This is a genomic window from Methylopila sp. Yamaguchi (assembly GCF_002897035.1).
In the GTDB taxonomy this organism is placed as follows: Bacteria; Pseudomonadota; Alphaproteobacteria; order Rhizobiales; family Methylopilaceae; genus Methylopila.
Genome location: NZ_BAUX01000009.1, coordinates 56380 through 113464, shown reverse-complemented (window position 1 = coordinate 113464; position 57085 = coordinate 56380). Strand labels below are relative to the sequence as shown.

General features: G+C 69.6%; 48 protein-coding genes (2 of these 48 running past the window's edge). 26 read left to right on the top strand and 22 right to left on the bottom strand.

Annotated elements, in window-relative coordinates; genetic code table 11:
* From METY_RS12180 to typA, 4 genes are all read left to right on the top strand, one after another.
* Positions 1-1457 carry the end of an NAD-glutamate dehydrogenase gene (locus METY_RS12180; RefSeq protein WP_103121662.1) on the top strand. The gene continues 3358 nt to the left of window position 1, outside the view, so 1457 of the gene's 4815 nt are visible here — the last part of the coding sequence; its start codon lies beyond the left edge, outside the window; it ends in the stop codon at positions 1455-1457.
* Positions 1458-1495: 38 nt separating this feature from the next.
* The gene (locus METY_RS12175; protein ID WP_103121661.1) at positions 1496-2863 is read left to right on the top strand and encodes an MFS transporter; all 1368 of its coding nucleotides are present in this window, start codon (positions 1496-1498) and stop codon (positions 2861-2863) included.
* Between the two features lie 107 nt (positions 2864-2970).
* Complete coding sequence (locus METY_RS12170; RefSeq protein ID WP_103121660.1) at positions 2971-4203, top strand: argininosuccinate synthase; 1233 nt, start codon at positions 2971-2973, stop codon at positions 4201-4203.
* Positions 4204-4594: 391 nt separating this feature from the next.
* Positions 4595-6421, top strand: a complete 1827-nt coding sequence (gene typA, locus METY_RS12165) for a translational GTPase TypA (protein WP_103121659.1) — start codon at positions 4595-4597, stop codon at positions 6419-6421.
* Positions 6422-6571: 150 nt separating this feature from the next.
* Here typA and METY_RS12160 read toward each other — a convergent pair whose 3' ends face one another.
* The 3 genes from METY_RS12160 to phaZ form a co-directional block, all read right to left on the bottom strand.
* On the bottom strand, positions 6572-7255 hold the full coding sequence (locus METY_RS12160; RefSeq protein ID WP_244593630.1) for a metallophosphoesterase family protein: 684 nt from the start codon (positions 7253-7255) through the stop codon (positions 6572-6574).
* 187 nt (positions 7256-7442) lie between these two features.
* The gene (locus METY_RS12155) at positions 7443-7862 is read right to left on the bottom strand and encodes a hypothetical protein (RefSeq protein WP_103121657.1); all 420 of its coding nucleotides are present in this window, start codon (positions 7860-7862) and stop codon (positions 7443-7445) included.
* Positions 7863-8013: 151 nt separating this feature from the next.
* Positions 8014-9708 carry a polyhydroxyalkanoate depolymerase gene (gene phaZ / locus METY_RS12150; RefSeq protein WP_103121656.1) on the bottom strand — a complete coding sequence of 565 codons (1695 nt, stop codon included), beginning with the start codon at positions 9706-9708 and terminating at the stop codon, positions 8014-8016.
* 125 nt (positions 9709-9833) lie between these two features.
* Between phaZ and METY_RS12145 the strand changes: the two genes are divergently transcribed.
* The 9 genes from METY_RS12145 to METY_RS12105 all read left to right on the top strand — a co-directional run bounded on the left by METY_RS12145 (position 9834) and on the right by METY_RS12105 (position 18176).
* The gene (locus tag METY_RS12145; protein ID WP_103121655.1) at positions 9834-11159 is read left to right on the top strand and encodes an ActS/PrrB/RegB family redox-sensitive histidine kinase; all 1326 of its coding nucleotides are present in this window, start codon (positions 9834-9836) and stop codon (positions 11157-11159) included.
* A gap of 152 nt (positions 11160-11311) precedes the next feature.
* Positions 11312-11578: a 30S ribosomal protein S20 gene (rpsT, locus tag METY_RS12140; RefSeq protein ID WP_020187339.1), complete on the top strand. Its 267-nt coding sequence runs from the start codon at positions 11312-11314 to the stop codon at positions 11576-11578.
* 674 nt (positions 11579-12252) lie between these two features.
* Positions 12253-12699 carry a rhodanese-like domain-containing protein gene (locus tag METY_RS12135; protein ID WP_103121654.1) on the top strand — a complete coding sequence of 149 codons (447 nt, stop codon included), beginning with the start codon at positions 12253-12255 and terminating at the stop codon, positions 12697-12699.
* 54 nt (positions 12700-12753) lie between these two features.
* Complete coding sequence (gene dnaA / locus METY_RS12130; RefSeq protein ID WP_244593629.1) at positions 12754-14241, top strand: chromosomal replication initiator protein DnaA; 1488 nt, start codon at positions 12754-12756, stop codon at positions 14239-14241.
* Between the two features lie 218 nt (positions 14242-14459).
* Positions 14460-15209 carry an electron transfer flavoprotein subunit beta/FixA family protein gene (locus tag METY_RS12125; RefSeq protein WP_103121740.1) on the top strand — a complete coding sequence of 250 codons (750 nt, stop codon included), beginning with the start codon at positions 14460-14462 and terminating at the stop codon, positions 15207-15209.
* Between the two features lie 2 nt (positions 15210-15211).
* Positions 15212-16153, top strand: coding sequence for an electron transfer flavoprotein subunit alpha/FixB family protein (locus tag METY_RS12120; protein WP_103121653.1), 942 nt, complete (start codon positions 15212-15214; stop codon positions 16151-16153).
* A 149-nt stretch (positions 16154-16302) separates the two neighbouring features.
* Positions 16303-17184: a 3-hydroxybutyryl-CoA dehydrogenase gene (locus METY_RS12115; RefSeq protein WP_103121652.1), complete on the top strand. Its 882-nt coding sequence runs from the start codon at positions 16303-16305 to the stop codon at positions 17182-17184.
* 81 nt (positions 17185-17265) lie between these two features.
* Positions 17266-17460: a hypothetical protein gene (locus METY_RS12110; RefSeq protein WP_103121651.1), complete on the top strand. Its 195-nt coding sequence runs from the start codon at positions 17266-17268 to the stop codon at positions 17458-17460.
* A 113-nt stretch (positions 17461-17573) separates the two neighbouring features.
* Positions 17574-18176, top strand: coding sequence for a LemA family protein (locus METY_RS12105; RefSeq protein ID WP_103121650.1), 603 nt, complete (start codon positions 17574-17576; stop codon positions 18174-18176).
* A 244-nt stretch (positions 18177-18420) separates the two neighbouring features.
* Here the strand turns inward: METY_RS12105 and METY_RS12100 are convergent, their stop codons facing one another.
* The 4 genes from METY_RS12100 to METY_RS12085 are packed head-to-tail and all read right to left on the bottom strand — an operon-like array spanning position 18421 to position 21728.
* Entirely contained in the window at positions 18421-19266 is an 846-nt protein-coding gene (locus tag METY_RS12100; RefSeq protein ID WP_103121649.1) for a class I SAM-dependent methyltransferase, read from the bottom strand.
* Positions 19263-20309 carry a glycosyltransferase family 4 protein gene (locus tag METY_RS12095; protein WP_103121648.1) on the bottom strand — a complete coding sequence of 349 codons (1047 nt, stop codon included), beginning with the start codon at positions 20307-20309 and terminating at the stop codon, positions 19263-19265. The genes METY_RS12100 and METY_RS12095 overlap by 4 nt, the downstream gene beginning before the upstream one ends.
* On the bottom strand, positions 20302-20703 hold the full coding sequence (locus METY_RS12090; protein ID WP_103121647.1) for a 6-pyruvoyl trahydropterin synthase family protein: 402 nt from the start codon (positions 20701-20703) through the stop codon (positions 20302-20304). The genes METY_RS12095 and METY_RS12090 overlap by 8 nt, the downstream gene beginning before the upstream one ends.
* A gap of 20 nt (positions 20704-20723) precedes the next feature.
* Complete coding sequence (locus METY_RS12085) at positions 20724-21728, bottom strand: zinc-dependent alcohol dehydrogenase (protein ID WP_103121646.1); 1005 nt, start codon at positions 21726-21728, stop codon at positions 20724-20726.
* Between the two features lie 121 nt (positions 21729-21849).
* Here METY_RS12085 and mdoH point away from each other — a divergent pair, with 121 nt between their 5' ends.
* Positions 21850-23766 carry a glucans biosynthesis glucosyltransferase MdoH gene (gene mdoH / locus METY_RS12080; protein ID WP_103121645.1) on the top strand — a complete coding sequence of 639 codons (1917 nt, stop codon included), beginning with the start codon at positions 21850-21852 and terminating at the stop codon, positions 23764-23766.
* Between the two features lie 56 nt (positions 23767-23822).
* On the opposite strand, the gene METY_RS12075 is transcribed toward mdoH, so the two are convergent.
* The 11 genes from METY_RS12075 to METY_RS12025 all read right to left on the bottom strand — a co-directional run bounded on the left by METY_RS12075 (position 23823) and on the right by METY_RS12025 (position 34620).
* Positions 23823-24410 carry a septation protein A gene (locus METY_RS12075; protein ID WP_103121644.1) on the bottom strand — a complete coding sequence of 196 codons (588 nt, stop codon included), beginning with the start codon at positions 24408-24410 and terminating at the stop codon, positions 23823-23825.
* A 64-nt stretch (positions 24411-24474) separates the two neighbouring features.
* On the bottom strand, positions 24475-25641 hold the full coding sequence (gene metX / locus METY_RS12070; RefSeq protein ID WP_103121739.1) for a homoserine O-acetyltransferase MetX: 1167 nt from the start codon (positions 25639-25641) through the stop codon (positions 24475-24477).
* Positions 25642-25737: 96 nt separating this feature from the next.
* Positions 25738-26712 carry a type II secretion system F family protein gene (locus tag METY_RS12065; RefSeq protein WP_244593628.1) on the bottom strand — a complete coding sequence of 325 codons (975 nt, stop codon included), beginning with the start codon at positions 26710-26712 and terminating at the stop codon, positions 25738-25740.
* Between the two features lie 15 nt (positions 26713-26727).
* On the bottom strand, positions 26728-27711 hold the full coding sequence (locus METY_RS12060; RefSeq protein ID WP_103121643.1) for a type II secretion system F family protein: 984 nt from the start codon (positions 27709-27711) through the stop codon (positions 26728-26730).
* 22 nt (positions 27712-27733) lie between these two features.
* Positions 27734-29209 (bottom strand): CpaF family protein, encoded by a 1476-nt coding sequence (locus METY_RS12055; RefSeq protein ID WP_103121642.1) that lies wholly within the window; start codon positions 29207-29209, stop codon positions 27734-27736.
* Between the two features lie 30 nt (positions 29210-29239).
* Positions 29240-30517, bottom strand: a complete 1278-nt coding sequence (locus tag METY_RS12050; protein WP_200819665.1) for an AAA family ATPase — start codon at positions 30515-30517, stop codon at positions 29240-29242.
* Positions 30517-31254 (bottom strand): CpaD family pilus assembly protein, encoded by a 738-nt coding sequence (locus METY_RS12045; RefSeq protein ID WP_103121640.1) that lies wholly within the window; start codon positions 31252-31254, stop codon positions 30517-30519. The genes METY_RS12050 and METY_RS12045 overlap by 1 nt, the downstream gene beginning before the upstream one ends.
* Positions 31255-31282: 28 nt before the next feature.
* A complete protein-coding gene (locus tag METY_RS12040; protein ID WP_103121639.1) occupies positions 31283-32731 on the bottom strand; it encodes a type II and III secretion system protein family protein in 1449 nt (482 codons plus the stop codon).
* Between the two features lie 92 nt (positions 32732-32823).
* Positions 32824-33615: a Flp pilus assembly protein CpaB gene (gene cpaB, locus METY_RS12035; RefSeq protein WP_103121638.1), complete on the bottom strand. Its 792-nt coding sequence runs from the start codon at positions 33613-33615 to the stop codon at positions 32824-32826.
* A 146-nt stretch (positions 33616-33761) separates the two neighbouring features.
* A complete protein-coding gene (locus tag METY_RS12030) occupies positions 33762-34265 on the bottom strand; it encodes an A24 family peptidase (RefSeq protein WP_103121637.1) in 504 nt (167 codons plus the stop codon).
* 184 nt (positions 34266-34449) lie between these two features.
* On the bottom strand, positions 34450-34620 hold the full coding sequence (locus METY_RS12025; protein WP_444849085.1) for a Flp family type IVb pilin: 171 nt from the start codon (positions 34618-34620) through the stop codon (positions 34450-34452).
* A gap of 401 nt (positions 34621-35021) precedes the next feature.
* Here METY_RS12025 and METY_RS12020 point away from each other — a divergent pair, with 401 nt between their 5' ends.
* From METY_RS12020 to METY_RS12005, 5 genes are all read left to right on the top strand, one after another.
* Positions 35022-35486 (top strand): pilus assembly protein N-terminal domain-containing protein, encoded by a 465-nt coding sequence (locus METY_RS12020; protein WP_103121635.1) that lies wholly within the window; start codon positions 35022-35024, stop codon positions 35484-35486.
* A gap of 49 nt (positions 35487-35535) precedes the next feature.
* Positions 35536-35661, top strand: coding sequence for a hypothetical protein (locus METY_RS21615; protein ID WP_255400908.1), 126 nt, complete (start codon positions 35536-35538; stop codon positions 35659-35661).
* A 148-nt stretch (positions 35662-35809) separates the two neighbouring features.
* The gene (locus METY_RS12015; protein ID WP_103121634.1) at positions 35810-37483 is read left to right on the top strand and encodes a formate--tetrahydrofolate ligase; all 1674 of its coding nucleotides are present in this window, start codon (positions 35810-35812) and stop codon (positions 37481-37483) included.
* 99 nt (positions 37484-37582) lie between these two features.
* On the top strand, positions 37583-38065 hold the full coding sequence (locus tag METY_RS12010; RefSeq protein ID WP_146035715.1) for a hypothetical protein: 483 nt from the start codon (positions 37583-37585) through the stop codon (positions 38063-38065).
* Positions 38066-38076: 11 nt separating this feature from the next.
* The gene (locus METY_RS12005; protein ID WP_103121632.1) at positions 38077-38337 is read left to right on the top strand and encodes a hypothetical protein; all 261 of its coding nucleotides are present in this window, start codon (positions 38077-38079) and stop codon (positions 38335-38337) included.
* Positions 38338-38348: 11 nt separating this feature from the next.
* On the opposite strand, the gene METY_RS12000 is transcribed toward METY_RS12005, so the two are convergent.
* Complete coding sequence (locus tag METY_RS12000; RefSeq protein ID WP_103121631.1) at positions 38349-39266, bottom strand: DMT family transporter; 918 nt, start codon at positions 39264-39266, stop codon at positions 38349-38351.
* A gap of 226 nt (positions 39267-39492) precedes the next feature.
* Between METY_RS12000 and METY_RS11995 the strand changes: the two genes are divergently transcribed.
* The 4 genes from METY_RS11995 to METY_RS11980 all read left to right on the top strand — a co-directional run bounded on the left by METY_RS11995 (position 39493) and on the right by METY_RS11980 (position 50427).
* Positions 39493-39846: a hypothetical protein gene (locus tag METY_RS11995; protein ID WP_244593627.1), complete on the top strand. Its 354-nt coding sequence runs from the start codon at positions 39493-39495 to the stop codon at positions 39844-39846.
* A gap of 485 nt (positions 39847-40331) precedes the next feature.
* Positions 40332-47879: a type I polyketide synthase gene (locus METY_RS11990; RefSeq protein WP_244593626.1), complete on the top strand. Its 7548-nt coding sequence runs from the start codon at positions 40332-40334 to the stop codon at positions 47877-47879.
* Positions 47876-49270, top strand: a complete 1395-nt coding sequence (locus tag METY_RS11985; RefSeq protein WP_103121630.1) for an aminotransferase class I/II-fold pyridoxal phosphate-dependent enzyme — start codon at positions 47876-47878, stop codon at positions 49268-49270. The genes METY_RS11990 and METY_RS11985 overlap by 4 nt, the downstream gene beginning before the upstream one ends.
* A 5-nt stretch (positions 49271-49275) precedes the next feature.
* Positions 49276-50427 (top strand): hypothetical protein, encoded by a 1152-nt coding sequence (locus METY_RS11980; RefSeq protein WP_103121629.1) that lies wholly within the window; start codon positions 49276-49278, stop codon positions 50425-50427.
* Between the two features lie 75 nt (positions 50428-50502).
* Here METY_RS11980 and METY_RS11975 read toward each other — a convergent pair whose 3' ends face one another.
* Entirely contained in the window at positions 50503-50862 is a 360-nt protein-coding gene (locus tag METY_RS11975; protein ID WP_160147353.1) for a pentapeptide repeat-containing protein, read from the bottom strand.
* A gap of 296 nt (positions 50863-51158) precedes the next feature.
* On the opposite strand from METY_RS11975, the gene purH reads away from it, so the two are divergent.
* The 3 genes from purH to METY_RS11960 all read left to right on the top strand — a co-directional run bounded on the left by purH (position 51159) and on the right by METY_RS11960 (position 54103).
* Positions 51159-52745, top strand: coding sequence for a bifunctional phosphoribosylaminoimidazolecarboxamide formyltransferase/IMP cyclohydrolase (purH, locus tag METY_RS11970; RefSeq protein ID WP_103121627.1), 1587 nt, complete (start codon positions 51159-51161; stop codon positions 52743-52745).
* Positions 52746-52904: 159 nt separating this feature from the next.
* Positions 52905-53678 carry an SGNH/GDSL hydrolase family protein gene (locus METY_RS11965; protein WP_103121626.1) on the top strand — a complete coding sequence of 258 codons (774 nt, stop codon included), beginning with the start codon at positions 52905-52907 and terminating at the stop codon, positions 53676-53678.
* Positions 53679-53782: 104 nt separating this feature from the next.
* Positions 53783-54103 (top strand): heavy metal-binding domain-containing protein, encoded by a 321-nt coding sequence (locus METY_RS11960; RefSeq protein WP_103121625.1) that lies wholly within the window; start codon positions 53783-53785, stop codon positions 54101-54103.
* A 30-nt stretch (positions 54104-54133) separates the two neighbouring features.
* Here the strand turns inward: METY_RS11960 and METY_RS11955 are convergent, their stop codons facing one another.
* Together METY_RS11955 and METY_RS11950 are read right to left on the bottom strand one after the other, a co-directional pair.
* Positions 54134-56428: a transglycosylase domain-containing protein gene (locus tag METY_RS11955; protein ID WP_103121624.1), complete on the bottom strand. Its 2295-nt coding sequence runs from the start codon at positions 56426-56428 to the stop codon at positions 54134-54136.
* A 97-nt stretch (positions 56429-56525) separates the two neighbouring features.
* On the bottom strand, positions 56526-57085 hold the 3' portion of the coding sequence (locus METY_RS11950) for a sulfate transporter family protein (RefSeq protein ID WP_103121623.1). Its footprint extends 148 nt past the window's final position; only the last 560 of its 708 coding nucleotides appear in the window; the start codon falls outside the window, past its right edge; the stop codon is at positions 56526-56528.

Below are 57085 nucleotides of genomic sequence, written 5' to 3'. Positions count from 1 at the left end.
CCGCGCCGGAGCTCAGGGCGAAGGTGGTCGGCGAGGGCGCGAATCTTGGCGTCACCCAGAAGGGCCGGATAGAGGCGGCGGCGAAGGGCGTGCGGATCAACTCCGACGCCATCGACAATTCGGCGGGCGTCAACACCTCGGACGTCGAGGTGAACATCAAGATCGCCTTCGCCGCCCCGGTGCGCGACGGCGCGCTCGCGCTCGAAGAGCGCAACCGCATCCTCAGCGAAATGACCGACGAGGTCGGCCGTCTCGTGCTCGCCAACAACTACGACCAGACGCTCGCGATCTCGCTCAGTCAGCGCGCGGGCGTCGACGAGGCCGGCTTTCAGTCTCGGCTGATGCAGGCGCTCGAGGCCCGCGGCCTGCTTGATCGCGCCGTCGAAGTCCTGCCCGACGACGCCACGCTCGCCGAGCGCGTGCGCGCCGGCGACCCGCTGGAGCGGCCCGAGATCGCGGTGCTGCTGGCCTGGTCGAAGATCGCGCTCTACGACGACCTGCTCGCCTCGGGCACCCCGGACGATCCGTACCTCGCGAAGGAGCTCCTCCGCTATTTCCCGACGTTGATGCGCGAACGCTTCGCGGAGGCGATCGCCGGCCATCGGCTGCGGCGGGAGATCATCGCGACGGTGCTCGCGAACGCCATGATCAACCGCGGGGGACCGGCGCTGGTGGTCCGGCTCATGGACCAGACCGGGGCCCCGCCGTCCCGGATCGCCGCCGCCTTCGCGGTGGCGCGGGACGCGTTTCGCATGGACGAGGTGCACGACGAGATCGACGCGCTGGACGCCAAGATCCCCGGCGCTCTCCAGCTCGATCTCTACGCCGGCATGCGCGAGCTGCTGCTCCACCGCATGGTTTGGTTCCTGCGAAACGTCGATCTCGACGGAGGCCTTGACGGCGTCGTCGCCCGGTTCCGGACCGGCGTGGACGCGGTGGCCGCCGGGCTCGACGCCGCCTTGGGGCCCGACGCCGCGGGTCGGCGGTCCGCTCGCGCGACCGAGCTCGTGCGCGCGGGCCTGCCGGGGCCGCTCGCGGTGCGGTTCTCGGCGCTGCTCGCCATGGAGGGCGCGACCGACGCCGTGCTCATCGCCGAAAGGACCGGCCGTCCCATCGATGTCGCCGCGGCGGCTCTGTTCGCCGTCGCCGATGAGTTCCAGCTCGCCCGCATGGTGCGGTCGGCCCAGGCGATCGGGGTGGCGGACTACTACGACCGCCTCGCGCTCGACCGCGCGCTGGACCAGATCGGCGTCGCCGCGCGGGCCATGGCGGTCGCGGCGCTCGCCGCCGAGCCCGCCCTCGACGGCCGGGACGCGGTGTCGGCATGGACCAGAAACGCGTCCGACGTCGCCCGCGTGCGCCGCGCGGTCGGCGAGATCGCCGGCGGCGGGCTGACGCTCGCGCGGCTGACGGTGGCCTCCAGTCTGCTCGGAGATTTGGCGCACGACGTGGCGTAGACTGCGCCTCCCCGCCACGCCTTCGTTTTCGTGAGCCCATGCCGTTGCACCGAACCGTCTCCCGCCGCGCGGTCGCCGCGTGGGCGCTCTATGATGCGGCGACGCAGCCCGTGTTCACCTTGCTCGCGACCTTCGTGTTCGCGCCCTTCTTCGTGTCTCGTCTGATGGACGACCCTGCGGAAGGTCAGGCGCTGTGGGGCGTGGCGGCGGGCACGGCGGGGCTGATCGTGGGCCTCGCCACGCCGCCGCTCGGCGCGATCGCGGACCGAACCGGCGGCCGCAAGTTGTGGATCGCGGGGTTTTCGCTCCTCATCGTCCTCGGCGCGTCGGCCCTGTGGTTCGCTGTCCCCGGATCCGCTTATGCGGTTCCCATCGCGCTCGGCGGCTTCGTGGTTGCGACCATCGGAGCGGAATGCGCCACGGCCTTCACCAACGCCATGATGCCGACGCTGGCGCCGCCGGAGCGGATCGGCCGTCTGTCCGGGCTCGGCTGGGCGACCGGCTACGTCGGCGGCCTGATCGCCCTCGCGGTCGCGCTCCTGCTGTTCTCCGCCGATCCGGAAGACGGGCTGACGCTCGCGGGCATCGCGCCGATCCTCGGCCTCGATCCGGCGACCTTCGAAGGGGATCGCGCGGCTGGACCTTTCTCGGCCCTTTGGTACCTCGTCTTCGCCGCCCCGCTGTTCCTCTTCACGCCCGACGTGGCGGCCGGATTTCCGCGCGGCGCGGTCAGGGCGGGCTTAAGCGACCTCTGGCGAACGCTGAAGAGCCTGCGCCGATCGCCGGACCTCGCGCTCTTCCTGGCCGCTCACATGCTCTACGTAGACGGGCTGACCGCCCTGTTCGCCTTCGGCGGCATCTACGGGGCGGGGGCGCTGGGCTGGGGGCCGATCGAAACCGGCGTCTTCGGCGTGCTCGTCATCGTCTCCGGGATCTTCGGATCGCTGGTCGGCGGCTGGCTCGACGATCGCGTGGGGCCGGAGCGCGTGGTCGCGTGGTCGCTTGGGCTGCTGACCGCCGCGGCGGTGGCGATCGCCTCGATCGACCGCGCGCGGATCCTGTTCGTGGTGCCGGTGACGCCCCCGGTGCCGGACGACGCCCTGTTCTCGTCCGCTCCCGAGCGGCTGTTCATCGGCCTCGCCTTGGTGCTCGGCGCGGCCTCCGGTCCGCTCCAGGCCTCTTCCCGCTCGCTGCTGGTGCGCCTCGCTCCGAAGGAGAAGCTGACGCAGGCGTTCGGGCTGTTCGCCCTCTCTGGGAAGGTCACGTCCTTCCTCGGGCCGTTCGCGGTGGCGGGCGTGACCGCGCTGACCGACAGCCAGCGCGTCGGCGTTTCCGTGCTGATCGCCTTCTTCCTCGGCGGAGCCGCGCTGCTCGGCGCCGTCCGGGTGCCCGAGGCGCGGCGCTAGCGGCCTCCCGCCTCAGGGCGCGACCCCCGCTCACGGGTTGCGCCGCGCGCGCCGATGGCTAGAGTGCGCCGCGCCTCAAGCCCCTCAGGATTCAAGGATCCGATCGCATGTCCGACGCCGCCTCCGTGAAGAAGGTCGTTCTCGCCTACTCCGGCGGCCTCGACACCTCCGTCATCCTCAAGTGGCTGCAGACCACCTACAATTGCGAGGTGGTGACCTTCACCGCCGACCTCGGCCAGGGCGAGGAGTTGGAGCCGGCGCGCAAGAAGGCGGAGCTGCTCGGCATCAAGCCGGACAACATCTTCGTCGAGGACCTGCGCGAGGAATTCGTGCGGGACTACGTGTTCCCGATGTTTCGGGCCAACACCGTCTATGAGGGCCAGTACCTGCTCGGCACGTCGATCGCGCGGCCGCTGATCGCCAAGCGCCAGATCGACATCCTGCGCGCCACCGGGGCGGACGCCGTCGCCCACGGCGCCACCGGCAAGGGCAACGATCAGGTCCGCTTCGAGCTCAGCTATTACGCGCTCGAGCCTGAGGTGAAGGTGATCGCGCCCTGGCGCGAGTGGGACCTGACCTCCCGCACGCGGCTGATCGAGTTCGCGGAACAGCACCAGATCCCGATCGCCAAGGACAAGCGCGGCGAGGCGCCCTTCTCGGTCGACGCCAACCTGCTGCATTCCTCCTCGGAAGGAAAGGTGCTCGAGGATCCGAGCCTTGCGGCCCCCGAGGACGTGCACATGCGCACGATCTCGCCGGAGGACGCGCCCGACCAGCCGACGCTGATGTCGATCGACTTCGAGCAGGGCGACGCGGTCGCGATCGACGGTGAGCCGCTGTCGCCGGCGTCGATCCTGACGCGGCTCAACGAGCTGGGGAAGGCCAACGGCGTCGGCCGGCTCGACCTGGTCGAGAACCGCTTCGTGGGCATGAAGTCCCGCGGCGTCTACGAGACGCCCGGCGGCACGATCCTGCTCGTCGCCCACCGCGCGATCGAGTCGATCACGCTCGACCGCGGCGCCGCCCACCTCAAGGACGAGCTGATGCCGCGCTACGCGGAGCTCATCTACAACGGCTTCTGGTTCTCGCCGGAGCGCGAGATGCTGCAGGCCGCGATCGACCTGTCCCAGAAGGAGGTCTCCGGCCGCGTGCGGCTGAAGCTCTACAAGGGCAACGTTATCGTCACGGGCCGCGAGAGCCCGAATTCGCTCTACAATCAGGAGCTCGTCACCTTCGAGGACGGCGCGGTCGCCTACGACCACCGCGACGCGGCGGGCTTCATCAAGCTGAACGCCCTGCGGCTGCGGACGCTCGGGGCCCGGAAGCGGCGCGAGGCGTAAGGGAGCCATCCCGGCCAAAGAGCCGGGGTCGTCTTCATAGGCTGTCGGTCCGTGCTTCGAGACGCCCGCCAAGAGGCGGGCTCCTCAGCATGAGGGCCTTTTTGCCTTTTGAAACAAAATCCTACCTCATGCTGAGGAGCCGACCGCAGGTCGGCCTCTCGAAGCACGCACCCGACCCAAGCAGCCGTTTCTCGATGTCGGACAGGCCGTCGGACCACGGCGGCCTGTCCGGTCAAACCCGGGCGACGATCCCGGATCGGCCTGCGGCCGTCCGGGACGACGACTCCCTGCGCCCTTGCGTTTCGAGCGCATTTCGCGCATGTGTGCGCCGCACACGAGATAGAAGAAGCGAACAGGCGGGACCGCGCGGGCGGCCCTGAAGCGAGAGCCCATGATACTCCACAATGTCGCGATCATCGCGCACGTCGACCACGGCAAGACCACGCTGGTCGACAAGATGCTGTCCCAGTCCGGATCGTTCCGCGAGAACCAGCGCGTCGCCGAACGCGTGATGGACTCCAACGACCTCGAGAAGGAACGCGGCATCACGATCCTCGCCAAGGCGACGTCGATCGTGTGGAAGGACACCCGCATCAACATCGTCGACACGCCGGGCCACGCCGACTTCGGCGGCGAGGTCGAGCGCATCCTGTCGATGGTCGACGGCGTGATCGTGCTGGTGGACGCGGCCGAAGGCCCGATGCCGCAGACCAAGTTCGTGGTGTCGAAGGCGCTGAAGATCGGGCTTCGCCCGATCGTCGCGATCAACAAGGTCGACCGCCCCGACGCCCGCGCGTCGGAGGTGATCAACGAGGTGTTCGACCTGTTCGCGGCGCTCGACGCCACCGACGAGCAGCTCGACTTCCCGATCCTCTACGGATCCGGCCGCGACGGCTGGCTCGCGGCTTCCCCCGACGGTCCCAAGGACGAGGGCCTGGCGCCGCTGTTCGACCTGATCCTCAAGCATGTGCCGGAGGCCAAGACCGAGCCCGGCCCGTTCCGCATGCTCGGGACGCTGCTCGAGGCCAACCAGTTCCTCGGCCGCATCATCACCGGCCGCATCATCTCCGGCCAGGTCCGTCCGAACCAGACCGTCAAGGTGCTGTCGCGCGACGGCCAGCTGGTCGAGAACGGCCGCGTCTCCAAGATCCTCGCCTTCCGCGGCATCGAGCGCACCGCGATCGACGTCGGCGAGGCCGGCGACATCGTCTCGATCGCAGGCCTGGTGAAGGCCTCCGTCGCCGACACGTTCTGCGATCCGCAGGTCACCGAGCCGATCCAGGCGCAGCCGATCGACCCCCCGACCGTGTCGATGAGCTTCCTGGTCAACGACAGCCCGCTCGCCGGCACCGAGGGCGACAAAGTCACGAGCCGCGTTATCCGCGACCGGCTGCTGAAGGAGGCCGAGGGCAACGTCGCGCTCAAGGTCGAGGAAGCGGCGGACAAGGACTCGTTCATCGTCTCCGGCCGCGGCGAGCTGCAGCTCGCGATCCTGATCGAGACCATGCGCCGCGAAGGCTTCGAGCTTGGCGTGTCCCGCCCGCGCGTCGTCATGCAGCGGAACGAGGACGGCGAGCTGGTCGAGCCGATCGAGGAGGTCGTGATCGACGTCGATGAGGAGCATTCCGGCGTCGTCGTGCAGAAGATGTCCGAGCGCAAGGCGGACATGCTGGAGATGCGCCCCTCCGGCGGCAACCGTCTGCGGCTGATGTTCCACGCGCCAACCCGCGGCCTGATCGGCTACCAGGGCGAACTGCTGACGGACACCAAGGGCACGGCGATCATGAACCGCCTGTTCCACGCCTATGGTCCCTACAAGGGCGAGATCGCGGGCCGCAACAACGGCGTGCTGATCGCGAACGAGGCCGGCGAGGCGGTCGCCTACGCGCTCTGGAACCTTGAGGACCGCGGCCCGATGATCATCGAGCCGGGCTGGAAGGTCTATCAGGGCATGCTGATCGGCATCCACTCGCGCGACAACGACCTCGAGGTCAACGTCCTCAAGGGCAAGAAGCTCACCAACATCCGCACGCAGTCGAAGGACGAGGCGGTGCGCCTCACGCCTCCGATCCGGATGACGCTGGAGCGCTCGCTGGCGTGGATCCAGGATGACGAACTCGTCGAGGTGACGCCCAAGTCGATCCGGCTGCGGAAGCGCCTGCTCGACCCCAACGCCCGCAAGCGCGACAGCCGCAAGGCCGAAGCGGACGTCGCGTGACGTCCGCTAGCATCTGACGTCGGCTCTCCCGCAAGACGAGCGCCGAAGCGGATCGCGCTCTGACTCAATGGTCTCGCCGGCGCGATCTTCGCGGGCGGCGGGACCTCTGTCGCTGGGACGCTCGGGGCTGCAGACCGCTGTCAGCGGGCGTCAGCGCGCCGCCATGACCAGCCGCATCCTGTCGCCCACGATCACGAGACCCGACAGCAGCCCGCTCCGGTAGGCGCCCGTGTCGAGATTGATGCGGTGGGGGTGGCTTAGGTCCACTTTGGGCTGCGGCGTGTGGCCGTGGATAACCCCCACCGTCTCGGCGTAGGGACCTGGACTGTCGAGCCACGGTCTCCGGGTCCACATCAACGTGCGATCGTGCTGCTCCGCGAGCGGCGCCTCCGGGTCAAGCCCAGCGTGCACGAAGACGAGCTGGCCGATGCGCGCCAGCGTCGGCAAGCGCTCAAGCCAATCAAGCAGATCCTGGCCGATCGCGGCCTTTAGCGCCTCGACCCAACCGGACATGCCGACACGGACGCCGGCCTCCTCCGCCAAGTCGCCGCCTCCGAATTCGAGCCAGTGCGCGACGTCCTCTGGGCGAGCGGAGGCCAGCATCGAGAGCAAGCGGTCTTCGTGGTTGCCCTTGAGCGTGATGGCTGTGGTCTCGGGCAGGCCAGCCTTCGCGCGACGGAGCGCCGCAAGGCTGCCCGGGCCACGGTCGACCAGATCGCCCACGCTGACGAAGAACCGGCTCGGCGCGACGCAAAGCTCTTCGGCCAGGGCCTCGCGCAGGGCGTCGAACAGGTCGATCTGACCATGCACGTCGCCGATGGCCGCGATGGCCACGCCGGGCGGCGCGGCACGGAGCGCGGGAACCCAATCGAAACGACAGACGGAGATTGAAGCCATTAGCGTCCAGATGGCGCGTAGCGGCCGCGCGACATCGGGGCTACCTCCTTTGAGGCGAAACGGCCCGCGGGACGGGGGCCCCGCGAGCCGACGTTCTGATCGCAGGCGATGCGCCCGCGTCGCTTCAGTGCGCGATCAGCGCCACGAACAGCTGGCCGCGCTTGGAGTCCAGCTCGGCGGCGGTCAGCTTGCCGTCCTTGTCGGCGTCGGCGGCGTTGAAGCGCTTGCGCGCGATGGTCAGCCACTCGTCGATCTCGAGGGTCTTGTCGCCGTCCTTGTTGGCGCGCTCCCAGTCCTTCGCCGTCAGGCGGCCTTCGGTCTCGTTCGGCTCGAGGGTCTTGTCGCCGTCGGGATTGATCGCCTGATAGGTCTCGGCGGCCAGGAGCAGGGCCTCCGGCAGCTCAAGGGTCTGGTCGCCGTCCTTGTTGTACTTCGACAGCACGTCCGCGCCGCTCAGCTTGGTCACGGACTGCGCGGCGGCCGGAGCGGCGAGGAGGACAAGCGCCGCCGCAGCAGCGCCAAGACGATGAGTGAACACGCTCATGGTGTTTTCCTGATAATAATAAGTTTAAACGGACCAATCGGCAGCGACGAGACGGCACACAACAACAAAGCCCGCGGAACGACGCTGCGTTGGCTCCTTATAAGCGCTTTATAAGTGTCGACCAGACCTGAATGCGCAAAAAACGCTTGAGTTAGCCCGCCTCGACGAGGCGCGCCGCCTGCTCCACCCATTTATCGCGCGCAATGCGGCCGGGCGGCGTCATCTTGGCGTCCAGCGACAACCGCTCGTCCTCGGTCATCCGCGCGATCTGCCAATAATGGAAGATGCCGGCCTCGTTCAGCACGGCCTGCAGCTTCGGCCCGACGCCGATGATCCGGGTGAGGTCGTCCGCCGGGCCCTGCGGCTCCGCCAGACGGGTCCCGCCGTTCGCCTTCGGGCGCTTGGCCGCGGCGCGAGGCTTGACGGCGGCCTCCGCTCCCGTGGTGGCCTGGGGCTCGGCCTGGGCTTCGACGGGCTCCGCCTTCTGCGGGGCCGCGGCGGGAGCGGCCGGCTTCGAGCTCGATGCGGCGCGCGGCTGGTTCGACAGGATGAAGTCGTGGATCCGCGGGGCGATCTGCGACCGGAACCGCGAACCGTTGAACACGCCGTAGTGGCCCACCTTGTCCTGCAGATAGTGGACGCGCTTGTCGTCGGAGAGACTCGAACAGAGCGCGTGCGCCGCCTTGGTCTGACCGACGCCTGAGATGTCGTCGCGCTCGCCCTCGACCGTCATCAGCGCACAACGGGTGATCTTCGAGCAGTCGACCGGCTTGCCGCGGTGGGTCATCTCGCCTTTCGGCAGGGACTGCCGCACGAACACGGTGTCGACCGTCTGAAGGTAGAACTCCGCGGTCAGGTCCATCACCGCGAGGTATTCGTCGTAGAACTCGCGGTGCTTCTCGGCGCTGTCGCCGTCGCCGTCCACGAGGTGGTTGAAGAACTCCTTGTGGGCCTCGACATGCCGGTCGAGATTCATCGACACGAAGCCGGTGAGCTGCAGGAAGCCGGGATAGACCTGACGCATCACGCCGGGGTGCGGCCACGGCACCATCGTCACCACGTTGCGCTGGAACCACTCGGTGCCGCGGTCGATTGCGACCTGGTTCACCGCGGTCGGGTTCTCCCGCGTGTCGATCGGGCCGCCCATCAGGGTCATGGAGTGCGGGACGAAGGGGTCGTTCTCGGCCTCCATGCGCGCGACCGCGGCGAGCACCGGCACGGCCGGCTGGCAGACCGCCATCACATGCACGTCGCCCTTCATGAAATGGAAGATCGAGATCAGGTAGTCGATGTAATCGTCGAGGTCGAAGGAGCCGTCGGTGACCGGGACGAGGCGGGCGTCGGTCCAGTCGGTGATGAAGACGTCGTGGTCCGGCAGCATGGCCTCGACAGTGCCGCGCAGCAGAGTGGCGTAGTGGCCCGACATCGGCGCCACGATCAGCAGCTTCGGCTGCTTGCGGACGCCCGGCCGCATCGCGCGTTCGAAATTGACGAGGTTGCAGAACGGTCGGCTCCAGACCGTCTTCTCGGTCACCGTTACCCGTTCGCCGTTGACGAGCGTCGTGGCGAGGCCGAACTCGGGCTTGCCGTAGCGCCGCGTCGCGCGCTCGAACACCTCGCACATCGCTCCCATCTTCCGACCCCAGTCGGTGTGAGAGGCGGGGTTCGTGGGGTTCTTGAAGTAGAGCCGACCGGCGTCCGCGAGCGCGCGCGCCGGGCCGAGCGAGGATTGCGCCGCCTCGTACATCCAGTACAACGGCATGGTCGTCAGGGAGCCGCCCCAGTCGGCGGTGGCGGGCGCCCCGCCAAACTCGCCGATACCCGCGCTCTTGATCTCTCTCGGCATCGCTCATCCTTCCGGATATGTTGCGTCGCACAACCCGCCAGACGATTCCGCGCTTACGCCGCGGCGTCAATCCATCCGATGGCGCCGGGCCTCCGCCACGGGCGAAGCGCGTGTAAGGTGTCGCCGTGACCCTCGACATCTCCCACGCCCGCGAGCGCCTGTTCTTCGTCCAGCACCGCCTGAGGCTCGACACGCTCGTGCGCCTGCGGTGGCTCGCGGTCGCCGGGCAGAGCGCGGCGGTGGTTCTCGTTCACGCGGCGCTCGGCTTTCCGCTGCCGCTCGCCGCCTGCTTCCTGGTGATCGCGCTTTCCGCCGGACTCAACGTTCTGCTGCGCCTGCGGTTTCCGGTGACGCACCGGCTTGCGCCGCGGGCGGCCGCCGCTCTTCTCGGCTATGACGTGCTGCAGCTTGCGGCGCTGCTCTATCTTACGGGCGGGCTGGAGAACCCCTTCTCCGTGCTGTTCCTCGCGCCGGTCATGATCTCGGCGACGGCGCTGCCGCCGAAGGCCACCCTGTCGCTCGCGGCGCTTGTCGTCGCCTGCGCGACCCTGCTCGGCCTCGTCCATCGCCCGCTGCCGTGGACGGGCGCCGAGCCCGTCAACATGCCCTTCCTCTATGTGGCCGGCATCTGGTGCGCCCTGCTGCTGGCGCTCTGCTTCATCGGCGTCTACGCGTGGCGCGTCGCGGCCGAGAGCCGCGAGCTCGGCCAGGCGCTCGCCGCGACCGAACTGGTGCTCGCCCGCGAGCAGCACCTGTCCGCGCTCGACGGCCTCGCCGCGGCGGCGGCCCACGAACTTGGAACGCCGCTCGCGACCATCGCGCTCGTCGCCAAGGAGCTCGAGCGGGGAATGGAGGCCGGCCCCCAGCGCGACGACATCGTGCTGCTGCGCGAACAGGTCGACCGCTGCCGGGACATTCTGAAGAAGCTGACGTCGCTCGACGAGCACGGCGCCCCCTTCGACATCATGGCCATGGGCCACCTGATCGAAGACGTCGTGGAGCCGCACCGCAATTTCGGCGTGGCGCTCCGCGTCGCGCTGATCGGCGACCGGGCGACCGAGCCCCACTGGCGCCGCAACCCGAGCGTGCTCTACGGCCTTGGCAACATCGTCGAGAACGCGGTCGACTTCGCCCGGTCGAGCGTGCGCGTGACCGCCGGTTGGGACGCGGCCCGCGTGACCCTCGAGATTGCGGACGACGGCCCCGGCTTCGCGCCCGAGATCCTCGCCAAGGTGGGCGAGCCCTATGTCTCGACCCGCTCGGACGACCGCGGGCACGATCAGGAGGCCGGCGGTCTCGGTCTCGGCGTCTTCATCGCCAAGACCCTGCTGGAGCGGTCGGGGGCGACGATCGAGATCGGAAACGCCGCCCCGCCGGAGGAGGGGGCGGTGGTGCGCGTCGCCTGGCCGCGGGGGCGGTTCGAGGCGCCGGAACGCGGCCTGTTCGGCTGATCCACGCCGCGGGCGTGCGCTCCGGCGTTGACGCGCGGACGCTTCGTTGCTAGGAGACCGCCACTCGCGGCGGGCCTGAGCTCGCCGCTCGTCGTTTTATCGCCGCGCGGGCTCTACGCTCGCGGCGCATCGGATCAAGGAACGAGACGCCCATGGCCAACACGCCGTCGGCCAAAAAGGCCGCCCGTAAGATCGCTCGCCGCACGCTCGTGAACGGCGCCCGCCGCAGCCGCGTGCGCACCTTCCTTCGCAAGGTCGAAGAGGCGCTCGCCTCGGGCCAGGCGGACGACGCCCGCAACGCTCTCCGCGCCGCCGAGCCGGAGATCATGCGCGCCGCCCAGAAGGGCGTGCTGCACAAGAACACCGCGTCGCGGAAGGTCTCGCGCCTCGCCGCCCGCGTGCGCGCTCTCAGCGCCTGAACGACGGTTTCAAGACGCTTCGAAACCCGGCCGCGAGGCCGGGTTTTTTCGTTTGTGGCGCCTACGCGACGGGCTTCACGAACGTGCCGCCGCACGGATTCAGCGCTTGACTCGGATTTATGAAGGATTCGCAACAGATCGAGTCCATCCCTTGCGGGCGAGCACGAAAAACGTATATCGATCAGAATGTTAGGGGCAAGACCCGCAAGGGGACCCGGAATCCGCCCCGTCACGGGGGAGTCGCACGGCTCCGAAGATCGAGATTCGACCCGGCGGAGTCGCTTTTGGAGGACCTCCCCGGACGCTGTGATTTTGCTGGCTACCCAAGGTTTTGGAGAGCTCCGGCCGCTTCGATAGGCTGGCGCTGCGGCGATATGAATCGATTCGTTTGGGAGTCGGCATTGCGCCGTTTTAGGCCGCTGTGTATCGTCTGAACCCATGGAGACGCCGCAAATATCTTTCTTCCACAGAAACATAAAAGCGGCTCTTCCGGAGATAACGTCCAGTCGTCCAAAGTATTTTTGCGTACGCTGGCTGTGTATCGCCTGAGTTAGTGTTTCAGGATCTTTGAAGCCGTGGCCCGGCGAGACGTTCCCGATCAGGGAGCCTCGCCGCACGGCCAGTCGTGACAACGAGAAATGGGAGCGTCGGGCGTTTCCGGCGAAGGCTAGTCTATGTCTCAGACGAAAGGGCATTCCTACGCTGGCGACGTGACGCCCGCCGAGGCCTGGACGGCGCTCGAGAGCGACGGCGCGGCGGCGATGGTGGACGTGCGCACCAGCGTCGAGTGGAGCTTCGTCGGCGTTCCCGATCTCTCGCCGCTGTCGAAGCGCGCGGTGCTGCAGGAATGGCAGACCTTCCCGACCATGCAGGTCGATCCCGAATTCCCCGCGAAGGTCGAAGCCGCGCTCGCCGCCGCCGGCGCGGGGAAGGACGCTCCCGTGTTCTTTCTCTGCCGCAGCGGCGCGCGGAGCCAGGCTGCGGCCGCCGCGATGGCCGCAGCGGGCTGGACCCGTTGCTACAACGTCGCCGGCGGCTTCGAGGGTCCTCTCGATCAGGACCGCCATCGCGGCGCCGCCGCCGGCTGGAAGGCCGACGGCCTGCCCTGGATCCAGAGCTGATCCGTCTCCGCCCATCCTTTCGACCGCCGCATCAGCTTCCCTCGGAGTGGTCCTATGCCTTCAGCGCAACCCGAACGACTTTTCCCCGCGACTCCGGCGGCCGGCCAGCTGACCGAGGGAGAGATCGCGTGGCGGAAGGCCAGCGAAAGGCTACGCGCTGAGTTCGGGGACGACGTCTACGCCAGCTGGTTCGCCCGTCTGGTGCTCGACCGTATCGAGGACGGCGTGGCGCATCTGACGGTGCCGACGCGCTTCCTGAAGAGCTGGATTCAGTCGCACTACGCCGACCGCATCGCGGCGGTGTTCGGCGAGGAGCGGCCGGACGTCACCCGCATCGCCCTCGGCCTGCGGGTCGCCGCGCCGAAGCTTGCGACCAACGGCGGCGACGTGGTGACGTCGCCCGCGCCGCGCGAGCCTTTCTTTGACCGGGGCGGCCAGACCGGCGCCGCGCCCGCGCCGCTGCCCGGCTCCAACCGCTCGTCGTCTGACCACCAGCGCCTTCCCGGCTCGCCGCTCGACCGGCGGCTGACCTTCGACACCTTCCTCGTCGGCCGCGCCAACCAGCTCGCCTATGCGGCCGCCCTGCAGGTGGCGAACGCCAAGGCCGGGGACCCCGTGACCTTCAACCCGTTGGTCATCCACGCGGCCGTGGGACTGGGGAAGACCCATCTGCTGCAGGCGACGGCGCACGCCGTCGAAGCCTCCGGCCGGCGCGTCATGTATCTCACCGCCGAGAAGTTCATGTTCGACTTCGTCGCGTCGCTGAAAGGGCAGACGGCGCTCGCCTTCAAGGAGAAGCTGCGGGCGATCGATCTGCTGGTCATCGACGATCTGCAGTTCCTGCAGGGCAAGGTCGTGCAGCAGGAGTTCGGGCACACGCTGAACGCCCTGCTCGACGGCCGCCAGCAGGTGATCGTCGCCGCCGATCGCGCGCCCTCCGAGCTCGAGGGGGTCGACGAGCGGCTGCGCTCGCGCCTCGCCGGCGGCCTGACGCTCGAGATGGGCTCGCTCGACGAGGAGCTGCGCGCCAAGATCCTGGTGGAGCGGATCGCCGTCGCCCGCGCCGTGCATGCGAAGTTTGACGTGCCGGCCGAGGTGATCGCCTATGTGGCGAAGATCATCACGGCGAACGGCCGCGATCTCGACGGCGCGGTGAACCGCCTTCTGGCGCACAACACGCTGACCGGCGCCCCGATCACGATCGAGATGGCCGAGACGGCGCTGCGCGACCTCGTACGCCAGGTCGAGCCCAAGCGCGTCAAGATCGAGGACATCCAGCGCATCGTCGCCAAGCACTACAACGTCAGCCGCGCCGACGTGCTGTCGTCGCGCCGGACCCAGACGGTGGTGCGGCCGCGCCAGGTGGCGATGTATCTTTCAAAGCAGATGACACTGCGGTCGCTTCCCGAGATCGGCCGTCGCTTCGGGGGGCGCGACCACACCACGGTGCTCCATGCGGTCCGCAAGATCGACGACCTGGCGAAGCGCGACCAGACCCTCGCGGACGAGATCGAACTGATCCGGCGCATGCTCCTGGAGTGAGCCGGAGCTCGCCCAAACCCTTGCCGGGCAAGGCTTCGATCCTAGACTTTTGACGGGCGCGAGCGGCCCCTGCGAGCGTTGACTTCGCACCTGCGGCAATCCTACTGTCCGCCCCGCTCGCGACCGGATCTGCCCGCCGGCGCGCCAAGTCTTGCCGCGCCGCTTGGCCCGAGGCGATCGCCCGGGGCCCACGGCGAACCCCTGAGGTGACCGCCGCGATGAAGGTTCTCGTTCCCGTCAAGAGAGTGGTCGACTACAACGTGAAAATCCGGGTCAAGCCGGATGGGTCGGGCGTCGAGCTCGCCAACGTCAAGATGTCGATGAACCCCTTCGACGAGATCGCGGTCGAAGAGGCGCTTCGCCTCAAGGAAGCCGGGACCGCGACCGAGGTCGTGGTGGTGTCGATCGGACCCGCCCAGGCCGCCGAGACGATCCGCACGGGCCTCGCCATGGGCGGCGACCGCGGCGTGCTCGTGAAGGTCGACGGCCCGGTGGAGCCGCTCGCCGTCGCGAAGATCCTGGTCAAGCTCGTCGAGAAGGAGCAGCCCGGCCTCGTGATCATGGGCAAGCAGGCCATCGACGACGATTGCAACCAGACCGGACAGATGCTGGCCGCGCTGCTTGGCTGGCCCCAGGGCACCTTCGCCTCCAAGGTCGCGCCCGACGCCGACGGCGTCTCGGTCACCCGCGAGGTCGATGGCGGCCTCCAGACGGTGCGGCTGAAGCTCCCCGCCATCGTGACGACGGACCTCCGCCTCAACGAGCCGCGCTACGCCTCGCTGCCGAACATCATGAAGGCGAAGAAGAAGCCGATCGACGAGACGTCGGCGGCCGATCTCGGCGTCGACGTGGCGCCGCGTCTCCAGGTGGTGAAGACCACCGAGCCGCCGAAGCGCCAGGCCGGCGTGAAGGTGGGCTCCGTGGCGGAGCTCGTCCAGAAGCTCAAGACCGAAGCGGGAGTGATCTGATCATGGCGACCCTGCTTCTCGCCGACCACCACGAAGACAGCCTCGGCGACGCGACCGCAAAGGCGCTGACCGCCGCCAAGGCGCTCGGCGCTCCGGTGCACGTGCTCGTCGCCGGCCAGTCGCCGAAGGGCGCGGCCGAAGCCGCCGCCAAGCTCGACGGCGTCGAGAAGGTGCTGGTCGCAAGCGCCGAAATCTACGCCCATGGTCTGGCGGAGCCCTTCGCGGAGCTGATCGTCGGCCTGATGGCGAACTACGACGCGCTCGTCGCCTCGTCCTCGACGACGGGCAAGAACGTGCTTCCGCGCGTGGCCGCCAAGCTCGACGTCATGCAGATCTCGGACATCGTGAAGGTCGAGAGCCCCGACACCTTCGAACGGCCGATCTACGCCGGCAACGCGTTGCAGACGGTGACGAGTTCGGATCCCAAGAAGATCGTCACGGTTCGCACCGCGGCCTTCGCCGCGACCGGCGAGGGCGGCTCGGCGCCGATCGAGGAGGTGGCCGCGGCCGCCGACCCCGCGCTGTCGAGCTTCGTCGGCGAGGACCTCACCCAATCCGACCGGCCGGAGCTCGGCTCCGCCAAGGTCATCGTCTCCGGCGGCCGCGCGCTGGGCTCACGCGAGAAGTTCGAGCAGGTGATCGAGCCGCTCGCCGACGCCTTCGGGGCCGCCATCGGCGCGAGCCGCGCCGCGGTCGACGCCGGCTACGCTCCGAACGACCAGCAGGTCGGCCAGACCGGCAAGATCGTGGCGCCGGATCTCTATGTGGCGCTGGGCATCTCCGGCGCGATCCAGCATCTCGCCGGCATGAAGGACTCGAAGGTCATCGTCGCGATCAACAAGGACGACGAGGCGCCGATCTTCCAGGTCGCGGACTACGGCCTGGTGGCGGACCTGTTCGTCGCGGCGCCGGAGCTTCAGGCGGAGCTCGCCAAGTCGAAATGACGCTTCGGCGCGGGGGCGATGGTCGCCAGCGCGCCGTTCTGCTTTAGAATGAGCATGCGCGCTGGCATTGTGCGGCGCACCAATTATAGTTCGCCGCGACAGTGTCCCCTCCCGGGACGGCGGCGCAGCAGACTGGCCAGGCAGGTTCGATGGCGGTGGACATTCGCAAGATCGGCGTGATCGGCGCGGGCCAGATGGGCACCGGCATCGCTCATGTCTGCGCGCTCGCCGGGCTGGACGTCGCCTTCAACGACATCTCGTCCGACCGCCTCACGGCCGCGCTCGGCCGCATCGACGCCAACATGCAGCGTCAGGTGGCCAAGGGCGCGATCGCGGAGACCGATCGGACCGAGGGTCTGGCGCGCATCCGGACCGTCGACAGCTACGCCGGCCTGGCTGACTGCGATCTCGTGATCGAGGCCGCGACCGAGGACGAGCAGGTCAAGCGCAAGATCTTCTCAGAGCTCTGCCCGCAGCTGAATCCCGGCACGATGGTGGCGAGCAACACCTCGTCGATCTCGATCACGCGGCTCGCCGCCTCGACCGATCGGCCGGAGCGGTTCATCGGCATCCACTTCATGAATCCGGTGCCGCTGATGCAACTCGTGGAGCTGATCCGCGGCATCGCGACCGAAGACGAGACCTTCGAGAGCTCCAAGGCGCTGATCGACCGGCTCGGCAAGACCGTCGCGGTCTCCGAGGACTTCCCGGCCTTCATGGTCAACCGCATCCTGCTGCCGATGATCAACGAGGCGATCTACACGCTTTATGAGGGCGTGGGCTCGGTCGACGCGATCGACACCGCCATGAAGCTCGGCGCAAACCACCCGATGGGGCCGCTGCAGCTCGCGGACTTCATCGGCCTCGACACCTGCCTGTCCATCATGCAGGTGCTCTACGAGGGCCTCGCGGACAGCAAGTACCGCCCCTGCCCGCTGCTGGTGAAGTACGTCGAAGCGGGCTGGCTCGGCCGCAAGACCCAGCGCGGCTTCTACGACTACCGCGGCGAACACCCGGTGCCGACGCGCTGACCGCGTGCGGCCGGGCGGCTTAACCGCCCGTTAAAGCCGCTGCGCCATGGTGGTCTTTTGCACCATGCGGGGAGTTGGCCCATGGAGATCGGTTCGCTGGCGGCGGGCGCCGTGGCCACCCAGGCCCAGCAGACCCGCGACGGCTTCACCATCGCCGCGCTCAAGATCGCGAACGAGCAGCAGCAGGCGATGGCCGACCTCGTCGCGCAGACGGCCGCGAACGGCAAGGCGCTGACGGAAGCCGGCGTCGGCACGGTGCTCGACGTGTCCGCCTGATCATCGCTCCGTATCCAGATACCTAATCCGTAGTCACGGTCGCGCCTTGGCTTGACTTGGGGCGCGTGGTCGCGACTTCGTGCTCGCAGGACCCACGTTCGAAGGAGCCCGCGATGGCCCGCACGCTCGTCGCCGCCATCGGCCGCGCCGCCGCCGTTCTCGCGCTCGCCGTGACCCTCGCCGGCTGCGGCGTGAACAATGTTCCGACGCTCGAGGAGCAGGCCAAGGCCAGCTGGAGCGAGGTGCAGAACCAGTACCAGCGCCGCGCCGACCTGATCCCCAACCTTGTCGAAACCGTTAAAGGGTTCGCGCGGCAGGAGCAGGAGGTGCTGACGGCCGTCGTGGAGGCGCGCGCCAAGGCGACGCAGGTCACGATCGACGCCAGCAAGCTCACCGACCCGGCGGCTGTGAAGGCCTTCCAGGACGCGCAGGCCCAGCTATCAGGCGCGCTCGGCCGTCTGCTCGCGGTGTCCGAGCGCTACCCCGACCTCAAATCGAACCAGAACTTCTTGGCGTTGCAGTCCCAGCTCGAAGGCACCGAGAACCGGATCGCGGTCGCGCGGCGCGACTACATCGAATCCGTCCAGGCCTACAACACCGAACTCCGCACCGTGCCCGGTCGCTGGATCGCCGGCTGGCTCTATCCCGACGCCAAGCCCATGGCGACCTTCACCGCGACGCCGGAAAACCAGGCGCCGCCGAAGGTGTCGTTCTGAGAGCTTGATCATACCAAACGGACGCGCCGGCCTTGGTCCCCTCCCGCAAACAGGAGTGGGAGAGGCGTCTCGAAGCACGCGCTTCCGGCTGCGCCAAACTCTCGTCATGGTCCGGCTTGACCGGACCAACCGCCTCCGGCGTCACGTTCTGCGCTGGAGGTGGCTCCTCCGGTCGAGCCGGAGGACGACTGGAGGGTGTCCCGAACGGGATGCCGTAGCGGTTTTCGAACTTCGCCGATCGCCCTCACCGAGGCGGACGGGCGTAGACGTCAAGGTGTCCGACTTCGGCCCGCACGCCCGCGAACTCCGTGCGGAACGCGAGCCATCCGTCGAGGCCCGCGGGCGCATCGGGGAGGTCGGCGACCGCGCGGGCCATGCCCGCCACAAGCTCGCCCGTGAGCTCGGTCTCGGCCCAGCCGAGGCGCCAGGGGCTCGCCCCCTCCACGGTTTCGGATCCCTGCGCCCGCAGAAGGCGCGCCAGCGTCTCGGCGGCCGCCGGCCCGAGCGCCGGCCCGAAGCCCTTGTCGGTCTGCTGGTGGCGATTGAAAGCCGCGATCACGGCGAGGTCGCTCGGGTGCGCCGGGGCGAACCGGGTCGAGCCGTCGTAGCTCAGCGCGGCGTAGAGCGGCCGTCGCGTCGCGGCCAGGGCGCCGACGAAGTCCCGGAGCCAGCCGTCGCCCACGAGATCGAACAGCGCTGACGCCGCAACCAGGTCGGCCAAGCGCGCAGGCGCGGGCAACGGGTCGGCGGCGAGATCGAGGGCGAAGGTCTCGACCGCGATCTCCTGTCCGCCACGCGTCAGGCGCAGCTCGCCGCCGTCGTCCGTCGCCACGTCCGCCCATGCGGACAGCCGGGCGCGGGCGTGCGCCAGCAGAGCGGGGTCGTGATCGATCAGCCGCCAGCGCTGCCGCGCCCCCAGATGCGGAGCCACCGCGCGCAGCGTGGAGCCGGATCCGCAGCCGAGATCGGCGACGACGACCTCCTCCAGGTCAGCGAAATCCGATGCGACCGCCGCCAGAACCTCAGCCGAGCGGGCGGCGTGATCGGCCGGCTCGCGCAGGTCGAGCCAGGCGGGATCGAACCCGCTCATCGCACGTGCGCCGCGACGCGCTCGAACACGTCCGCCGTATCCGACCAGCGCGGCAGGCGCTCGGCATGGGCCCAGGCCGCGCCGGCGGCGGCCCGACGCGCGTCGGAGTCGCCGGCGAGGCGGCGCAGCGCGGCTTCGACGTCCGCCACGTCATCAGGATCGACGATCGCGCCGGCGTTTGCCGGCACCGTCGTCTCAGAGGCCCCGCCGCGCCCCGCGATCACCGGCAGGCCGCGCGCCAGCGCCTCGGTGTAGGCCATGCCGTAGCCCTCGTAGCGCGAGGCCAGCACGAAGACGTCCGCGCCCGCGTACTCCCGCACGATCGCCTCATGCGACAGCTCGCCCAGAAGTTCTACGCGGTCGCCGATCCCGGCAGCCGCGATCTCCGCCGTCAGCGCCTCCACAGTCGCGACGTCACGCGTGACGCTCCCGGCGATCCGCCAGCGCCAGTCGAGATCGGTCATGCGCGCCAGGGCTCGGGCTACGGCGATATGGTTCTTGCGCGGCGTAACGGTCGCGACGGTGAGCAGCGTCGGCGGGCCGCTCTCCGCTCCGCGCGCGCGCTCCGCGGGGGCGACGCCCGGCTCGGCGACCGACAGCCGCTCGGCTGAAACGCCGAAGCGGTCGCGGAGGGTGGCGGCGGTCGTCTCGCTTGTCGCGACGACGTGGGCCACGGCGGTCAGAGCGGCGCGCTCGGAGGCCTCGAGCCGAGCCGCGACGTCGTCCGCCAGATTGCCCTCGAGCGCCAGCGGATGGTGGCAGAGCGCCACCACCGGCCGGTCCAGCGCGCGGATGCGCTCCGGCGGCAGAACGGCGTAGGCGAGGCCGTCCACGAACAGGGTCGACGCCTTCGGCACGGCCGCCAGACGGCGCAGGGCCTCGGTGAGGTCGGCCTCCGAGCCGAAGGGCAGCGCCGCCGGAAGACCGAGCGCGACGGCGCCGCGGCGGCGGCCGGCGAGCTCCGCGAGCACGTGGGAGTCGTAGACGTAGCCGCCGGTGCGGATCTGGAGGTCGCCCGGAACCGCGAGGACGATGTCAGCCATGGCCGAGCGGGCCTTCGTACCAAGCCCGGGCCACGTGACTCTCGTTCAGCGTCACGCGGATTTTTGTGAGGCCGGCGGCGTTCGGTCCGAGCGCGCCGGTGCGCGCGGCCTCCGCCATGGCGTCGAAGATGTGCTTCGCGAGGAACTCGGTCGTGGTGCGCTTGCCCGGCAGCGCCTCGTCGAGGTTGGCGTAGTTGATCGGCGCGAGCGCGGCCTTCAGCGCGTCCGTCGCCCGGCCGATGTCGACCACGATGTCGTCGGCGTCCAGCTCCTCGCGGAAGAAGGCGACGTCGACCACGAAGGTCGCCCCGTGCAGCGCCTGGGCAGGGCCGAAGGTCTCACCCTTGAGGCTGTGGGCGATCATGATGTGGTCGCGGACTTCGACGGCGTACATGCGGGCGCTCCCAAGGCGGTTCAGGCGTAAGCGAGCGCGACGCCTAGGGCGTCGGCGCCGGGCGCGAAGACGTCCGGCAGCAGCCGGGGCGCGTCCTCGAAGGCGATCTCGCGGTCGATCAGGAGATCGAACCGCTCGTCGTTCGCAAGCAGCTCCAGCGCCGCAGCCAGTCGGCGCGCGTGGCTCCAGCGCGGCCGTCGCGCGGGCGAAACCTGGCCCACCTGCGAGGAGACCAGCTTCAGCCGCCGCGCGTGGAAGGCGCCGCCGAGCGCGACCGGCGTCTCGCCCGCGCCATGCCAGCTCATCTCCACCACGGTCGCTTCGTCGCCGGCGAGCGACAGCGCGAGGTTGAGGCCCGCGGCGCTCGCGCTGGCGTGCAGCACCACGTCCGCCTCGCCCGGCGCGTCGTCCGGGGTCGCGAACCGCGCGCCGAGCGCTTTGGCGACGGGCCGCCGCCGGGGGTCGACGTCCACCGCTGTGACCTCAGCCCCCGGCAGCCGGGCGGCGAGAGCGGCGACCAGCAGCCCGACCACGCCGGCCCCGACCACCACGATCCGGTCGCAGGGGCCGGCGCCCGAGTCCCAGAGGGCGTTCAGGGCGGTCTCCATATTGGCGGCCAAGGTCGCTCGTTTTTGCGGCAGGCCGTCGGGCAGGGGCGTGAGCGCCTCGACCGGCGCGAGGAACAGACTTTCGTGGGGGTTCAGGCAAAACACGGCGCGGCCGATCAGGTCCTCGGGGCCGTCCGCCACCGTTCCAACCGCGCAGTAGCCGTACTTCACCGGCCCGGGAAAGACGCCTTCCTGGCGCGGAGCGCGCATCCTTTCCCACTCGCTTTGGGGCACGCGGCCTTGGAAAACCAGTCGTTCCGTGCCCCGGCTGACGCCGGAGAAGGTTGCGCGGACCAGCGCCTCGCCGCCGCGCGGCGGACCGAGCGACGTGGCCTCGCGAACCTCGATCCGGCCGCCGCCGAGATACCACAGCGCTCTTGGCCGGTCCGCGGCGGGGGAGTTGTCGGCTCGCCGCATCGACCCTAATTGCCCGCCAGTTCGTTCCAGAGGATGCGGACGTTCGCCCGCGACGGAGGTTATATCCGGCTGCGCGCGAACGACCAGCCCGCCGCCGCGTCCGCGTCATCGAAAGCGTCACATGAGTTCCACGATCGACAGCTCCCCGGTCGCCGCCTCCCGTCCCTCCTGGCTGCGGGGCCTGTTCCGGGGGACGACGCCGACCGGCGCCCAGTCGACCGCGGCGCTCGCCGCCCGGCGATTGACGATGGCGGCTCTTGTGCTCGGCACGATGGTGGGCCTGAGCTGGGCCTTCTGGACGGTGATGGCGGTCGACGGCTGGTCGATCCCCGAGATGGTCATGTACCTCTGCTTCGTGGTCTCGCTTCCGTGGATCGTGATCGGGTTCTGGAACGGGGTGATCGGCCTCGTCTTGCTGCGGCTAGCGCGCGACCCGCTCGACATCGTGGTTCCCTGCGCGGCCTACGCCGGCGCCGCCGACCCGATCGCCGTCCGCACCGCGATCGTCATGTGCATCCGCCACGAGAACCCCGAGCGCGTCGTGCGCCGCCTCGACGCGGTCCTCCGAAGCGTCGACGCCACCCGCGAGGGGCGGGCGTTCGACCTCTTCATCCTGAGCGACTCGACGCAGGACGATCTCGCCGCCGAGGAGCGAGCGACGATCGAGACCTGGCGCGCGCGCCTCGCCGACCCCGACCGCGTCGTCTACCGGCGGCGCGCCGTCAACGCCGGCTTCAAGGCGGGCAATATCCGCGAGTTCCTGGTGGAGCGCGGCGACGACTACGAAGTGATGATCACGCTCGACGCCGACAGCGTCATGTCCGGCGAGACCATCCTGCGCCTCGTCCGCATCATGCAGGCGAACCCGAAGCTCGGCATCTTGCAGAGCCTCGTGGTCGGGCTTCCCGCCCGCACCGCCTTCGCGCGCATCTTCCAATTCGGCATGCGGGCCGGCATGCGCAGCTACACCATGGGCGCGGCCTGGTGGAGCGGCGACTGCGGACCCTACTGGGGCCACAACGCCGCGATCCGCGTCGCGCCGTTCCGCGACCACGCCGAACTGCCGGCGCTGCCCGGCAAGCCCCCCCTCGGCGGGACGATCCTCAGCCACGACCAGGTCGAGGCCGTGCTGGTGCGCCGCGCGGGTTACGAGGTCTGCGTTCTGCCGGAGGAAGGCGGATCGTGGGAGGACAACCCGCCGTCGCTGCCAGAGTTCATGCGGCGCAACCTGCGCTGGTGCCAGGGCAACATGCAGTACGTGAAGCTGCTCGGCATGCCTGGTCTGAAGCTCATCAGCCGCCTGCAGCTGCTGCTCGCAATTCTGATGTACGTCGGCGCGCCCGCCTGGATCGGCTTCATGATCGCCGGCGCGGCGCAGGCCTTCATGCCGCCGTCCGTTATCGGCGAGCTCGACCCGCCCGGCTCCTTTCCCGTCGGCCTCTCCATCGGCCTGCTCATGACGATGCTTACCATCACCTTCACCCCGAAGCTGATGGGCTATCTGGACGTCGCTCTGCAGCGTAACGAGATGGACCGCTACGGCGGGCCGCAGCTCTTCACTCTCGGCGCGCTCGCCGAGGTGCTGTTCGGCTTCCTCCTCGCGCCGCTCATCAGCTTCTCCGTGACGACCTTCCTGTTCGTGCTGCTGGTTTTCGGAAAGTCTGTCGGCTGGGAGGCGCAGGACCGCGACGCCCACCGAGTCGGCTGGGGGGAGGCGACGCGCAAGCTGTGGCCGGCCACCCTGTTCGGCGCGGCCCTCACCGTCGCCTTCGCCGTTTCGGCTCCCTATGTGCTGTTCTGGGCGGCCCCGGTCCTCGCGAGCTTTCTGCTGGCGATCCCCTTCACGGTGCTGACCTCCACGGAGACGCTCGGCGCGCTCACCGCCCGCGCCGGCCTCGGCGCGACGCCGGAGGAAGTGCGTCCGCCGCTTGAGGTGCGTGCCGTCAGCGACGATCTCGTCGCCGCGCGCTACGCCCCGCCGCTGTCCCCATTCCGCCTGGACGGGGGCGACGTGCGCGCGCTGCAGGCCGCGGAATAGGCCGCGGGCGAGGGACGTTGGCGAGAGCGAGGAGGGCGCGTTCGCGCCGCCCTCTCTTATTCCGCCGGCGCGTCTGTCGCGGCGTAGCGCTGGAGCAGCGGGGTCTGGGCGACGGCGAACGCCATGGTCAGCGGCATGACGCCCCAGACCTTGAAGGCGACCCAGAAATCTGTGGTCTGGGTACGCCACACCACTTCGTTGAGCACCGCGAGAGCCACGAAGAAGAACGCCCAGCGCCAGGTCAGCTTCGTCCAGCCCTCATGCGTCAGGCGGAACGCCTGATCGAACACGATGGCGAGCAGCGGCTTGCCCATGGCGAGGCCTGCGAACAGCGCCCCGGCGAACAGCAGGTTCACGATCGTCGGCTTCAGCTTGATGAACAGCTCGTCCTGAAGGAAGAGCGTCAGGCCGCCGAAGATCAGCACCACGGCGCCCGACACCAGCGGCATGATCGGCAATCGGCGCATCAGCGTCCAGGACAGGACCAGGGACACGACCGTCGCGACCATGAAGGCGGCGGTGGCGGTGAAAAGGTCGGTCCGGTTGTTCGCGATGAAGAACACCACGAGGGGTCCGAGCTCGAGCCCGAGCTTCAGGAAGGGATTGACGGCCTTGGGGGCCGCTTTCGGCGGTTGCGACGTCATGGCTTAAGCTCTGCCTCCGCCCCGCGGCGGGATCAAGGCGGAAGGAACGCCTTCGGGTTGCATTTTAAGGAGACGGCAGCCCACGCACCTTCGCGGCGGCGTCGATGAAGCCGCGCGTGGTGGCGAACAGTTCCGGCACGTCGAGCAGGAAAGCGTCGTGCCCCTTGTCGGTCGCGATTTCGACGAAGCTGACGTTCGCCGCCGCGGCGTTCAGGGCGTGCACGATCTGCCGCGCGCCTTCGGTCGGGAACAGCCAGTCCGAGGTGAAGGAGGCCACGCAGAAGCGCGTTTTCGTGCCCTGGAACGCCTTCGCCAGCACGCCGCCGTGGTCCGCCGCCAGGTCGAAATAGTCCATGGCGCGCGTCACGTAGAGGTAGCTGTTGGCGTCGAAGCGCTCGACGAAACTCGCGCCCTGGTGGCGGAGGTAGCTCTCGATCTGGAAATCGGCGTCGAAGCCGAAGGTCCGCGCGTCGCGGTCCTGCAGGTTGCGGCCGAACTTGGTCTGAAGCGCCGGTTCCGACAGATAGGTGATGTGCGCGGCCATCCGCGCGACCGCGAGCCCCTTGCGGGGGACTGCGCCCTCCATCAGGTAGCGTCCGTTCCGCCAGTCCGGATCGGCCGTGATGGCCTGCCGGCCAACCTCGTGGAAGGCGATGTTCTGGGCCGAATGCTTGGCCGCGGTCGCGATCGGCAGCGCGGCGAACACCCGGTCGGGGTAGCTCGCCGCCCATTCCAGCACCTGCATGCCGCCCATGGAGCCGCCGACCACCGCGAACAGGTCGGGAATCCCGAGATGGTCGATCAGCATGGCTTGCGCGGCCACCATGTCGCGGATTGTGACGACCGGAAGATCGAGGCCGTAGGGCTCGCCTGTCGCCGGGTTGGTCGAGGCCGGCCCGGTGGTCCCGAGGCACCCGCCGACGACGTTCGAGCAGATGACGAAGAAGCGGTCGGTGTCGACCGGCCGCCCGGGGCCCACCATCGTCGACCACCAGCCCGGCTTGCCCGTGACGGGATGGACGTTGGCGACGTGCTGGTCGCCCGTCAGCGCATGGCAGACGAGCACCGCGTTGGACCGGTCGGCGTTGAGTTCGCCATAGGTCTGGTACGCGATGTTGAGCGGCGCCAGAGCCTTGCCCGACTCCAGCGTCAACGGCCGCGCGATGCGCGCGACGAGGCTGTGGGGCGCGTCGGCTTCCGATCGCGCCGCCTCGTTCGTCGTCCGCTCCATGGTGCCGCCCAAGCGATCCTCTCGAGGCGTAGGCTTTTGTCGGGCGCGAGGTGAAGCGCCGACGCCGCCTCGTGTCAATGGCCGCGTCGGTAGAGGCTATTTGACCGCCAGCACCTGAATGATGGCCGGACCGAGAATCACGATGAAGATCACGGGCAGGAAGAAGACGATCATCGGCACCGTCAGCTTCGGAGGTAGGGCTGCCGCCTTCTTCTCCGCCTCCGCCATCCGCATGTCGCGGCTTTCCTGCCCGAGCACCCGCAGCGCCTGGCTCACGGGCGTGCCGTACTTGTCCGCCTGGATCAGCGCGGTCGCCACAGACCTCACCGATTCCAGCCCAGTGCGCATGCCGAAGTTCTCGTAGGCCAGCCGGCGATCCTGCAGATAGGACATCTCCGCCATTGTGAGCGTCAGCTCTTCCGCGAGCGGGATCGACTGGGCGCCAATTTCATCCGCGACCTTGCGGAACGCGGCTTCGACCGACATGCCCGCCTCGACGCAGATCAGCATCAGATCGAGGGCGTCGGGAAACGCCCGCTTCATCGAAGTCTGGCGCTTCTGCGTCTGGTTCCTGAGGAACAGTTCCGGCGCCTTGATGCCGAGGTAGGTGGCGAACACCACCGCGCCGAGCCGCATGAGCGGCGGCTTCCCAAGATCATTGATGAGAAAGAGGTAGCCGAGGGACACCGCCATGAAGGCGAGGGGCGCGACGAGCCGGAAAAACAGGAACGTCGTCATGGCGCCCGGACCCCGGTAGCCCGCCTGGAGCAGGCGCTCCTTGGCGTCGGCGGTGCCGAAATGCTTGGCCAGGTTCAGCTGGCTGACGATGTTCTGCATGTAGGCCTTCGGCTCGCGCTTCAGGCTTGTCCGGTCGGCGCGCGCGAGGCGTTCGCGTTCGCGCGCGCGGATCCGCGACCGCTCGATCGCGACCGATTTCATGCGTTTCTCAAGCTGGTCGCCTGCCAGTAAGGGCATGGCGAAGGTCACGACGGTCGCGACCGCCGCGATCGCCGCCAGCAGCATCGCCATGGCGTGCGGATCGTTGATGGTCCGAAAGATCTGGTCGATCACGCGCCGTTTCCGTCGTTAGAAGTCGAAGCTGATCATCTTCTTCATGACCAGCACGCCCGTCAGCATCAGGCATCCGCCGGCGACGAGGAGCACGCGGCCCAGATCGGTGGTCCACATCAGCGACATGTAGTCGGGGCTCGTCACCGAGATGATCCCGATCGTGATGATCGGAAGAGAGCCGATGATGGCGGCCGACGCTTTGGCCTCCATGCTCATCGCCTGGATCTTCGCCTTCATCTTCTTGCGGTCGCGGAGCACCCGCGCGAGGTTGCCGAGAGCGTCGGACAGGCTGCCGCCGGCCTTGGACTGGATGGCGATGACGATGCCGAGGAAGTTCGCTTCCGTCACCGGCATCCGCTCGTAGAGCTTGGCGACGGCTTCGGACAGGGGGATGCCGACGGCCTGCTCCTCGACGATCGTGCGGAACTCCGACTTCACCGGCTCCTGGGTCTCGTTGGCGACGATGCGGATGCAGTCGCCGAGCGGAAGACCGGCCTTTAGGCCGCGAAGGATAACCTCCACGGCGTTCGGCAGCTCGTTCAGGAATCGGGCGATGCGCCGCTTCCGCAGGAAGGAGAGCGCCCAGCGCGGCAAGCCGAGGCCCCCGACGAAGGCCGCGAGCAGCCCGATGCGAAGGTCGCGGGTAAGGACGAACGCTACGAAGCCGAGGACGACCGCGACGGCCGCGCTCATCACGTAGAAGCGCTCCTTCGACCAGGTCAGCCCGGCCTGCTCGATCCGCATGCTGAGGGACGGACGGTTGATGCGCTTCTGCCTCTCGTCGAGCGCCTTGAGGCTGTCGGCGACCTGCCCGCGCCGGAGGGTCTCCTGCGCCGTCTGGGCGACCACGCGCCGGCGATCGAGGCCGACGCCGGCGAGCTTCTTCCGGTCCTCCACGCGCTTTTCGCCGGAGATCAGCGGGTAGAGCAGCGCGTAGGCCGCGCCGCCGGCCGCGACGGTCGCGAGCAGGATGACGGGGAGCCGGTCCATGTCGATCATGCGCGGTCTCCGCTCGCCGGGCTCATGCGACGCGGCTTTCGTTGTTGCTCTCGGCCGCGTCGAGCGCCGCCGCGAGGCGGTTCTCCTCGCCGAAGTAGCGCGCGCGCTCCCAGAACCGGGGACGGCCGATGCCGGTCGACCGATGCCGGCCGATCAGCCGTTTGTTCGCGTCCTCTCCGAGGATGTCGTAGAGGAAGATGTCCTGGGTGATGACGACGTCGCCCTCCATCCCCATCACCTCGGTGATGTGGGTGATGCGGCGCGAGCCGTCGCGCAGGCGCGAAGCCTGCACGATGACGTCCACCGAGGTGCAGACCATCTCCTTGATGGTCTTCGACGGCAGCGTGAAGCCGCCCATGGTGATCATCGACTCCAGACGCGACAGCGCTTCGCGCGGCGAGTTCGCATGCAGCGTGCCCATGGAGCCGTCGTGGCCCGTGTTCATCGCCTGGAGCAGATCGAAGGCCTCCGGCCCGCGCACCTCGCCGACGATGATCCGCTCGGGCCGCATGCGCAGGCAGTTCTTGACGAGGTCGCGCATGCTCACCGTGCCCTCGCCTTCGAGGTTCGGGGGACGGGTCTCGAGGCGCACCACGTGCGGCTGCTGCAGCTGCAGCTCGGCCGCGTCTTCGCAGGTGATGATGCGCTCGTCCTCGTCGATGTAGCGCGTCAGGCAGTTGAGCAGAGTCGTCTTGCCGGAGCCCGTGCCGCCCGAGATCAGCACGTTGCAGCGGACGCGCCCGATGATCTTGAGGATCTCGGCGCCCTCGGGGCTGATCGAGCCGAACTTGACCAGCTGGTCGAGCGTCAGCTTGTCCTTCTTGAACTTGCGGATGGTGAGCGTCGGGCCGTCGAGCGCCAGCGGCGAGACGATGACGTTGACGCGCGAGCCGTCGGGAAGACGCGCGTCGCAGATCGGCGAGCTTTCGTCGACGCGACGGCCGACCTGGCTGACGATGCGCTGGCAGATGTTGAGAAGCTGCGAGTTGTCACGGAAGCGGATCGAGGTCTGCTGCACCTTGCCGGCGACCTCGATGTAGGTCCGCTCGGCGCCGTTGACCATAATGTCCGAGATGTCGTCGCGGGCCAGCAAGGGTTCGAGCGGGCCGTAGCCGAGGACGTCGTTGCAGATGTCGTCGAGCAGCTCCTCCTGCTCGGCGATCGACATCACGACGTTCCGGATCGCGATGATCTCGTTGACGATGTCGCGGATTTCTTCGCGCGCGCTTTCGGTGTCGAGGCGGGCGAGCTGGGCGAGGTCGATCGCCTCGATCAGGGCGCCGAAGATCCGGCTCTTGGTCTGGAAGTACTCGTCGTTGCGGCGGGTGTCGATCGGCGGCGGCGCCGCCGGGCGCGGGTCGGAGTGCGGCGACGCGGCGGGAGCGCCGATCGGCGCGACCGCGATCAACGGCGCGCCGAACTCGCTCGCCGCCGTGGATTGGCGCGCGAAGCCGGCCGTCGTGGCGGGCGTCGCCGGCGTTCCGCGTTTTCCGAACATCGTGGCGCTTCTCTCCGTCCGAGCCCGGGCTTAGCCGGCTTTCTTCCGATTGATGCGGGCCATAAGCGGCTCCAGCAGAGAGCGGTTGGCCCTCCTGGCCTCCGTCCGGCCGGTCAGGCGCTTTGCGAGCTCGACGAACATCTCGTTGGTCTTGTGGCCGGCGGCGGTCTCGGCCAGCATCTGGCCGTTGTTCGCCGCCGTGCCGAATAGCTGCGGATCGAAGGGCACGATCGCCGCCGGTTCGAGGTCGAGCGCCTTCGCGAAGTCCTGCGGCTTGATCTCCGCACGTTTCGGAACGCCGACCTGGTTCAGGATCAGCCGCGGCGGACCGTCGTTCGGCCGCGCGGCCTTCAGAAGGTCGATCAGGTTCTTCGCGTTGCGCAGGTTCGCGAGGTCCGGCGTCGCCACGATCGCCACCTCGTCGGCCGCGATCAGGGCGCGCTTCGACCAGGCGGTCCAGACATGCGGCACGTCGAGCACGGCGCAGGGCACGTTCGCCCTTAGAATGTCGAGCAGCGGGTCGAACACGTCCTCGTGGAAGTCGTAGACCCGGTCGAGGGTCGCCGGCGCGGCGAGCAGCGAGAGCTGCTCGGTGCATTTCGAGAGCAGGCGGTCGACCAGCGCGGCGTCCAGCCGGTCCGGAGCGAACACCACCTCGGCGACGCCCTGCGGCGGATCCTGATTGAAGTTCAGCCCCGCGGTGCCGAAGGCGAGGTCGAGGTCGACCACGACGCTGTCGAGCTTGATCTGGCGCGCGATCGCCCAAGACACGTTGTGCGCGATGGTCGAGGAGCCGACGCCGCCCTTAGCGCCGACGAAGGCCACGGTGCGGCCGACCGGATCGGCGCCCGGCGCGCGGAAGATCTCCGACAGCGAGCGCACCAGGTCGACCACGTCGAACGGCGGCACGAGATAGTCGCTGACGCCCTGCCGCATCAGCTCGCGGTAGAGCAGCACGTCGTTGACCTGCCCGATGACGACCACCTTGGTGCCGGGATCGCAGACGTCGGACAGGCGGTGGAGGATGTCGAGCAGGCGTTCGCGGTGGGCGTCGCCCTCGATGACGATGACATTGGGCGTGGGCGCGTTCTTGTAGGCCTCGGCCGCGGCGAGGCCGCCGCCCATCTGTACCTTGACGTGCGCCTTCTCCATCCGTCGGTCGGTCGCGGCGTGCTCGACGAGGCGCGCGATTTCGGGCGTCTCGCAGAACGCCTGGATCGAGACGCGCGGAAGCGGCGCGATGATGTCGACGGGCGCGGGCGAGGGTTCGTCGACGGCCGGTCCCAGATGCGAGGCGAGCCTGTTCATCACTTCGAGCCCCCGATGCCGCTGATGTCCGGATCTTCCTGCTTGTACTGCGTCGTCGTGTCCTCGCCGACGCGATGCTTCTGGAGCACGGTCTGGCGGCGCGCCGCGTAGACGGGGGTTTCAGCCCGCGGCCGGGCGAGGTCTTCCGGATCGGCGACCTGCGCGGCGAGGTTTTGCTGCGTGGCGCAACCGAAGTTCCAGTAGTCGCGGTTCTGCGTCGCGCCGCGGAAGTCTCCGCCGCCATGGCCGAGATCGTCCGGCCACAGCCCGCACGGATGCGGCACCTCGGCCTTCAGCTTGACGTAGCCCAGCCGGAGCGGCGCGAAATGGTCCGGCGCCTCGGCGGTGTAGCGCTGGCTGAGCACGGCGGTCGCCGGCACGCCGGCCGCCGCGAGCGTGGTGCGCACGGCGGGCAGGGCGTAGGCCGCCGCGGCGTCGCTCGCTCCCCCGCGGGGCGAAAGGATGGCGATGGGGCCGCGGCCGTTCCTGCGCCAGTCCGCGGCGAAGGCGCGGATGTCTTCTTTCTGACGCTGGGTGAGGCCTTCCCGCGTCGCTCCGACCGGCAGGTCGAGCTTGGCCTCGCCTTCTGCGAGTACGATGGGATGGCGCTGCTGGTAGGTCTGCGGGTAGTCGTCGCCGACGATCCGGTCGGCATGGCAGCCGGCGAGCGCCGCGGCCGCGGCGCCAAGACAGGCGAGCCTCGCTGCGCGGAACAGGAAAGCGTGGGGAAAGGTCATCTGCGGCGCTCCGTTGCGCGACTCACGCTCAATCGATGATGAAGCCGCCGCGGCGGTGGCTGACAGTCGAGGGGTCAATCTTGCCGGGAATCCCGTAGAGGCGGTTCAGCCGGCCGAGGAGGAGGTTGGACTGGTCGGTGGGCTCGGCGAAGCCGTCGTCCGGGGACGCGAGCTTCGTGGGCGCCGTCGCCTTGGCCAGATAGGGCGTGACGAAGATCGCGAGCTCGGTGTCGTTCTTCAGGAAGTCGTTGGAGCGGAACAGCGCTCCGAGGATCGGAAGCTTCATCAGGCCCGGCAGTCCGTTCGCGGACCGCTTGGTCTGCTGCTGGATCAGTCCCGCCATGACCAGCGAACCGCCTGACGGGATCTCGACCGTCGAGTCCGCGCGGCGAACGGTCAGACCCGGAATGACCAGCCCGTTGTCGGTGATGCCGTTGGCCGGATCCAACTCGCTGACTTCAGTTGCGATCTTCAGGCTTATCCGGCCGCTCGACAGCACCACCGGCGTGAAGTTCAGCCCAACGCCGAAGTCCTTGAACTCGACGGTGCGCGTGCAGACGCCGTCCGCAATGGAGCAGGGCCCAGGGAACGGGTACTGGCCGCCCGCCAGGAACTTCGCGCTCTCGCCCGAGATCGCGGTGAGGTTCGGCTCGGCGAGCGTCCGGATGACGCCGTTCCGCTCCATCGCCTGCAGCCGCGCCTGGAAGGTGCCGCCGTTGGCGGCGTAGGTGCCGACCAGCGCGGCCGCGGGCGCCGAGTTGTTGGCGGAGAACGGGAAATTCGTCTCGCCGTCGAAGACCGTCCCGCCGATCTTGAAATTGTTGAGGGCGTAATCGACGCCGAGCTGCTTCACGACCTCGCGTTTCATCTCGACGACGCGGACCTTGAGCAGGACCTGATCCTGCCCCTCGATCTTGAGCGCGTTCACGACCTTTTTGGGATCGGCCATGTAGCCCGCGGCGATGTCGACGGCGGTCTGCGCCTCCTGCGCGGACTTCACCGAACCGGTCACCACGACGCCGTCGCCGACGCCTTCGACACGGATGTTTCCGGCGCCGCCGAGCGAGCGGCCGATCGAGGAGCGGATGGACCCCACGTCGCGCGACACCGAGACCTCGTAGGCCGCGATCTCGCGGCCGTCCGCGTCGAGGAACATCACGTCGGTCTGCCCCGGGCCGGCCCCGATGAGGTAGGCCTTGCGGGCTGAGCGGACGACGGCGTTAGCGACCGCAGGATCCGCGACGAACACCTCCTTGGCGTCGCGCGGCAGCGTTACGACGTAGGACTTGCCGATGCCGAGGTCGATTCGGTCGCCCTGACCGCCCGGCTGCGCCTCAGCGTAGTAGGAGGGATCGGCGGCGATCGCCGCGGGACCCGTGGCGAGGGAGACGGCCGCGGTCGCGACAAGCGTGGCGCGGAGACCGCGGCGAAGCCGGACCGTGGTCGAAAGAAGGACGCTGAGCACGCTGGCGGTCATGGCGCGTCGGATCCTGGCGCTGGAAGGGGTGTCGTCGCCTAAGCGTGACGGAGGGCTCGAGGGCGGCTGAGGCTGCGGCGCGGGACGGTCGATCACCGGGCGCCCCCTTGGCTCGCTACGCCGAAGCGGACGATGGTCAGTCCGCCGCCGCGCTTGTTGAGCTCAGAGGCGACGCCGTCGCTCGGGCTCGGCCCTGAGTCGGCGAGCGAGCGGAGTGCGAGCGAGAGCGTGCCGAGCTGGCGGCTGAGCGCGAGCTGTTCGGTCTGGGCGGGGCTCAGCTCGAGAGTCGCGGTCTTGCCGACCACGACGCGCTTGCCGTCCTTGTCCTCGACGGCTTGGTCGATCGCCAGCACCCGGACGTTGGCGCCGATCGTCTCGGAGTAGGTCTCCTCGCGGCCGTTCGCGCCCTGCTGGCGGCGGGTGAGAATCACGTCGACGCGGTCGTTCGGAAGGATGAAGCCGCCGGCGCCGGTCTCGGGCGAGATTTCGATGGAGATCGCGCGCATGCCCGCCGGCAGGATCGCGGCCATGTATCCGGAGCCGTTGCCCTTGATCAGCTTGTCGGCGCGGATCGGCTCGCCGGCGACGAAAGGCGAACGAGCTATCGAGCCCGCCGTGGTCTCGATCGCCTGAGGCATCGCGGGCTTCTGCAGGAACTGCGCGTTGGCCGCGTCCTGCGGCCAGGCCTGCCAGCGCACGTCCTCCGCCTTCACGACGGAGCCGAGCGGGATATCGGCTGCGGCGACGAGCACGTCGACCGTGTTCATCGGCTTGGTGTCCGCGACCGGCGCTTCAGGCGCGTCGCGGCCGCCCCCGGCGAGCATCGCAGCTCCAAGCCCGGCGACGAGCGCGATGCCAAGCACCACAAGGCGAGCGGCTTTCATCAGGCGACCCCCATCATCGGCCCGGCGCCGCTAATCGCGGGACGAGCGTCGTTCTCGGGGATTCAACCAGCCAAACGTCAATTCGTGGTTAACAAGACGTCTTTCGGCCCAGCGCTCAGGTTAACGGCCGCTCATCACTCAGCGACCTATCGCCCTATCGATGCGAACCATGCGGTGCTCGGCAGCAGCATGAGCGTCCCGGCGGCGAGCGCCAGGCCGTAGGGCACGCCCTCGCGCGGCGAGTGCAGCTTCTTGAGGAAGCCGATCCGAGCCCACCGGTCGGGAAGCGGGGCGCTCCGGTACCGCAGCACCGCAAATGTGAGCGCGCCTCCAAAGAGCGCGAACGACACGAACCAGGACAGCAACGGCTCGAAGCCGAACCAGAGCGCGACCGCAGCCGCGAGCTTGGCGTCGCCGCCCCCGATCCAGCCGGGAATGAACAGAAGAATGCCGATCGCCAGGACAAGGACGCCCGCCGCCGCGTGCAGGGCGATCTGACTGAGATCGAGATGGCTGAGCGGCGCCGCCGCGACGAACGCGGCCACAAGAGCGAAGACGAGACGGTTGGGGATCGTCAGCGTGAGGAGATCGGACACGGCGGCCACGGCGACCAACGCCGGCAGCACCACCACCACCATCGTCTCAAGCATGACGCGCTCCGTTCTGTCTTAGCCATTCCCCACGCGAGACCATGCCCGAGCGGGCTTAACGCCGCGCGAAGACCCCCAAGAAAAAACCGCCGCCCTTGGATCAGGAACGGCGGCTTTGTCGCCCCTACGTCCGCCGGCGCATGGCCGGCGAACGCGAGGAGAGGCGTGACCCGTTCGACCGGTATTACCGGGCCTCGAGGTTGCTCTTGACGTCGTTGAACGTGGCGCCCAGCTCGTCGCCGACCAGGCCGACGGCGGTGATGATGGCGATAGCGATGCCGACAGCGATCAGGCCGTACTCAATCGCGGTGGCGCCGGACTCGTCCTTAGCGAAACGCTTGAAGAAATTCATCACGAAGACTCCTGGTCTACAGAGGTTACGACTGCTCCTGTCCCGCGTCCTCGTGTCGTCGCTGGCCCGCTGGAACAGCCTCATAAGACCACGCTCGGGTTGCGATTGAGTTAATCGCAAAAGCAACTTCGAGGTGAGTTAAATTGAAAGCACTCACGGTTAAAGCATCGTTGCGTAAAAAAGCTTGATTAACGTAAGATGAAAGTCAAAAGATAACCTCTGCGTGGGCGGTCGCTTGCGGGTTACGCGCGGCTCACCGGCAGCAACGTCAGGTGACGATGATAAAGTTTGAGGGTTCAGGCGCAGGGCGCCCGGAGAAAAACGGCGACGTTCAGAACAAGGTTAGGACTTCGTTCACCCAATTCCGCTTTCCTGACACGACCTAAGGTTGGGGAAACGACGTCATGAGCGCCCGGATGGCCGCCCGCCGCATCGCCGCTATCTGCGGTCTCATGCTTCTCGCCGCGCCGGCGGGCGCCGCGAACGACGCCATCGAGGTGACGGTCGACCGCGCGAGCGTGATCCGGTCGCCGGAAGGCACCGCGACGGTCATTGTCGGCAACCCGCTGATCGCCGACGCCACCAGCCAGCGGAACGGCGTGCTGGTCATCACCGGCAAGAGCTTCGGGACGACCAACATCATGCTCCTTGACGGTGCGGGAACCTTGCTGAGCGAGACGCTCGTGCATGTCGGCCGCGCGCAGGACGCCACGATCGTCGTCCAGCGCGGCGGCAAGCGCGAAAGCCTCGCTTGCACCCCGCGCTGCGAGCCTGTGCTCGCGATCGGCGACAGCGACGAAAGCTTCTCGGCGACGGCGAAGCAGATCGGTCAGCGCTCCGGCATGTCCGCCGGCGTGAAAGCCGAGTGAGCCAAATGAAAGACTCCGCCCGCTGGTCCGACGGCTCGGCGGTTCGCGCATGAGGCGGCGAGCCGGCGAGGCCGCGGCGCTTGCGCTCCCGATTCTAGCCCTCACGCTCGCCATGCTGGAGAGCGCCTTCGTCGCCGTGGCCGGCGGCTTGGCGCGGCTCGTCGGCTTCGGCTGAAGCGTCCCGCAGGCTCGCATAAGACCTTCGTCTGCGGTTCTCGGACACGGTTGCGAACCAAGCCCCGAAAGGTGACAAAAGCGCCCCATCCTCAAGGGGCTCGGCTTTGGCGGCCGGTCTCCTTCGCGCCACGTCAGCCGGAGCCGCTATGCCGACCGACATCGAGATCGCCCGTTCCGTCGAACTCAAGCCGATCGTCGAGATCGCGGCCAAAGTCGGCATTCCGGAAGACGCCCTGCATCTGCACGGCAAGACGATCGCCAAGATCGACGACCGCTTCATCGCCGGCCTGCCGAAGAAGCCCGGCGCCAAGCTGGTGCTGGTCACCGCGATCAATCCGACGCCCGCGGGCGAAGGCAAGACCACGACCACCGTCGGCCTCGGCGACGCGCTGAACCGCATCGGCCAGAAGGCCGTGGTCTGCCTGCGCGAGCCTTCGCTCGGCCCGGTGTTCGGCGTGAAGGGCGGCGCGGCCGGCGGCGGCTGGGCGCAGGTTCTGCCGATGGAGCAGATCAACCTGCACTTCACCGGCGACTTCCATGCGATCACCTCGGCGAACAACCTGCTCGCCGCGCTGGTCGACAATTCGCTCTACTGGGGCAACCCCCTCAACATCGACCCGCGCCGCATCGTCTTCCGCCGCGTGATCGACATGAACGACCGCACGCTGCGGAGCATCATCTCGGGCGTCGGCGCGCCGACCAACGGCTACACCCGGGAGGCCGGCTTCGACATCACGGTCGCCTCCGAGATCATGGCGATCTTCTGCCTGGCGAACGACTTGAAGGATCTTGAGGAGCGGATCGGCCGCATCGTGGTCGCCTACACCCCGGACAAGAAGCCGATCACCGCCAAGGACGTGGCGGCCGAGGGGGCGCTGTCCGTGCTGCTCCGCGACGCGCTCAGGCCGAACCTGGTGCAGTCGATCGAGGGCACGCCCGCCTTCATCCACGGCGGCCCCTTCGCCAACATCGCCCACGGCTGCAACTCGGTCATCGCCACCACCACGGGCCTCGCGCTCGCCGACTGGACGGTGACGGAGGCCGGCTTTGGCGCGGACCTGGGCGCCGAGAAGTTCCTCGACATCAAGTGCCGCAAGTCCGGCATCTCGCCGGACGCGGTGGTGATCGTCGCCACCATCCGCGCGCTCAAGATGCACGGCGGCGTGGCGAAGGCGGAGCTCACCTCCGAGAACGTCCCGGCGCTCGAGGCCGGCCTCGCCAACCTCGGACGCCACATCGAGAACATGAAGGGCTTCGGCCTCCCGGTCGTGGTGGCGATCAACCACTTCGTCTCCGACACCGAGGCCGAGGTCGAGACGCTGAAGCGCCGCGTAAAGTCGGACTTCGGCGTCGACGCGGTCGTCTGCAAGCACTGGGCCGAGGGCGGCGCCGGCGCGGAAGAGCTCGCGCGCACGCTGGTCGACCTGGTCGAGCGCGAAAAGGCGAACTTCGAGTTCCTCTACGGCGACGAGCTGCCGTTGCTCGAGAAGGTCGAGACCATCGCCAAAAAGCTCTACCGGGCCGACCGGGTGACCGCGAGCGCGGCCATCAAGAAGCAGCTCAAAGAGTGGGAGGCCGCCGGCTACGGCTCCTTCCCGGTCTGCATGGCGAAGACCCAGAGCTCGTTCTCGTCCGATCCGACTGCGATCGGCGCCCCGACCGGCCACACGCTGCCGATCCGCGAGGTGCGGCTCTCCGCCGGGGCCGGCTTCATCGTGGTGATCTGCGGCGAGCTCATGACCATGCCGGGCCTGCCGAAGGTCCCGGCCTCGGTGAACATGCGCCTGCTCGAGAACGGCGTGATCGACGGCATCGCCTGACGTTCGTCTTAGGTAGTCGCACGTAGCTCCGCTCCGCCGGCGGCGTAGCGGAGACCGGCGTAGCCTCCCTGGGTCGGTCGTGATCGCCGGGGGGCTTGCATGACACGCAGTCTTTTGGGCGCGGCGCTCGCCGCGCTCGTGTGCGGCGCGACGCCTGCGTCCGCCGTCGTGCTCTGGCAGGGCGACGCGAACGTCACCGCCGCGACCGCGGCCTGTGCGCCTGGCGTCGCGGAACGTCGCGACATCGGCGTCGGCACGCTCCTCAGGACGCTCTACCGTCCGGCCAATCTCAGCAACAACGGCGCGGACGCCCGCTTCTCCTTCGTGCACGACGGACAGGCGATCTACGCGGTGTTCCTGCCCGGCGGCGCGATCCCGAACGGCAACTACGCCTCCTTCGGCGTGCGCCATAACGGCGTGCTGATCACCAATGCGAGCGGCGCCTACCGCGCCTTCACAGTGTCGCCTGCGGCCGTCACGGCCTCGACCACCTTCGTCGAGGTGACGGGCCGGCTCACCAACTTCCTCGACATCGCCGGCTGCACGATCTCGTTCCGCGCCGCCTACGCGCCGAAGCCGTGAGGGCGGAGCCGATGAAGCGAGCCGTTCTCAGCCTCGCCGCGGTCGCAGCCTGCGCCGCCGCCGGGCAGGGCGTGGGCTCGACGCTCAACCTGTCGACCAAGACCGGCGGGATCACCCAGTGGGCCCTGTCGCCGGCGACCCTCGCCGCGACCACGCCGTCCGCGACCCTTACGGCGACGCTCGCTAACTTCTGGGCGATCACCGGCTGCACGGTCACCTTCAACGCCTACCTCATTCGGGTGAAGTCGAACGCGGCGGACGTGGTGAACTGACGTCCGCCGCCTCAGCTGCGCGCCGGCCCGCTTCGGGCCGCCGTCCACACGCCGGCGAGCACCAGCGCGAAGCCGACCGCGTGATAGGCCTGCGGGCGCTCCCCCAGCAGCAGGATGGCGAGAGCGGCCCCGAACAGCGGGATGAGATGGAAGAACGGACCGGCTCGGTTCGCGCCGATCAGCTCCACGCCGCGGTTGTAGAAGAGGTAGCCGAGCGTCGAGGGGAAGACGATGACGTAGGCGAGCGAGCCTAAGGAGACCGCGTCGAAGGACATCGTCCGGCCCTGCGCGATCTCCCAGAGGAGCGCCGGGGTGAGGAGGATGGCTGCGAGAGCCATCAGTGCCGTGAGGAGCGAGGTCTGGGCGACCTTCGGCTTGTCGCGCAGGAGCGTCGAATAGAGAGCGTAGAGCGCGATCGCGACCATGAAGATCAGGTCGCCGAGGTTGACGTCGATCCGCGCCAGCGCCCCAAGGTCGCCGCGCGTCACGATCGTCGCAACGCCTGCAAGCGAGACAACGACGCCCACGGCCTGCCGCGGTGTCAGCGCGTCGCGGTACAGCGCGAAGCTCCAGACCCCGATGACCAACGGCGTGACGGATTGGGCGAGAAGCGCGTTCAGGGCTTGGGTGTAATGCAGAGCCCAATAGGCGAGCACCGTATAGCCGGCGACGCCCAGCGCCGAGAGCCCGACCAACTGCGGCCAGCGGCTGCGCAGCGCCGGCAGGTCGCGCAGGAGATCGCGGCGCGCGACGAGCGCGAGCAGGATGAAGGCCCCCACCCAGCGCGTCCAGGTCAGCGCCACCGGCGGGATATGGTCCGCGATGAAACGCCCGAGGACGATGTTGCCGGCCCAGAACAGCGACGCCAGCGACAGCAGCAGATAGGGCCGGTCGAACGGCCGAAGACCCGTCGCTCCGGAAGCGCTCACGACTCGCGCCTCCGCGCCGGTTGTCTCAGGGGGTCTGCGTATCGCCCGCGCCCGCCGGAGGGTCAATCGGCGGTGGTCCGCTCAGGGCGCGGGGCCCGCCCCCCGCTACGACATGGAACCGAAAGACGCATGGACCTGTTCGCCCCACATACTAATGTTCTCAGCCGCGGCGACGCGCTGGCCACCCTTGGCCTGCTGCCGGCGCTCGCGTGACCCGGTGCAGTTGATGACCCCCAAGCTTTTCGAGTTGTGGCGCAAGCAGGCGGCGCTCGCCGGCGGTTTCGCCGCCATGGGCCCCTTCGCGGGCGTCGTGATGGCGCACCGCGTGACGCAGATGGTGCAGGAGGCGGGATCGCCCTCCGCCGCAGGCCTCGCCGAGGCGCAGCGCATGGTCGCCGAAAAGATGTCCGCCGCGTTCGAGGGCGGTCTGGCGGCGACGAAGGTCATGACGGCCATGGCCGGGGCGCGGGATCCGATCGCAGCGGCCGGCCTGTTTGTGGCGGCCAGCGAGGCGGCGATGCGGCCGGCGTCCCGCATGGTGCGCGCCAACGCCCGCCGGCTCACGCGGAAGAGCGACTGACGCCCCCGGGGCCCGCCTCCGCATCCCTCAAGCGGCGGAGCCCGGATCAACTGAATGGCGCATTGGCGCCTGACCTCCATGCATCCGCGATCCGCGACGAGGCCATAGGCGAACGCGTCGAAAGTCGTGTAGGGTCCGCTTCGGCACGACACCGTGAACGACGGCGCGGACACCGCGAGAGGACGCATGGGGCGGGGAACGCCTGCGCAACACGCATTCAGGACCACCCATGCGGCCAAGACGGTCACGCGGCGCTGGAACAAGGGTTGGGCGATCGTCCCCCGACGGGTTATGTTGCACCGCGTCATGACCCGTACAGCCACGTTCACAGCTCATATCGGACCTGATTTGTTCCACATCGCCCGCGCCGCCTTAGTGCCTTCGTCCCCCTCCACGACGCGCCCCCGGCGCGGCCTTGTGACGGTTTCGTCACGGCCGAGCGCTGCCGGACGGCGTTTTCGTGACGCTTGCGCGCAGGCCCTGTCATGAAAGCTCCCTTGTCGCTCGCCGTCGTCGGACGGTCGTGTCGTCTTCCGGGCGCCAACGACGTCCCCTCGTTCTGGAATATGCTGGCCGAGGGCCGTTGCGCCGTCACGGAAATCGGTGAGGATCGCTGGAGCCACGCGCGTTATCTGCATCCCCGCAAGGGCGAGCCGGGCAAGAGCTACACCTTCGCGGCGGGCGTTCTGGACGACGTGTTCGGCTTCGATCCGGCCGCCTTCGGCATCTCGCCGCGCGAGGCCGAGCAGATGGACCCGCAGCAGCGCCTCGGCCTGCAGCTGGTCTGGGAGGCGCTCGAGGACGCCGGGATTCCGCCCTCGAGCATCGCCGGCAGCGAGACTGGCGTGTTCGTCGGCGCCTCCGCGCTCGACTACGGCAACCGGGTCATCTTCGACACCGCCTCGGCCGACCCCTATTTCGCGACCGGCAACACGCTGTCGATCGTCTCGAACCGCATCTCCTACGTCTATGACCTGCACGGGCCGAGCTTCACCATCGACACGGCCTGCTCGTCGTCGCTGGTCGCGCTGAACGAAGCGGTCGTGGCCCTGCGCTCCGGACGGATCGAGCGGGCGGTGGTGCTCGGCGTCAGCATTCTCGGCAGCCCGTTCCCGTTTATCTCCTTCGCCCAGGCGACCATGCTGTCGCCGCGCGGCCGCTGCCGCGCCTTCGACGCCGGCGCAGACGGCTACGTGCGGGCCGAAGGCGGCGTGGCTCTGGTGATCGAGCGCGCCGACGTCGCCCGCGCCGCCCATCGCCCGATGCGCCTGATGATCGCGGCCTCCGGCGTGAACTCCGACGGCCGCACCGTCGGCATGTCGCTGCCGTCGTCCGACGCCCAGGTCGCGCTGCTTGAGCGGCTGTACTCCGACGCCGGGGTCCACCCCGACCGTCTCGCCTTTATCGAGGCGCACGGCACCGGCACCCGCGTCGGGGACCCGGCCGAGGCGAGCGCCGTCGGCCGCGCCTTCAAGGGCCGCACCGTCGGGCCGCTGCCGATCGGCTCGGTCAAGACCAACGTCGGCCATCTCGAGCCGGCCTCGGGCCTCGTCGGGCTGCTGAAGGTCGATCTCGCGCTTGAGAACGACCTGCTTCCGGCCTCGCTCCACCTCGAGGAGCCGAATCCCGACATTCCGTTCGACGAGCTCAACCTCCGGGTTGCGACCGAGCTTACGCCGCTGCCGCGCGGCGCCCAGGCGCGCTACTCCGGCGTGAACTCCTTCGGCTTCGGCGGCACCAACGCGCACGTGGTGGTCTACGACCCGACACCCGAGGACCGCCTTGGCCACGCCGGGCCGCGGCCAGCTCAAACCTCGGCGACCGCTCCGGTGCTGGCGCTCTCGGCGCGCTCGCGCGAGGCGCTGTCGGCGCTCGCCGGCGCCTACGCCAAATCGCTCGACGGCGCGGACGCGGCGGAAGCCCGCCGGATCGCGACCAGCGTGGCCGCGACGCGCGACCTGCTGCCCCGCCGTCTCGTGCTCGAAAGCGACGACGCCCAGAGCTGGGCCGCGACGCTCGCCGCCTTCGCCGCGACCGGCGAGGTCGCAGGCGCAGCGGCGGACCAGGCGGTCGGCCGCGAGGCGCCTGTCGCCTTCGCCTTCTCGGGCAACGGCTCGCAGTGGGCCGGCATGGGGCGGAAGCTCCACGCCCAGGATCGCGCCTTCCGCACCAGCCTCGACGAGGTCGACGCGGCGTTCGGAAAGGTCGCCGGCTGGTCGCTGCGCGAGGCGCTGTTCGCCGAGGATCTCGCGGACAAGCTCCGCCGCGCCGAGTTCGCCCAGCCGCTGCTGTTCGCGGTCCAGGTCGCCACCACTGCAGCGCTGGGCGCCGTCGGCGTGACGCCCGACGTCGTGCTCGGTCATTCGGTCGGCGAGGTCGCCGCGGCCTACGCCTCCGGCGCGCTGACGCTGGAGCAGGCGGCGGAGGTCGTGCATTCGCGCAGCCTCCACCAGGAGATCGCCTGGAAGGCCGGCGCGATGGCGGCCGTGCTGTCGCCGGCGGACGAGGTGCAGGCGCTGCTGGACTACGGAGGCTTCGAGGGCGTCGAGATCGCTGCGGTCAACAGCGCCCGCTCGATCACCGTCTCTGGCCCCGAGGCCGAAATCCGCGAACTGCAGCGTTTCGCCAAGTCCAAGCGCATCGCGGTGCGCGTTCTGGACATCGACTACCCCTTCCACACCGGCCTGATCGAGGGCGTGCGCGCGCCGCTGCTGGCCGACCTCAAGGGCTTGAAGCCGCGCGCGACGCGGCGCGCCTTCGTGTCGAGCGTGACGGGCGCGCTGGTCGAAGGATCGGCCCTTGGCGCCGACTACTGGTGGGACAACGTCCGCCAGCCGGTTCTGTTCTCCGACGCCGTCGCCGCGGCCGCGGCGCTCGGCGCCCGGATCTTCGTCGAGATCGGGCCCCGGCCGGTGCTGCAGACCTACATCTCCGACGTGCTCACCGCGGAGGAGGTCCAGGGCGGCGCGCTGTCCTGCGACGACCACGGCCCCGGCGAGCACGACCCGGTGCGCCGCACGCTCTCGCGCGTGATCGCCAAGGGCGGCCGCGTCGATCGCGACCTCGCCTTCGGACGGCTCAGCGGCCCCGCCGCGAAGCTGCCGACCTACCCCTGGCAGAACGCGCGCTTCGCGGTGTCCGTCACCGGCGAAGGCCAAGGCATCTACCACGGCTACGACCAGCACCCCCTAATCGGCGCGCGGCTCAAGGTCGACAGCGACCAGTGGACCACGCACCTCGACCCGCTGGTCGCGCCGCTTCTCGCCGACCACAAGGTCGGCGGTCGCGTGGTGGTGCCGGCCGCTGCGCTGGCCGAGATGGCGCTCGCCGCCGGCCGCGCCTGGCTGAAGACGCCGACCGTCGAGCTCTCGGACTTCGAGATTCCGCACGCGCTGACGCTCGATTCCGAGTCGCTGACGGAGGTGCGCACCCGCATCTCGCCGGAGAGTCGCACGGTCGAGATTCTCAGCCGCCCGCGCCTGCGCTCCGACGACTGGATCCTGCACGCCAGCGGGCGCGTGGCGCCGACGCCGACCAAGGTGGTCCCGGCTCCGGAGCCCGTCTCCGGCGACGGCCCGAGCTTCACCTCCGCCGCGATCTACGCCCGCTCCGAGATACACGGCCTGGGCTTTGGCCCGGCCTTCCGCGCTGTCGAGCGGGTCGACCGGCCCGCGCCGCATGCGATCCGCGTCACGCTGAAGCCGGAGGCTGATCGGGCCGGCGCGCGCGACGACCGCTACGGCCTGCATCCGGCCGACTTCGACGCCTGCTTCCACGGACTGCTGACGCTGTTCGGCGAGCACGGCGACCGGCCGGACGTGACCTACCTGCCGATGCGCTTCGGGGCGCTGCGGCTGATGAAGCCCGGCGCCGCGATCGGCGGCGCGGAGATCCGCATCCGCCGCTTCAGCCCACGGTCGATCGACGCGACCTTCACCGTGTTCGGCGTCGATGGCGAGATCGTCGCGACGCTGACCGACGCGCGCTTCCGGGCCGTCACGCTGGCGCGGCGCACGCCGCTCGAGCGGCTGTCGTACCATCCGGCCCCGGCGCTGATCGGCGCGCCGCTCGGCGGCGAGACGCCGCCGGCGCTTGAGGCCGCGGCCCTCGTCGCCCGCGCCAAGGCGCTCGGCGTCGCCGGCGACGCCGACGACCGGGCGGACGACGACCTGCTGCTGGAAGCTTTCGCTGTCGCGCTCGCCCATGAGGCCTTGGTCGCGATCTTCGGCCGTAGCCGCAGCGGCTCGGTCGCCGCGCTGATCGCCCGAAAGCGTCTGGCCGCGGGGTCGGTCCGCCTCGCCAACCGTCTTCTCGCCATCCTCGAGGAGCGCGGCCATGCCTCGCTCGACGGCGAGACCTGGACGCTCGCCGCCGCCACCGGCCTTCCGTCGGCGGTCGACATCGCCCGCACTGTGCTGGCCGACCATCCCGACCGCAGCGCCGAGGTGACGCTCGCCACACGCGCGCTGTCCCTGCTGCCGAAGACGCTGAAGCAGGGCCCGGGCGCCGGCGCGCCCTTCGGCGCCTCCACCCTCGCGCATCTCGCCGGCGGCGCGCCGCTCGTCGCGGCGGGCGTCGAGGCCGTCGCGGCGCTCGCGGCCGACACGCTGGCTGGCTGGCCGGCCGACCGGCCGCTCAGGATCCTCGAGCTCGGCGCCGGCGCGGGCGCGCTCACCCGCCGCCTGCTGCCGCTTGGCGGCGACCCGCGCGTGACCCTCGCTGTGACCGACCCCGACGCCACCGCCGCGGAGCGCCTGCGCTTCGCTTTCGCGGGCGCGCCCGGGGTTACGGTCGCCGCCTTCGATCCAGGCTCCGACGGGGACGCCCCAGGTCGGTTCGACCTGATCGTCGGCGCCGTCGGCTGGGGAGCCGCGCTGCACGACCACGAGGCGGTCCGCCGCCTCGCGGCGGCGCTCGCTGACGGCGGGCGTCTGCTGCTGGCGGCCGTCGAACCCGCCCCCTTCCTCGACGTCACGCTCGGCCTCGACCCGTCATGGTTCGACCGGTCGGCCGCCGACGCCTTCCCGGTCGGCGCGGCCCGCGCGCCCGAGGACTGGGCCGCCGACTTCGCGGACGCCCGGCTGACGGACCACGCCTTCGCGCCCGTCGCTGGCGCCCGCGCGCCGACCACGCTCGCCGTCGCCACCCGCGCCACCCGCGCGGCGGAGACGGAGGAGACCGCCGCCGGCGGCCCGGTCTCGCTGTTCGCCGAAACCGGCGAGAGCGCCCTGGCCGCGGGCCTGTCGGAGGCGATCGCGGGCGCGGGCCGCAAGGTCGCGCGGATCGTGGACGAGATTGCCGGCGACTGGGGCCAAGCCCTCGATCTCGGCCTGGGCAAGGCGGCCAAATCGGCGCCGAAGCCCGACCTCGTCGCCGTGTTCGACGCCGCGGGCCCGGACGACTCCGCGACCGCGACGGCCCGCTCCGGCCGCGTGCTCAGCCTCGTCCGCGCCGCGGCCGCTGCGGAAGCGCGGCTGTGGATCGTCGCGCCAGGCGCGCTCGGTTGGACGCTCGACAGCGGCGGCCGCACCGACCAGGCGGCCCTCGCCGGCTTCCTGCGCGTCGTGCGCAACGAGTTCCGGGGCCAGGACATCCGGCTGATCGACGTCGATCCGGCGCTCGCCGACGAAGCCGCGGCGCGCGCCGTCGCCGCCGAGATCGCCACGCCCCGCGCCGACGTCGAGATCGAGATCTCGGCTGGCGGGGTGCGCGCTCCCCGGCTGCGCCACGGCCTGCCTCCCGCTCCCGTCGGGACTGGGAGCGCGACGGCCGTCCGCGCGCAGCTCGACACCGGCCGCGAAGGCGGCCTGGACGACGTCGCGTGGCGCCCCGCGCCCATCGTGGCGCCCCAGGCCGGCGAGGTCGCGATCGACGTCGCCGCGGTCGGCCTGAACTTCCGCGACGTGATGTGGGCGCTCGGCCTGCTCCCCGAAGAGGCGCTCGAGGACGGCTTCGCCGGTCCTGGCCTCGGCATCGAGTGCTCGGGCGTGGTCACCTCGGTCGGCGCCGGCGTCACCGCCTTCGCGCCGGGCGACCGTGTCGTCACCTTCGCCTCCGGCGCCTTCGCGAGCCAGGTCACCGTGCCGGAGATCGCAGTCGCGCCGCTGCCGGAAGGCCTCGCCTTCGAAGAGGGCGCGACCATCCCGGTCTGCTTCCTCACCGCCTACTATGCGCTGGTCGAACTCGCCCGCATCAAGCGGGGCGAGTGGGTGCTGATCCATGGCGGCGCCGGCGGCGTCGGCCTGGCCGCGCTGCAGATCGCGCTCTGGCGCGGGGCCAAGGTCATCGCGACCGCCGGCTCCGACGAGAAGCGCGACCTGCTGCGCGCGCTCGGCGCCCGCCACGTGCTGTCCAGCCGCAACCTCGACTTCGTGGACGAGGCCAAGCGCCTGACGGGCGGCGAAGGCGTCGACGTCGTGCTGAACTCGCTGTTCGGCGAAGCGATGGAGCGCAGCCTCCAGACGCTGAAGCCTTTCGGCCGCTTCCTCGAGCTTGGCAAGCGCGACTACTACGCCAACAGCCGCGTCGGCCTGCGTCCGTTCCGGCGCAACATCGCCTACTTCGGCATCGACGCCGACCAGCTGCTGGTCCACCGCAAGGATCTCGGCCAAAAGCTGTTCCGCGACGTGCTGAAGCTGTTCGCGAAGGGCGTGTTCTCACCACTGCCCTACCGCGCCTTCGGGGCCGCGGAGGTGCGCGACGCGTTCCGGCTGATGCAGCAGTCTGGGCACATCGGAAAGATCGTGGTGCGCCCGCAGGCGCCCGAGGCTCTGAGCGTTCCCGAGACTGCGTCGTTCCAGGCGGCCGAGGGCGCGCATGTGCTCGTCGGCGGCCTCGGCGGCTTCGGTCTCGCGACCGCGGAGTGGCTGGTGGCCAAGGGCGCGACCAAGCTCGCGCTGATCGGCCGGTCCGGCGCGAAGGGCGAGCACGCCAAGGCCGGCGTCGCCCGTCTGGAGGCGGCCGGCGCGGAGGTGAAGGTGTTCGCCTGCGACGCGGCCGACGAGACGGCGCTGGCGAAGGCGCTCGACGAGACCCGCGCGTCGCTCGGCCCCATCGGCGGCGCTTGGCACGTCGCCATGGTGCTGGAGGATTCGCTGCTTGCGAACCTCGACGCCGCGCGCTTCGAGGCCGTGCTGCGGCCCAAGATCGACGGCGCGGCGGCGCTCGACCGGCTGACGGCGAGCGATCCGCTCGGCCAGTTCGTGGTCTACTCCTCCGCCACCACGGTCATCGGCAATCCTGGCCAGGCCAACTACGTCGCGGCCAACGCCTGGCTCGAGGCGCTGGTCCGCCGGCGCCGGGCGGCGGGCAGGCCCGGACTCGCGATCGCCTGGGGCGCGCTCGGCGACGTCGGCTATCTCGCCCGCACCGGCGAGGTGAAGGAGAAGATCCAGCGGCGGCTCGGCCACGCCACGCTTTCCGGCGCCGAGGCGCTGGAAGGGCTCGGGACCGTGCTGGCGCGCAACGACCGTCGGCCGGAGACGGCGGTCGTCGCCATCGCCCCGATCGACTGGGCGGCGGCGCGTCGCGACCTCGCCTTCCTCGCGGCGCCGACCTTCGCCGAAGTGCTGGCTGGCGCCGAACTCGGACCGCAGGACACGGTGGAACAGATCGACCTCGCCGCGCTTGTGCGCGGGAAGGACGCCCGCGAGGCGCGCGACGTTGTCTCGGAGATCCTCGCCGGCGAGGTGGCCCGCATTCTGAAGCTGCCGGCGAAGGAAATCTCGGCCCAGCGCCCGCTGGCCGAGCTTGGAATGGACTCGTTGATGGGCCTTGAGCTGCGCATGAGCGTCGAGCGACGCTTCGACATCGAACTGCCGCTTGTCGCGATCGGCGACTCCACGACCCTCACGACGATCGCTCAGTCGATCGTCTCGCGCATCCACGAGCCGGACGGCGGCGCCGACAGCGCGGCGGTCAACGCGGATCTCGTCAACCGTCACGTCTCCGATGACGTCGCGATCGAAGACCTCGCGGCCTTCGGCGCGGCGGTGGAGGAGCGCCGGTCGGCGATCGGCCGGGTGAGCGGATGAGCGAGCGGCGTGGCGTGGGCGCGCTGTCGCGCTCGGCGAAGGACGGACTGCTCAGCGCGCTGAGGCAGTCCGCCCCGAAGAAGGACGGCTCCGCGGAGGCTGCGGCGCCGCGGGCGAAACGGGCGCGGAAGGCCCAGCTCCGGTTCCAGGACCTGCCGGAGCTCAAGGACATCCGCACCCAGCAGGCGGTGGCGGAGCTGATCGGCGTCGGCACGCCCTTCTTCCGCGTGCATGACGATCGGGCGGGCGCGACCACCCACATCGACGGCCGCACCATCCTGAATTTCGCCTCCTACAATTATCTCGGCCTGAACGGACACCCGGAGGTCAGCGCCGCCGCCAAGGCGGCAATCGACCGCTATGGCACCTCAGTGTCCGCGAGCCGGCTGGTGGCGGGCGAACGCCCGATCCATCAGGAGCTCGAAGGCCGGATCGCGCGCTTCATCGGCGTCGAGGCGGCGGCGTGCTTCGTCAGCGGACACGCCACCAACGTCTCGGCCATCGGCCACCTGATGCGCCAGGGCGACCTGGTGCTCTACGACAGCCTCGCCCACAACTCGATCGTGGTCGGCGCGACGCTCTCGGGCGCGACGCGGCGGCTGTTCCCGCACAACGATCTCGACGCGCTCGAGGAAATGCTGATCGCCCACGCCCATGGCCACGCGCGGGTGCTCGTCGTCGTCGAGGGCCTCTACAGCATGGACGGCGACTTTCCGGACCTGAAGCGTCTCGTCGCGCTGCGCGAACGGTTCGGCTTCTGGCTGATGGTGGACGAAGCCCATTCGCTCGGCGTGCTGGGCAAGACCGGCCGCGGCATCGCGGAAGAGGCCGGCGTCGACCCGAACGAGGTCGACATCTGGATGGGCACGCTGTCCAAGACGCTCTCGGGCTGCGGCGGCTACATCGCGGGCTCCGCCGCGCTTTGCGACTATCTGAAGTTCTCCGCGCCCGGCTTCGTCTACTCGGTCGGCATGCCGCCGCCCGTCGCGGGCGCGGCGATCGCTTCGCTCGACGTGCTGGAGCGCGAGCCCGAGCGGGTGGCGAAGCTGCGCGCGATCGGCCAGCGCTTCGTGGAGAAGGCCAAGGCCGCGGGCCTCGACGTCGGCGCCAGCGCCGGCTTCGCGATCTCGCCGGTCATGGTGGGCGACAGCCTGCGCGCGGTGCATCTGGCCAACCGGCTGCTGGAGCGCGGCGTGAACGCGCTGCCGATCATCCATCCCGCGGTGCCCGAGCGTTCGGCCCGGCTTCGCTTCTTCTTCACCAGCGAGCATGAGCCCGCCCAGATCGACGAAGCCGTCGCCGTGACCGCCGACGAGCACGCCAAGCTCGCGGAGGCCGGTTTCGGCATCAAGATGGCGGCGGCGCTCGCCAAGGCGACCCGACCGGCCTGAACCGCGTGACCCCAGCCCCGGCCCACCGCACCCCGATCGAGATCCGCCCGGTCGAGACGCGCCGCGACGTCACGCCGTTCTGGCGGGCGGGTCTCGCCGCGCAAGGACGCGATCCGGCCTTCACGCCGCCGCTGCTGCACGAGCTCAACCTTACCATTACGCCGGGGAACACCCCCTTCGCCCGCGACAACGACGGGCGCGCCTGGACCGCCTTTCGCGACGGCCGGCCGGTGGGGCGGATCTATGCGGTCAAGGACCACGCCCATCTCGCCATCCACAAGGACGGCGCGGGCCACTTCGGCTTCCTGGAGGCGATCGACGACGACGCCGTCTGGGACGCGCTGTTCGCGACCGCCGCCGCCTTTCTGCGCGAGCGCGGCCTGACGCGGATGACGGGTCCGTTCAGCGCCTCGATCAACCACGAGTGCGGCCTGCTGGTGGAGGGCCATGACACGCCGTCGACCACCCACACCAACTACGCCCCGCGCTACTACGCCAAGCAGCTGGAGCGGCTCGGTTTCTCAGGACTCAAGGACCTGATCGGCTACGAGGGCCCTGTGGCCGGAAGCTCGCTGCCCGCGCGCGTCAAGCGCGCCCGCACGCGCTGGGCCGGCTCCAAGGACCTCGTCATTCGCAGCGCCGTCGGCCGCGAGGCGGTCGCGACCCTCAACGCCGTCTACAACGACGGCTGGTCCGGCAACTGGGGCGCCGTGCCGGTCTCCGACGCCGAGGCGAGCTTCCTCGCCGAACTGGCGCAGCCGCTGCTGCCGCGGGACTGGACGACGATCGTCACCTGGAAGGACGAGCCGATCGGCGTGCTCGCCATGGCTCCGGACGTGAATGAGGCGATCCACGGGCTCGGGGGCAAACTGTTCCCCTTTGGCTGGGCCCGGATGCTGTGGCGGCTGAAGGTGGCCGGCGTCAACCGCGTGCGCGTTCCCGTCATCGGCGTCCGCCGCGCCTGGCGCGGCACGCGCGTGGGGGCGATGGCCGCGGCTTCGCTGCTCGCCGACGCCGTGGAGAAAGCGCAGGCGGCCAAGGTGCGGCGCATGGAGGTCAGCTGGATGCTCGAGGAGAACCGCTCGGTCATCAACCTCGTCGCCAGCCTGCCCGCCAAGCACACGAAGACCTGGCGGCTCTACGGGAAAGACCTGTAGGCGCGTGGAAGCTGCCGTCACTCTTCAAGCTGTGAATCCATAAAGCGGCTAACAGCAAGACCTCTGCGGCCGCAACTACTGGTCCGGAAATTCGCCGTCGGCCATCTCATGGCCTTGAGAACTTGCCCCCGCGAAACGGGCTCCAAATAAATTCGCGCCCTGGAAAATAGTCGCGTCGATGGCGGCGCCACGAAAATCAGCGTGCGAAAGATCAGCGTATGAAAAATCGCAAGTTTTAACGTTGGCTTTGTGAAAACTTGCGCCGCGCAGATCCGCCCGCCGAAAACTCCCAACCAGAAACGATCGCGAAAAATCGGCACCTGCGAGGATCGCCTCATCAAGCCCCAGCACCTCGGGATCTTCGGTATCTGTTTCCTGAAAGGACCGTTCGCCGCGCGCATAGCGAGCCAGCAATTCTGCCGTGGTGTCACTCATGCTCGGATAGTAAGGAGATACTCGAAGACCTCGCAAGCGTAACGCTGGCATGTGGCGAGTTTCCCTACTCGCGCCGAACTCTAGCTCTCCTCACGGTGCCGAAGCGGTTTCCTGACCTTGGGTAATCCAAGTCCAAGAACGCTGCGCCTTCAGCTTAGTCGTTAGGCGCGAGGGCGCGACCAGCATTGCGGTGCCGGCACTTTACCTCAGACCGCGAGACCATCGTCCCCCGGTTCTCGCGCGGCCCGAAAAGTGCTACCCGCCCGGACGTCCGCACCGTCCAAGGCCAAGATCCCATGTCCGAACGTCCCGTCGCCCGCGCGTTGCTGTCGGTTTCCGACAAGACCGGCCTGATCGACTTCGCCCGCGCGCTCGTGGAGCGCGGCGTGGCGCTGGTCTCGACGGGCGGCACGGCGAAGGCGATCGCGGAGGCGGGGCTTGCCGTGCAGGACGTGTCCGATCTCACCGGCTTTCCGGAGATGATGGACGGCCGGGTGAAGACGCTGCACCCCAAGGTCCACGGCGGCCTGCTGGCGATCCGCGGCGACGCCGGCCACGAGGCCTCGATGGCGGAGCACGCCATCCTGCCGATCGACCTGCTGGTCGTGAACCTCTACCCCTTCGAGGCGGCGCTCGCGCGGGGCGCCGACTACGACGACATGGTCGAGAACATCGACGTCGGCGGGCCGGCGATGATCCGCGGCGCCTCCAAGAACCACGCCCACGTGGCGGTCGTGGTCGACGTCGCGGACTACGCCTCGGTGCTCGATGACATGGCGGCGAACGGCGGAGCGACCTCCCTGCCCCTGCGCAAGCGTCTCGCCGCCAAGGCGTTTTCGCGCACCGCGGCCTACGACGCGGCGATTGGCACTTGGCTGTCAGGCCAGGCGGGCGAGACAACGCCAGCCTTCCGGGCGCTCGGCGGCACGCTGGCGCAGGGCCTGCGCTACGGCGAAAACCCGCACCAGGGAGCCTCGTTCTACCGAACGGCCGAGAGCCGTCCCGGCGTCGCGACGGCCGTGCAGCTCCAGGGCAAGGAGCTCAGCTACAACAACCTCAACGACACCGACGCGGCCTATGAGCTCGCTGGCGAGTTCGACCCGGCGCGGACCGCCGCCTGCGTCATCGTAAAGCACGCCAATCCCTGCGGCGTGGCGGAGGGCGCGAGCCTGAAGGACGCCTACCTTGCGGCGCTCGCCTGCGACCCGGTCTCGGCCTTCGGCGGCATCGTGGCGCTGAACCGGACGCTCGACGCCGAGGCCGCGGCGGAGATCGTCAAGATCTTCACCGAGGTGATCATCGCGCCCGACGCGACCGACGAGGCCAAGGCGATCGTCGCGGCCAAGAAGAACCTGCGCCTGCTGGTCGCCGGCGCCTTGCCGGACCCGCGGGCCAAGGGCCTCAGCGTGAAGACCATCGCCGGCGGCTTCCTGGCCCAGGACCGCGACAATGCGGTGGTGGATGATCTCGAGCTCAAGGTCGTGACCAAGCGGACGCCGACGGAGGCCGAGCTCGCCGACCTGCGCTTCGCCTTCCGCGTGGCGAAGCACGTGAAGTCGAACGCCATCGTCTACGCCCGCGGGGCCGCCACGGTCGGCGTCGGGGCTGGCCAGATGAGCCGCGTCGACAGCGCCCGCATCGCCGCCCGCAAGGCCGCGGATGCGGCCGAGGCGGCGGGCGCAAGCGAGCCGCTGACCCGCGGCGCGGTGGTCGCCTCCGACGCGTTCTTCCCCTTCGCCGACGGCCTCGACGCCGCGATCGAGGCGGGCGCGACCGCCGTCATCCAGCCGGGCGGATCCATGCGCGACGCCGAGGTGATCGCCCGGGCGGACGAGGCGGGACTCGCCATGGTGTTCACCGGCGTGCGACACTTCCGCCACTGACGCCGGACGACCGCGCGGCGTTCACGCCGAGTTCAGCCATCCGTTATTGTCCGGAGCTGACTTCGGCGCGACGCGCGTGCTATGGCCGGTTGCAGCAACAGGGTACCTCCCCCCGCGCTTCGTCCGACCGTTCCGTCTCCGCCCATGAGGCCTGACCGCATGACGTCGTTCCGTCCCGTCGTCCGTTCCGCTGCGCTTGCCGGCGTCCTCGCTTTGGTCTCCGCTTCCGCCCAGGCCGAAGCTCTCCGCGGCCCCTGCCGCGTCGCCGACTCCTATCTCGGCCTGTCCGGCAAGCTGGACCGCGCGACCGCGAACGTCCTGCAGGACGACGAGCTGAAGGTGCTGGTCGTGGGCTCGTCTTCCACCGCGGGCGTCGGCGCGACCGCGCCGGAGAAGGCCTACACGAAGCGGCTCGAAGCCGAGCTCGAGGATCGCCTGCCCGGCGTCGATGTGGACGTGGTCGCCCGCGGCGTCGGCGGCGAAACGGCGCTGGGCGCCGAGGCGCGGCTCGACAAGGAGATCGCGGCGGCGAAGCCCGACCTCGTCGTCTGGCAGATCGGCACCAACGACGCGGCGCGGCGGATCGACCTCGCCACCTTCCAGCAGGTCACCGAGCGCGGGCTCGCCCGCATCGCCAAGGCCGGCGTCGACGTGGCGCTGCTCGACCCGCAGTACGTGCCCCAGGACGAGGCGGCCTACGCGCCCTATCTCGGCGCGCTCGAGGCGCTCGCCGCCAAGACCGGCGCTCCGGTCGCCCACCGCTACGCCGCGATGCGCGCGCTGGCGAAGTCGGGCGCGGCGGACATGCTGTCGGCCGATCGGCTGCATATGAACGACATCGGCCACGCCTGCGTCGGCGCCTTCCTGGCCGAAGCGCTCGGCCGCAAGCTCGCTCCCACGCCCGCCGTCGCCGACGTCGCCAAGCGGACCTGAGATCAAGCGGACTTAAGTCCACCGGGCGCCGGCGGCGGCGTCTTCCCCGGCGGCATCGCGGCCCCATGTCTCCCCGCGTCATCCGAGCGAGGAGACCACGACCCATGCTCGTCACCACCACTCCGACCGTCGAAGGCCGCCGCATCGTGGCCTACCACGGCCTCGTCACCGGCGAGGCCATCCTCGGCGCGAACCTTTTCCGCGACCTGTTCGCGGCGGTGCGCGACATCGTCGGCGGCCGCTCCGGCGCCTATGAGAAGGAACTCAAGCGCGCCCGCGACATCGCGCTGGACGAAATGACGGCGGAAGCCCGCGCCCTCGGGGGCAACGCGGTGATTGGCGTCGACCTCGACTACGAGACCGTGGGCGAGAGGGGCTCCATGCTGATGGTGTCGGCGACGAGCACCGCCGTCACGCTGGCGTAGCGCGCCCGGGGCGGGCTTCGCGACCCGGCGTCAGCCGCCGCCGAACAGCCGTTTCAGGAAGCCGAGAGGCTCGCGCAGCGGGCCGCCGTCGCCCCCGCCGCCCCGCGGGCGCTGCCGCGGGGTCTCGTCGACCCACTGGCCGTCGGGCATGTCGCCGCCGTCGCCGCCGCCGGGACCGGTCTGGTAGACGTCGCCGGGCTCCTGGTAGCCGGCCACATGGGCGCTCCACTCGCCCGGCAGCGCCGCGACCGCCACGCCGTCATGGGCCCGCGCCATGAAGCGGCTCCAGATCTCGACCGGCAGCCCGCCGCCCGAGGCCTTCTTGGTGACGGAGTTGTCATCGTTGCCCAGCCAGACGGCGGTGACGAGGTGGGAGGTGTAGCCAACGAACCAGGCGTCGCGGAAATCCTGGCTGGTGCCGGTCTTGCCCGCGGCGGGCCAGGCGCGGAACGAGGCGCCGCGCGCGGTGCCGGAGCGGATCGTCTCGGTCAGCATGGCGTTCATCATGCCGACGCGGTCGATGTCGACGACCTCCTTCGGCGGCTCGGCCCGACGGTTGTAAAGCACCTCGCCGTCGGAGGTGGTGACGCGGGTGACGACGTAGGGCTTCGCCAGCATGCCGCCGTTGGCGAAGGGCGCGTAGGCGCCGGCGAGCTCCAGCGGCGTGACCTCGGAGGTGCCGAGCGCGACCGAGGGGTTCGCGGCGAGTTCGGAGCTGATGCCGAGCCGCTGGGCGGTCAGCACCACGTTCTCCGGGCCCACCTCGACGCCGAGCCGCACGGCGACCGTATTGATCGAGTGCGACAGCGCCGTCGTCAGCGTCATGGGGCCATTGTAGCGGCGCGAGTAGTTTTCCGGGTTCCAGCCCTTCAGCCGGATCGGCTCGTCCACCCGCACTGCGTCAGGGGTGAGGCCGAGCTCCAGGCCGGTGAGATAGACGAACGGCTTGAACGACGAGCCGGGCTGGCGCTTGGCCGCGACCGCGCGATTGAACTGGCTGTCGGCGTAGGACTTGCCGCCCACCAGAGCCTTGACGGCGCCGTCGGGGGCGAGCGCGACCAGCGCGCCTTGGCTCACCTTCAGCGCCGCGCCCTTCTTGGCGATCGCGTCGGCCAAATCCCTCTCGGCTTCGGACTCGAGCTTGGGGTCGATGGTGGTCTGGACGGTCAGATCCTCGTCGTAGACGCCGACGAGGCCGTCGAGCTGGTCCATCACCCAGTCCGCGACATAGCCGATCGCGCCCTCGGGCTTGGGCGCGGGGGAGGGCGGCGAGACGCGGAAGGCGCGGTCGGCGAGGTCGCGGGAGATGTAGCCCTCGTCCGCCATGGAGGCGAGCACGAGGTCGGCGCGGGCGCGGGCGCCCTCCGGGTCGCGGGTCGGCGCGAGCCTGGACGGCGCCTTGACGAGGCCGGCGAGGATCGCAGCCTCCGAGATGTTCACGGCGCGGATCGACTTGCCGAAGTAGCGCTGCGCCGCCGCTTCGACGCCATAGGCGCCGGCGCCGAAGTAGACGCGGTTGAGGTACATCTCGAGGATCTTCTTCTTGCCGAACTTGCGTTCGAGCCAGAAGGCCAACACCGCCTCCTGCACCTTGCGCTCCAGCGAGCGCTCGGGCGTCAGGAACAGGTTCTTGGCGAGCTGCTGGGTCAGCGTCGAGCCGCCCTGCACCATGGTGCCGTGCTCGAGGTTGGTCTTCATCGCGCGCGCCAGGCCGATGAAGTCGACGCCCCAGTGGTCGTAGAACCTCCGGTCCTCGATCGCGATGAAGGCCTGCGGCACGAAGGGCGGGATCTCGGACAGCGGCACCTGCGCGCCGCCGGTCTCGCCACGGTTCGCGAGCGGCTTGCCGTCGGCGCTGGCGATGACGACGTTCGGAGGCCGCTTGGGGATCTCGAGCTTGTCGATCGATGGCAGACCCGAGGCGTAATAGGCGATCACCCCGCCCGCGCCCACGGCGCCGAACAGGCCGAGCACCACCACGAGCGAAAGCAGCCGGCCAAGCCAGCTTCGCCGCGGACGCCCGCCGCGACCTCCGCCGCTCTCGCGACGACGCTTCGGCGTCCTACGCCCCATGACCCACGCCCAGTAAGAGAGCTTTTCGCGTTCCAGCGGCTCCGGTCCCGCCGCGCCCGTGTCGAAGCGCGGCTCCCGCCGCCCGTCGCTCCGGGCGCCGTCCAGCCTCGGCTCCTTGAACGGATCGCCCCGTCCGTCGCCGGTCGGCCGGTCGTCGGGCGTCAGCCTGAGGTCGAAAGCTCCGCCGTCGCCGCGCCCGTCGAACCGCGGCTCTCGCCGTTCGTCCTTCTCCGAGCGCCGTCCGAACGCCATGCCTGCCCCGCCTCGTCACGAATCCACGCCGCGGCGCCGTCACGCGCCGTCCCATGTCCACCGGGGTGGACTTTGAATGCGGCGGGTTTAGGGACCGTTAGGGCCCCAAACGCGGTCGCGAGTCCGCGGTTCCCAAGCGTTTCGCGTCCCGCGCGGCGATCCGCTTGTGCAGGTGGACGAAAAAGGACGTTGCAAACAGCGGGGTCAGGAGGTTCGCGAAGGGTACGAGCGCCAGCGCCGCCACCACCAGGCCGCCTGAGAAGACTCTAAGCCTGTGGCGCCTGCGCAACGCGGTCGCCTCGCCCTCGCTGCGGAACCGCATGGCGGCGAGCGAGAAGTATTCGCGGCTGAGCAGGTAGGCGTTCACCCCAAGCCAAGCCAGCACGTTGACGCCCGGCAGCAACAGGAAAAGCAGGAGCGCGAGGTTGAGGCCGAGCACCAGCAGGCCGAAACGCGCCGACAGCCACAGTCCCCGCGCCACCGGCACGGCGACGCCGGGCGGATCGTTGGGATAGTGCGCGCGCTCCACCACCTCGGCGACGTCGTCAAGAAACAGGCCGGCCACGAGCGCCGTCACGGGAACCACCAGGAACAGCATGCCGAAGGCCGTGCCGAGCCCGGCGATCACCCGCGCGATCAGGCTCAGCGTCTGATTTT

Excerpts from the sequence above, each read along its gene's own strand:
- METY_RS11995 (WP_244593627.1), top strand. The coding sequence starts at position 39,493 with ATGACCCCCAAGCTTTTCGAGTTGTGGCGCAAGCAGGCGGCGCTCGCC.
- METY_RS11985 (WP_103121630.1), top strand. The coding sequence starts at position 47,876 with ATGAGCGAGCGGCGTGGCGTGGGCGCGCTGTCGCGCTCGGCGAAGGAC.
- METY_RS12075 (WP_103121644.1), bottom strand. The coding sequence starts at position 24,410 with ATGACGTCGCAACCGCCGAAAGCGGCCCCCAAGGCCGTCAATCCCTTC.
- METY_RS11990 (WP_244593626.1), top strand. The coding sequence starts at position 40,332 with ATGAAAGCTCCCTTGTCGCTCGCCGTCGTCGGACGGTCGTGTCGTCTT.
- METY_RS12005 (WP_103121632.1), top strand. The coding sequence starts at position 38,077 with ATGAAGCGAGCCGTTCTCAGCCTCGCCGCGGTCGCAGCCTGCGCCGCC.
- METY_RS12135 (WP_103121654.1), top strand. The coding sequence starts at position 12,253 with ATGTCTCAGACGAAAGGGCATTCCTACGCTGGCGACGTGACGCCCGCC.
- METY_RS11955 (WP_103121624.1), bottom strand. The coding sequence starts at position 56,428 with ATGGCGTTCGGACGGCGCTCGGAGAAGGACGAACGGCGAGAGCCGCGG.
- METY_RS12110 (WP_103121651.1), top strand. The coding sequence starts at position 17,266 with ATGGAGATCGGTTCGCTGGCGGCGGGCGCCGTGGCCACCCAGGCCCAG.
- METY_RS12105 (WP_103121650.1), top strand. The coding sequence starts at position 17,574 with ATGGCCCGCACGCTCGTCGCCGCCATCGGCCGCGCCGCCGCCGTTCTC.
- METY_RS12170 (WP_103121660.1), top strand. The coding sequence starts at position 2,971 with ATGTCCGACGCCGCCTCCGTGAAGAAGGTCGTTCTCGCCTACTCCGGC.
- METY_RS12055 (WP_103121642.1), bottom strand. The coding sequence starts at position 29,209 with ATGTTCGGAAAACGCGGAACGCCGGCGACGCCCGCCACGACGGCCGGC.
- METY_RS12100 (WP_103121649.1), bottom strand. The coding sequence starts at position 19,266 with ATGAGCGGGTTCGATCCCGCCTGGCTCGACCTGCGCGAGCCGGCCGAT.
- METY_RS12010 (WP_146035715.1), top strand. The coding sequence starts at position 37,583 with ATGACACGCAGTCTTTTGGGCGCGGCGCTCGCCGCGCTCGTGTGCGGC.
- purH (WP_103121627.1), top strand. The coding sequence starts at position 51,159 with ATGTCCGAACGTCCCGTCGCCCGCGCGTTGCTGTCGGTTTCCGACAAG.
- cpaB (WP_103121638.1), bottom strand. The coding sequence starts at position 33,615 with ATGAAAGCCGCTCGCCTTGTGGTGCTTGGCATCGCGCTCGTCGCCGGG.
- METY_RS12155 (WP_103121657.1), bottom strand. The coding sequence starts at position 7,862 with ATGAGCGTGTTCACTCATCGTCTTGGCGCTGCTGCGGCGGCGCTTGTC.
- phaZ (WP_103121656.1), bottom strand. The coding sequence starts at position 9,708 with ATGCCGAGAGAGATCAAGAGCGCGGGTATCGGCGAGTTTGGCGGGGCG.
- METY_RS12125 (WP_103121740.1), top strand. The coding sequence starts at position 14,460 with ATGAAGGTTCTCGTTCCCGTCAAGAGAGTGGTCGACTACAACGTGAAA.
- METY_RS12120 (WP_103121653.1), top strand. The coding sequence starts at position 15,212 with ATGGCGACCCTGCTTCTCGCCGACCACCACGAAGACAGCCTCGGCGAC.
- typA (WP_103121659.1), top strand. The coding sequence starts at position 4,595 with ATGATACTCCACAATGTCGCGATCATCGCGCACGTCGACCACGGCAAG.
- rpsT (WP_020187339.1), top strand. The coding sequence starts at position 11,312 with ATGGCCAACACGCCGTCGGCCAAAAAGGCCGCCCGTAAGATCGCTCGC.
- METY_RS12060 (WP_103121643.1), bottom strand. The coding sequence starts at position 27,711 with ATGATCGACATGGACCGGCTCCCCGTCATCCTGCTCGCGACCGTCGCG.
- METY_RS12030 (WP_103121637.1), bottom strand. The coding sequence starts at position 34,265 with ATGCTTGAGACGATGGTGGTGGTGGTGCTGCCGGCGTTGGTCGCCGTG.
- mdoH (WP_103121645.1), top strand. The coding sequence starts at position 21,850 with ATGAGTTCCACGATCGACAGCTCCCCGGTCGCCGCCTCCCGTCCCTCC.
- METY_RS12045 (WP_103121640.1), bottom strand. The coding sequence starts at position 31,254 with ATGACCTTTCCCCACGCTTTCCTGTTCCGCGCAGCGAGGCTCGCCTGT.
- metX (WP_103121739.1), bottom strand. The coding sequence starts at position 25,641 with ATGGAGCGGACGACGAACGAGGCGGCGCGATCGGAAGCCGACGCGCCC.
- METY_RS12050 (WP_200819665.1), bottom strand. The coding sequence starts at position 30,517 with ATGAACAGGCTCGCCTCGCATCTGGGACCGGCCGTCGACGAACCCTCG.
- METY_RS12040 (WP_103121639.1), bottom strand. The coding sequence starts at position 32,731 with ATGACCGCCAGCGTGCTCAGCGTCCTTCTTTCGACCACGGTCCGGCTT.
- METY_RS11960 (WP_103121625.1), top strand. The coding sequence starts at position 53,783 with ATGCTCGTCACCACCACTCCGACCGTCGAAGGCCGCCGCATCGTGGCC.
- METY_RS12085 (WP_103121646.1), bottom strand. The coding sequence starts at position 21,728 with ATGCGGCGAGCCGACAACTCCCCCGCCGCGGACCGGCCAAGAGCGCTG.
- METY_RS12090 (WP_103121647.1), bottom strand. The coding sequence starts at position 20,703 with ATGTACGCCGTCGAAGTCCGCGACCACATCATGATCGCCCACAGCCTC.
- METY_RS12015 (WP_103121634.1), top strand. The coding sequence starts at position 35,810 with ATGCCGACCGACATCGAGATCGCCCGTTCCGTCGAACTCAAGCCGATC.
- METY_RS12175 (WP_103121661.1), top strand. The coding sequence starts at position 1,496 with ATGCCGTTGCACCGAACCGTCTCCCGCCGCGCGGTCGCCGCGTGGGCG.
- dnaA (WP_244593629.1), top strand. The coding sequence starts at position 12,754 with ATGCCTTCAGCGCAACCCGAACGACTTTTCCCCGCGACTCCGGCGGCC.
- METY_RS11965 (WP_103121626.1), top strand. The coding sequence starts at position 52,905 with ATGACGTCGTTCCGTCCCGTCGTCCGTTCCGCTGCGCTTGCCGGCGTC.
- METY_RS12115 (WP_103121652.1), top strand. The coding sequence starts at position 16,303 with ATGGCGGTGGACATTCGCAAGATCGGCGTGATCGGCGCGGGCCAGATG.
- METY_RS11975 (WP_160147353.1), bottom strand. The coding sequence starts at position 50,862 with ATGAGTGACACCACGGCAGAATTGCTGGCTCGCTATGCGCGCGGCGAA.
- METY_RS12020 (WP_103121635.1), top strand. The coding sequence starts at position 35,022 with ATGAGCGCCCGGATGGCCGCCCGCCGCATCGCCGCTATCTGCGGTCTC.
- METY_RS12095 (WP_103121648.1), bottom strand. The coding sequence starts at position 20,309 with ATGGCTGACATCGTCCTCGCGGTTCCGGGCGACCTCCAGATCCGCACC.
- METY_RS21615 (WP_255400908.1), top strand. The coding sequence starts at position 35,536 with ATGAGGCGGCGAGCCGGCGAGGCCGCGGCGCTTGCGCTCCCGATTCTA.